Source organism: Amycolatopsis sp. NPDC024027 (assembly GCF_040638975.1).
In the GTDB taxonomy this organism is placed as follows: domain Bacteria; phylum Actinomycetota; class Actinomycetes; order Mycobacteriales; family Pseudonocardiaceae; genus Amycolatopsis.
This window is the reverse complement of the sequence record NZ_JBEZYY010000018.1, coordinates 1-55,440: the sequence shown is the minus strand read 5'-3', so window position 1 is coordinate 55,440 and position 55,440 is coordinate 1. Positions and strand designations below refer to the sequence as shown.

Sequence of the window (55,440 nt, the reverse complement as noted above, 5' to 3'; positions counted from 1 at the left end):
CCGCGCAGGCCGATCGTGTCCCAGACGTCCACAATGGAGTAGTCGGCGATCGGCAGCAGGTAGGTGCAGAAGTCGACCGGCTTGCCGTCCTTGAAAGCCGGCCCCCCGAGCAGCACCCACGTGCAGTGGTCACAGCCGGAGGAGAAGCTCCACCGGCCGGAGAGCCGGTAGCCGCCTTCGACGACTTCGGCCTTGCCCATCGGCGCGTACGACGAGGAGATCCGCACGTCCTGGTCCTCGCCCCAGACCTCCTGCTGCGCCTGCGCGTCGAACAGGGCCACGTGCCACGGGTGGACGCCGAGGATGGAGGCGACCCAGCCGGTGGACCCGCACGCGCTCGCGATCAGCTTGACCGCGGTGTAGAAGCTCACCGGGTCGGCTTCGAAGCCCCCGTGGAGCTCCGGCTGCAGCAGCTTGAAGAACCCGGTCTCCTGCAGGGCCTTGACGGACTCCTCGGGGACGCGGCGCGCGTCCTCGGTGTCCTGGGCCCGTTCCCGCAGGACCGGCAGGAGGTCCCGGACCCCGGCGATCACCTGCTCGCTCATGCGCAAGTTCCTCTCTCTGGTTGCTCACTCCAGAGACTAGAACACGTTCTCGTTTTTGTCGAGAACGCCCTGCGCCAAGGCACTGTTGATCCCCGCTCTGCGGCCGGAAAACACGCAGTCCGCCAGCGACAGGCCGCTCACGTAGGACCTGGAACAGAGTCCCACGGCGGTGCGGCCGGCGGCGTACAGCCCCGGGATCGGCTGCCCGGTCGTGCTCCGCACCGCGCCGGTGTCCTCGTCGACGACCAGCCCGCCGAGGGTGAGCATCGGCGTGGGGTACCCGAGGTTCGGCCGCACCGAGATGTCGATGAGCGAGTACGGCGGGTTGTCCAGGCGCCGCACGAACTCGACGGGCTTGCCCATCGGATCCCGGTCGCCGTGGTAGGCCTCGAAGCTCGCGCGCAGCCCCTGCGGGTCGACGCCGGCCTTGCGCGCCACCTCTTCGACCGTCTCCCCCACGACCCGGCCGCGCCGCAGCAGGTACCGCAGCTGAAGCCATTGGAACCACTGGCTCTGCCGGCGGCCGTCCCGGCGCGCCTCGGCCACGATCGGCGCGTCGACGAGCAGCCAGCCCTTGCTCTCGTGGTCCTCGATGAGCTTTTCCCCGACCGCCGCGCCATAGCGGGACTCGTCGATGACCCGCCGGCCCCCGGCGTCGACGATGATCCCGCCGAGGAACGCGCTGGGCGGGGTGACGAACCGCCAGGCGGAGATCCGGCCCAGCTCCCCGGTCGCGCCGCCGGCCTCGACGCCCATCCGGATGCCCGAGCCGTCGTCGGCGGACGTGCCGAGCGCCAGCCCGCCGCGATACTTCGGCGCGTGCTCGCGCACCATCTCGCGGTCGGCGATGAAGCCACCGGCGGCGAGCACGACCCCGCGCCGGACGGAAATCCGCAGCTCACGGCCGTGGGCCCGCTCGAAGCGCTCAACCCGGCGGTGCAGCGACTTGCGCAGCGACGGCACGTAGATCCCGGGCTTCGCCGCGTACTGCGCCAAGCGCTGGTGCCGCGCCCGCACCGACGCGGGGGCGTCGCTCAGGGTGTCGGCGACGAGGCCGGTGACGCGGCCCGCGTCGTCGCGGATCAGGGTCCGGGCGGTCGTCTGCGTCAGCACCCGGATGCCGCGGGCGCGCACGGCCGCCTTGAGCCGCGCCATCAGCATCTTCCCCGAGGTCCCGGGCCCCTTGACGCGGTGCCCGCGCGGAGCCGGCTTCGCCGCGTCGCGGAACCCGCCGGCCGCCTCGCTGCCGGAGTAGTAGAGGTAGTGCGCATCGCTCGGGTACGACGTCTTGTGCGGGCACAGGCTGCCTTCGAACGGCACGCCGTTGCCCTCCAGCCAGGTGATCATCTCCCGGCTGCCCTCGCAGAACCGCCGCAGCGTCCGCTCGGAGACGACGTCCCCGGTTTCCAGCCGCAGGTAGGCGTACATCGCGTCGACGGAATCGTCGACGCCCGCGTCGAGCTGCTGACCGGTGCCGCCACCGGCGTAGACGACGCCACCGCTGACCGCGCTGGCCCCTCCGCCGGCGAAACGCTCGACGATGATGACGTCGGCGCCCGCGTCGGCCGCTTCGAGGGCGGCACAGGCTCCGGCCGCCCCGAACCCCACGATGACCACGTCCGCGACGAGTGCGTCCATGATGGCTACCCTAGAACTGAAACACGTTCTCGTCTATGGTGACCGAAAGCGGCTCTCAACTGGATACTCGTTACCTGGAACACGTTGCAGGAGAGGTGGCATGACGGAGCAGTTCGACGTCGTCGTGGTCGGCAGTGGTGCCGCCGGGATGACCGCCGCGCTGGCCGCGGCCCACAACGGCTTGAGCGTCGTCGTCCTGGAGAAGGCAGCCTGTTTCGGCGGCTCGACCGCGCGCTCCGGCGGCGGTGTCTGGATCCCCGGCAACCACGCCTTGCGCGCCGCCGGGATCGACGAACCGCCCGAGCGGGCGCGCGAATACCTGGCCTCGATCGTCGGTGACGTCGTCCCGGCCGTCCGGCGCGACACGTTCCTCGCGCACGGCCCCGAGGTGCTGCGGTTCGTCTGCGACCACACGCCGCTGAAGTTCCGCTGGGTCCGCGACTACAGCGACTACCACCCCGAAGCCCCCGGCGGCCGGCCCGGTGGCCGGTCGGTCGAACCGGTCGCCCTCGACGGCAAGCTCCTGGGCGAGGAGCTGGCCCACCTCGAACCGCCGTACAGCGCTCCCCCGCTCGGCGTCCCGATCACCCAGGCCGACTACCGCTGGCTGAGCCTCCTCGCCAGGCACCCGCGCGGGGCGCTCCGGCTGCTGTCCCTGGGCCGGCAGTGGCTCGCCGGAAAACTCCGCGGGCAGCAGCTGCTGAGCATGGGGCAAGCGCTTGCGGCCGGCCTCCGGGCAGGCCTGGCCGAGGCCGGCGTCGAGGTCCGGCTGACCACGCCCCTCACCGACCTGCAGGTCGACGGCGACCGCGTCACCGGCGTCGTCACCGCGCAAGGCGTCATCGAAGCCCGGCGCGGGGTGATCCTCGCCAGTGGCGGGTTCGAGCGGAACCTCGAGATGCGCGAGAAGTACCAGCGTGCGCCGATCGGCATCGACTGGACCGTCGGCGCGGAGGCCAACACCGGCGACGGCATCACCGCCGGCCTCAAGCTGGGCGCGGCCCTCGACCTGATGGACGACGCCTGGTGGGGACCGTCGCTGCCGCTCACCGGCGGGCCGTGGTTCGCGCTGGCCGAGCGGTCGCGGCCGCGCAGCATCATGGTCGACGCGCGCGGCGAGCGGTTCGTCAACGAGTCGGCGCCGTACGTCGAGGCCGTGCACGCGATGTACGGCGAAGGCGACGGGCCGGGCGAGCACATCCCGACCTGGCTGGTGTTCGACCAGCGCTACAAGGACCGGTACATGTTCACCGGCATCGGGCCGCGCCAGCCGCTGCCCGGCCGCTGGTTCAAGGCCGGCATCGCGGCGAAGTCGTCGTCGCTGGCCGGACTGGCGGCGAAGATCGACGTCCCGGCTCAGTCCTTGGAAGCGACGGTCGAGCGGTTCAACGGCTTCGCGCGCCAGGGCGTCGACGAGGACTTCCACCGCGGGGTCAGCAAGTACGACCACTACTACGGCGACCCGCGCAACAAACCCAACCCCAGCCTCGGCCCCCTGGACAAAGCGCCGTTCTACGCGGTGAAGATCGTCCCGGGCGACCTGGGCACCAAGGGCGGGCTGCGCACCGACGAACACGCGCAGGTGCTGCGCGAGGACGGCTCCGCCGTGCCGGGGCTGTTCGCCGCGGGCAACGCCAGCGCGGCCGTGATGGGCCGGACGTACGCCGGTCCGGGCGCGACCATCGGGCCCGCCATGGTGTTCGGCTACCTTGCGGCGATTCGGCTGGCGAACGAAGATCGAGGGACCACGGGAGGGCAGCGATGACGCAGGATTCGGTACGCACCATCTACGCCGGTGAGCCGCCGACCCGGTTCGCCCGCGGCTGGCACTGCCTCGGCCTGGCGGAGAACTTCCGCGACGGCAAGCCGCACGCGATCACGGCGTTCGGCACGAAGCTCGTGGTGTGGGCGGATTCGGCCGGCGAGCTGCACGTGCTCGACGGCTACTGCCGGCACATGGGCGGCGACCTCACCCAGGGCAGCGTCAAGGGCGACGAGGTGGCCTGCCCGTTCCACGACTGGCGCTGGAACGGCAAGGGCAAGTGCGTCTCGATCCCCTACGCCAAGCGGGTTCCGCTGCGCGCGCGGACGCGGTCGTGGACGTCGGAGGTGCGGAACGGGCAGCTGCTCGTGTGGCACGACCCGGAGGGCAACCCGCCGGCCGACGAGCTGGCGATCCCGCGGATCGAGGCCGCCGACAGCGCCGAGTGGAGCAACTGGACCTGGGACGAGATCTTCATCGAGGGCTCCAACTGCCGGGAGATCATCGACAACGTCGTGGACATGGCGCATTTCTTCTACATCCATTACGCCTACCCGACGTACTTCAAGAACGTGTTCGAAGGCCACATCGCCACGCAGTACCTCAACACCAAGGGCCGCCCCGACATGGGCATGGCCTCGAACTACGGCGGCGAGGAAAACCTGCTGCGGTCGGAGGCTTCGTACTTCGGGCCGTCGTACATGATCAACAAGCTGGTGAACTCGTTCCAGGGCTACGAGATCGAGAGCGTGCTCATCAACTGCCACTACCCCGTCACGCCGACGTCGTTCGTGCTGCAGTACGGGATGAAGGTGCGGAAGCCGCCGGGCATCTCGGACGAGCACGCGGACAAGATCGCGGCCAAGCTGGCCCGCGGGATCGGCGCCGGCTTCCTGCAGGACGTCGAGATCTGGAAGCACAAGACGCAGATCGACAACCCGCTGCTGTGCGAAGAGGACGGTCCGGTCTACCAGCTTCGCCGGTGGTACCAGCAGTTCTACGTCGACGCCGCCGACGTCACCGAAGACATGACGCAGCGGTTCGAGTTCGAAGTGGACACGACGAAGGCCAACGAGGCGTGGTCGGCGGAGGTCGCGGAGAACCTGGCGCGGCAGAAGACCGAGGCGGAAGTGTGACGACCGCCGAGCAATCTGCGATTTCGGATGCGGCGGAGTTCCTGTCGGGCGGGCTGCGGCCGCACGAGTGCCGCAGCTGCGGCACGTGCGTGCTGGTGAAGAAGAACAGCATCCAGCACACGAGCATCCAGTGGACGTCCCGGCCGGCCGACACCTGCCCGGTGTTCGCGGACGCGGGAGGCCCGTCGGCGTTGCTCGACACGTGCCCGAAGCTGGCCGACAGCATCTCCGGTGCGGTGCGCGAAGGCACGCTGGCGGTGGCCGATGGCTGAGCGGGTCTACACGCTGACCGTCGCCGACGTCGTCGTCGAAACGCCGGACGCGCGGTCGGTGGTCTTCGAGATCCCACCCGAGCACGCGTCGGCGTTCGCGTACCGGGCCGGGCAGTTCCTGACGTTGAAGATCCCCAGCGACCGGACCGGTTCGGTGGCGCGGTGCTACTCGCTGTCGAGCGCGCCGCACGAAAACCGCGTGCAGGTGACGGTCAAGCGGACCGACGGCGGGTACGGCTCGAGCTGGGTCTGCTCGTCCTTGAAGCCGGGGATGCGGATCGACGTGCTGGCCCCGGCGGGCGTGTTCAGCCCGGCGTCGGTGGACGAAGACTTCCTGCTGTTCGCCGGCGGCAGCGGCATCACGCCGGTGATGGCGATCCTGAAGACGGCTTTGGAGACCGGGTCCGGCCGGGTGGTGCTGGTCTACGCGAACCGCGACGAGAATTCGGTGATCTTCGCGGGCGAGCTGGCGTCCCTGGCCAAGCGCTACGGCGACCGGCTGGTCGTCGTCCACTGGCTGGAGAGCGTGCAGGGACTGCCGGACGTCTCGCAGCTGCGCGGGCTGGCGTCGGCGTACACCTCACACGAGGCTTTTCTGTGCGGCCCGGCGCCGTTCATGGCGGCCGTGCGGGAGGCGCTCGGGCAGCTCGGGGTGCCGCGGGACCGGGTGCACGTCGAGAAGTTCACGTCGCTGACCGGGAACCCGTTCGAGGACGTCGCCGAGGAGCCCGAGCCGGAGCCGGAATCGGACGAAGCGCCCGCGTCGCTGACGGTCGAACTGGACGGCGAGACCCGGGCCATGGCGTGGCCGCGGCGGCGGAAGCTCCTGGACCACCTGTTGGGCGCGGGCCTCGACGCGCCCTACTCGTGCCGCGAGGGACAATGCAGTGCGTGCGCGTGCCGGGTCGTGTCGGGCGAGGTGAAGATGCTGCACAACGAGGTCCTCGACGCCGAGGACATGGCGGACGGCATCGTGCTGGCCTGCCAGTCCCTGCCGGTCACCGACGAGGTCTCGATCAGCTACGAATAGGAGCTCCCGCGTGCCCATCGATCCCGCGATCGCGATCGGCGCCGAGATCGGCGAGGTGAACTTCGCCTGGACGTCGTCGGACGTGCTGCTCTACCACCTGGCGCTGGGCGCGGGCCCGGACGAGCTGCGGTACACCTACGAGCAGGACCTGGTGGTGCTGCCGACGTTCGCGACGGTCGCGGCCAACCTGCGCGTGTTCGACCCGCCGGCGGTGTCGTTCCCCGGGGTGGAGATCGACCTGGCGAAGGTGCTGCACGGCAAGCAGGAGATCACCCTGCACCGGCCGATCCCGACGTCGGGAAAGGCGGTGGCCCGCTCGCGGATCGCGGACGTCTACGACAAGGGCAAGGCCGCGGTGGTGATCCAGGAGGTCGCGGTCACGTCGTCCTCGGGTGATCCACTGTGGACGGCCCGGTCGAGCATCTTCGCCCGCGGCGAGGGCGGGTTCGGCGGCTCGCGGGGGCCGTCGGATCGCCTCGAGTGGCCTACGCGTGCGCCGGATTTCGTGCTGGAGACGCCGACGTTGCCGCAGCAGGCGCTGCTGTACCGGCTGTGCGGTGACCGGAACCCCCTGCACGCGGACCCGGCGTTCGCCCGGGCGGCGGGGTTCGACCGGCCGATCCTGCACGGGCTGTGCACGTACGGGATCGTGGCGCGGGTCCTGGTGAACGAGTTCCTGGACGGCGACCCGGCGCGGGTGGCGTCGTTCGCGACGAAGTTCGCCGGGGTGGTGTTCCCGGGCGAGACGCTGCGGATCCGGGTGTGGCGCGCGGATGACGGACGGCTGCTGGTGACGACGTCAGCTCCTGCACGGGACGACGCGCCGGTGCTGGCGGACACGGTGCTGGTGTCCACTTCCTGAGCTGTTCGGCCGGGCCCGCTACCGTGGTGGGGTGACCTCGGGAGGACGAATGCCGGAATACTTCGTGGTGCGGGGAACGGTCGAATCGGGCGACAAGCGCGGCCGCGAGCTGGGCTTTCCCACGGCCAACATCGCCCTGCGCGACCAGGACGGCTCCCTGGGCGACGGCGTGTGGGCGGGCTGGATCGGCCGCGCGGACGGCACCCGCCTGCCGGCGGCGATCTCGGTCGGCCGCCGACCGACGTACTACGGCGCGGACGGGTACCGCCTGCTCGAGGCCCACGTCCTGGAGTTTTCGGGTGACCTGTACGGCGAGACGCTGGTGGTGTGGCTGGGGTCCCCCTTGCGGGAGCAGGAGAAGTACGCCTCGGCGGAGGACCTGATCACGGCGTTGAAGAACGACATCGCGGCGGCCACCCAGTGGACGGCGGCGAATCCGGCGGACCGGTTGCCGGAGCCGGGGGAAAGCGCGCTGGGCGAGGTCCGGCGGCTCGCGGGCTGACCCGCCACGCTGCCCGGAATTGTCGGTGCCCTCCGGTAACGTGAAATCCGGGGGGCCCGTTACCTTTTTCGTGGCTCCCGTCCAGGGAGTTGTGGTCACCAGGCCCGGCATGACTAGCGCCCCCAGTCGAGCCCATGATCCGGGGGGTGGTGTCACCGGGTCTGGGATGAGACCTACCGGTTGGTGGCCGTGTCCCTGTCAGCGGTCGGTCGATGCCACGCTGCCCAACAGCGAGCCGAAGCTGCGGGCCCTGTTCGACAAGCTCGCCGGGCACGGACCACTGCTGGTCGTGGTCGATCAACCGGCCACGATCGGGGCCATTGCCGGTCGCGGTCGCCCGCGCCGCCGGGCACCAGGTGGCCTACCTGCCCGGACTGGCGATGCGCCGCATCGCCGACCTCAACCGCGGCCGCACGAAACCGACGCCCGGGATGCGTTCGTCATCGCCGACACCGCCCGCTCCCTTCCCCACACCCTCCGCCCAGTCGACGTCGGCCCAGGCACCGCCGCCGCCGACACGGTCTTGCCCCGACTGGCCGACAGCCTCAAAACGATTCTCCTGCAACGCAAACAGGTTGCCGAGCCGGTCGAGGGGATACCCGATGCGCACCCTCTTGCCGGGATCCTGACCTCGATGCCCGGCATCGGCGTCAGGACCGCAGCCCGCATCCTCCTCGAAGTCGGCGGTCACCCGAAGCTCCGGCACCAGCATCAAAGGCGAGCACCCGGCCCGCACCGGCAACCGCCAGCTCAAACGCGCGTTCTTCCTCGCCGCGTTCGCAGCGCTGTCCGACCCGACCAGCGGCTTGACAACCACTGTGAGACTGCGTGGGCAGCCTGGTGGTCGCTGTCAGGATGGTCCGGCGGTGCGGGATGACTCGTTGACAAACTGGCCGTCCCAGAACGTGCCTTGCCTATGACACGTCTCCCAAGCCGTTCGGGCCGGCCTGGCCCACCCAGTGGCCTGATAAGCAGCCCGTCCGCCCACTCGGCGTGACTCGTCACAGTTTCGCCTGGGTGCCCACCACGGCCGACGCCCACGACAACGTCGCCTGCTGGAAGGGACCGCGTGACCATGCTGTTCGAGTCAATCGAAGGCGTCATCGGCGTCGACACCCACCGCGACACCCTCGCCGCGGCCGCGGTCACCGCGGTCGGCGCAACGCTCGGACACGCCGAAGCCCCGGCCAGCGCCGAGGGCTACCAGCAACTGCTGGACTTCGCCCGAACACAGGTGCCTGACCGGCGGTGCTGGGCCGTCGAAGGAACCAGCAGCTACGGCGCCGGACTCACCGCATTCCTCACCGAACAAGGCGAAAGGGTCGTCGAAGTCTGCCGACCCAAGCGCCCACCACGGCGCGGCGCCCGTAAAAGCGACGCCCTCGATGCCGTCCGAGCCGCCCGGGAAATCCTCAGCAGCGACCGCCTGATCGAACCGCGCAGCCGCGGGCAGCGCGAAGCCCTGCGCGTCCTGCTCAGCACACGGGCCGGCGCGGTCTCCGCCCGCACCGCTGCGATCAACCACCTCAAGGCGCTGATCGTCTCCGCACCCGAGAACCTCCGCGCGGAACTGCGAGGCCAGACCAGCGACGCTCAGATCAGCTACTGAGCGAAACTGCGCGACCGGCCCGCCCAGGACCTCGAGCACCGCACGACCGTCCGGGCGATGCGCTCCACCGCCCACCGCATCCAAACACTCAAGACCGAAGCAAACGAGCTCGAACGCGACATCACACGCCTGGTCAACGACGTCCACCCCGAGCTGGCACAGCTGCCCGGCGTCGGCGCCCTCAGCGCCGCACAAATCTTGATCAGCTGGTCCCACTACGGCCGGCTTCGCTCCGAAGCCGCCTTCGCCAGCCTCGCCGGCGCCGCACCGATCCCTGCTTCCTCAGGCCTGACCAACCGCCACCGCCTCAACCGAGGTGGCGATCGCCAACTGAACCGGGCGCTGCGCACCGTCGTGCTGACCCGCAGCCGGATCGACCCCGCGACGCGCGCCTACATCACCCGCCGACTGGCCGAGGGCAAGACCCTCCGAGAGATCAAACGCTGTCTCAAACGGATCATCGCCCGCCAGCTCTTCCGCACCCTCCAGCAACACCACTCGTCAACCCTTGACGCCACATAGCAGCGTCATAGGGACACCCCCAGGCCGGGGACCTCTCGTGCCGCACCACAAAGCAGCGGCACAAAGCTGTGCTCACAAGGCCGAGGCCAGCAGCATGTAGCCCATCCCGGCGCCCATCACCGTCCGGCACACCGCCCGCGACGCCTGGCCCGGATCCGCCAGCGCCGATCCGCGGACCACCAGCACCCCGGACCACGCCGCGTCGGCCACGAAATATCCCGCCGCCACCACCGCTATCAGCGGCAACGCCAGCCGGGCGTCCATGGCGGACATCGTCAGCCACGGGCCGTGGTCCATCCCGCCGTGCGGCATCGCCGTCACCGTGTAGAGCATCGCCGCCGCCGACAACGCGTGGTGGGCGCAGGTGCGGGTGCGCCACCAGGCCACCGCGAACCAGCCCGTCGTCAGCGCCAGGACAGCCTGCCAGCCCGCCGCCGGGATCGGGCCGCCGACCGGGGAGAACATCGCGACCATCGCCACCACCAGCAGCAGTTCCGCCAGGTCGCCGTGGCGGACGCGGTGGCCCAGGCGCGCGTAGTCGAGGCGGACCAGCCGCAGCACGCAGGGCAGCGCCAGCGCCGCGAACACCGCCGTGAGCGCCCAGTCGACGACCATCGCCAGTTCGGCCTCACTCTCCGTCGCAGGTGGTGTCTCCACCGTGACACCCACGCCGGTCGGGCACCAGCCGTCATTGAGGTGACACTCAGTCACCCGTCAGGATGAGTCCGCTCGTCGGCACGCCCGTCCCCGCCGTGACCAGCACCCGGGCCGCGCCCTCGACCTGGTTGGCCGCCGTGCCGCGCACCTGGCGGACGCCCTCCGCGATGCCGTTCATGCCGTGGATGTACGCCTCGCCGAGCTGGCCGCCGTGCGGGTTGAGCGGCAGCGCGCCGTCGAGCTCCAGCGCGCCGTCGGCGATGAAGTCCTTCGCCTCGCCCCGGCCGCAGAACCCCAGTTCTTCCAGCTGCATCAGCACATACGGGGTGAAGTGGTCGTACAGCACCGCGACGTCCACATCGGACGGTGCCAGCCCCGACTGGCCCCACAGCTGCCGGCCCACGACGCCCATTTCCGGCAGCGCGGCCAGGTCGTCGCGGTAGTAGCTGGTCATCACGTACTGGTCGGGCCCGCTCCCCTGCGCCGCCGCCGCGATCACCGCGGGCGGCCGGGCGAGGTCCCGGGCCCGCTCCACGCTGGTGACGACCAGCGCGACGCCGCCGTCGCTCTCCTGGCAGCAGTCGAGCAGGTGCAGCGGCTCGGCCACCCAGCGTGACGCCTGGTGCTCCGCCAGGGTGATGGGCCGGCCGTGGAACCACGCGTTCGGGTTGGTCGCCGCGTGCTTGCGGTCGATGACCGCCACGCGCCCGAAGTCCTCGCTCGTCGCGCCGTAGTCGTGCAGATAACGCCGGGCCACCATGGCCACCGTCGCCGCCGGGGTCGCGATGCCCATCGGGTAGTGGAAGGCGTTGTCCACCCCCGAGGAGTTGACCTGGCCGGCCGCCGCGGACGACACCTGGCCGAAGCGGTGCCCGGACCGCTCGTTGAACGCCCGGTAGGCGACGACGACGTCCGCGACGCCGGTCGCCACCGCCATCGCGGCCTGCTGCACGGTCGCCGCCGCGGCACCGCCGCCGTAGTGGATGCGGCTGAAGAACTTCAGTTCGGGGATCCCCAGTTCGCGCGCGACGGCGATCTCCGCGTTGCCGTCCATGGTGAACGACACCAGACCGTCCACGTCGGACGACGACAGTCCCGCGTCGGCGAGGGCGTGGGAGATGCATTCGGCCGCCAGCCGCAGCTCGCTGCGCCCGGAGTCCTTGGAAAACTCCGTCGCGCCGATCCCGGCGATGGCCGCCTTCCCGGAGAGCGTCACGGCAACGTCACCTCCACGGTCCCGGCGACGTGCTCACCGAGACTGTCCACACCGGACACGGAGACGACGACGTCGTTGCCCGCACGGGAGACCACCCGGCCGGTGAACGTCAGCGTGTCGTAGGCGTAGCAGGGCACGCCGAGCCGGATCTTGATCGACCGGATCAGCGCCTCGGGCCCGGCCCACTCCGAGACGAACCGCTGGACCAGCCCGGTGTCGGTGAGGATGTTGAGGAAGATGTCCTTCGAGCCGCGGGCCACGGCCGAGTCGCGGTCGTGGTGGACGTCCTGGAAGTCACGGGTGGCCAGCGCCGTGCTGACGACGAACGTCGGCGTCGCCTCGATCGTCAGCGGCGGCAGCTCGGTCCCTTCGGCGACGGTCATCGGGCCACCTTCCACGCGGGCAGGGTCAGGTCGTCGTCGACCCGGACGAACGCCGCGACGACCGGGAGTCCGATGTGGACCTCCGACGGCGGCACGTCCAGGAGCTCGGCCATCACGCGGACCCCTTCTTCCAGTTCCACCAGGGCCACGACGAACGGGAGTTCCTTGCCCGGCACCGGCGGGTGGTGGTGCACGACGAAGGAGTACACGGTCCCCCGGCCACTGGCGACGACGTAGTCGGGCTTGGTGTCCAGCGAGCCGTCGGGCGGCATCGGCCCCGGCGGGTGCCGCAGCGTCTCGCCCCAGCGCTGGATCCGCAGCTCCCCCTCGCGAAGGCCGTCCCAGAAGAACTCCGTGTCCCGGCTGATCACCGGCCGCAGCACCGGCGCCGGCGGCGGCTTCGGGGCGGGCGGGCGGAACTTCAGGACCCGGAACACCATCTCGGCCACGGCTTCGGAGCCGACGGACCAGGTCGTCCGGGTGGTGACGAACCAGCCCTCCCCCAGCGCCGTCCGCTTCGGGCCGACGACCGTCTCCAGGCGGGTCGCCGCCGCGACGTGTTCACCCGGCCGCAGGTAGCGGTGGTAGGTCTGTTCGGAGTTCGTGGCCACCACGGAGGTGAACCCGGCCTCGTCGAGCACGGCCATCATCGCGCCGAGCGGGTCGTCGTCGGCCCGGCTGCCGTGCAGGCCGTTCATCGTCCACACCTGGGCCATCGCGGGCGGCGCAACCAGTCCCTTGTGGACGCTGGCGGCGGCGTACTCCGGGTCGGTGTAGACCGGGTTGCGGTCGCCGATCGCCTCGACCCAGTTGTTCACCATGGCCTGGTTGACGGGGTCCCGGGCGAGCCGCGGCGAGGACTCCCCCTGCGCGGCGATCGCGGCGGCGGCTTCTTCGATGGTCATCGCGGCACCCTCGGCAGGCCCAGGCCGATCGAGGCGATCAGCTCCCGTTGGATTTCGCTGACACCGCCGCCGAAGGTCAGCACGATGTTGCGCTTGGCGGTGAGGTCGAGCCAGTCCGCCAGCTCGGCGGTGTCCGGATCGGCCAGGTCGCCGTGGCGCGCGACGACTTCCTCGAGGTTCCGGCCGATCCGCTGGATGGCCTCCGAGCTGAACACCTTGGTCGCCGACGCGTCGGCCACGCCGACCGGCGCACTCGCTGCGGACACCGCGACCTGCCAGTTCAGCAGTTCGTTCACCCGGGTCACGGCCATCGCCTCGGCGAGCACGGCCCGCACGTCGGCGAGGTCCAGCAGGCCGTGCGCGCTCGCCCACGCGTGCACGCGGTCGTACAGGCCGCCGATCCGCCCGGCCGGCCCGAGCATGACGCGCTCGTGGTTGAGCTGCGTCGTGATCAGCCGCCAGCCCGCATTTTCCTGTCCCACCAGGCGGTTCGCCGGCACGCGGACGTCCGAATAGTACGTCGCGTTGACGTGGTGGGCGCCGTCGCAGGTGATGATCGGCGTCCACGAGTAGCCGGGATCGCTCGTGTCGACGATGAGGATCGAGATGCCCTTGTGCTTCGGCGCGTCCGGCGCGGTCCGCACGGCGAGCCAGACGTAGTCGGCGTCGTGCCCGCCGGTGGTGAAGATCTTCTGGCCGTTGACGACGTATTCGTCGCCGTCGCGCACCGCGGTCGTCCGCAGCGACGCGAGGTCCGTGCCCGCTTCCGGTTCGCTGTAGCCGATCGCGAAGTGGATCTCCCCGGCCAGGATCTTCGGCAGGAAGAAGGACTTCTGCTCGTCCGTGCCGAACTCCTGCAGCGTCGGCCCGACCGTCTGGAGCGTGACCGAGGGCAGCTGGACGTCGGCGCGCGCGGCCTCGTCGACGAAGAGGTGCTGTTCGATCCCGCCGAAGCCCTGGCCGCCGTACTCGACCGGCCAGCCGACGCCGAGCCGGCCGTCGCGGCCCATCCGGCGGACGATCTCGCGGAACACCGGCCCGTGCCGCTCGCGCCGCATCGCCTGGCGTTCCTCGGGGCTGATCAACCCGGCGAAGTATTCGCGCAGCTCGGCACGTAGCTGCTTTTGCGCGCTGGTCAGTTCGACGTGCATCCGCTCACCCCGCCACTCGTTCGCCGAGCCGGCCGAGCCGGTGCGCGGCCCCGCCCAGCGTCCGGCCGAGATCCTTGACCGCCGACGAATACCGGTGCAGTGGGTAGGTTTCGTCGACGCCGACCCCGCCGTGCAGGTGGTGGCAGGTCGCCAGCGCTTCCGGGGCCCGCGAGGCGAACCAGTAGGCGGCGACGTCCAGGTCGGCGTCGGCGTCGAGTCCCGAAGCCAGCCGCCACACCGCGGACGTCACGGCGAGGTGCACGGTCCGTGCGGCCACGTAGACGTCGGCGATCTGGCCCGCCACGGCCTGGAAGGCGGAGAGGGGCCGGCCGAACTGGGTCCGCTCGCCGACGTGCTTGACGGTCAGCGCCAACGCGCCGGCCAGGAGGCCGTCGCCGAGGGCCAGCGCGCCGGCCAGCGCGAACCGGTGCAGTGCCGCCACGGCACCGCGGTCGAACAGGAGGTCCGTTTCCTCGACGGCGACGTCGTCGAGCCGGACGGTGTACTCCGGTGTCCCGGACGAGGTGGGCGTCGGGACGAGCGTGACGCCGTCGGCGTGCGGGTCGACGAGGTAGACGGCGCTGCCGTGCGCGGTGGTCACCGGGGTGAGGATCCGGGTGGCTTCGGCGGCGTACGGTACCGCGGTCTTCACGCCGCTGAGCAGCCACTTCCCGTCTCCGGCCCGCGCGGTCGCGGCGGGCTCGGCGACCAGGGGCGCGGAGGGCTCGTTCAGGGCGGCGGTGAGCAGTGCCTCCCCGGCCGCGACCGGCGGCAGCAACTCCGCGCGCTGGGCCGGGGTCCCGAGCGACTCGATCGGCAGGATCCCCAGGGCGAGCGCGGCGTACGCGGGCACCGGCGCGGCGGCCCGGCCGACCTCGGTCAGGACCTGGGCGACCTCGGCAACGCCCAGACCGTCGCCTTCCAGCTCCGGGGGCAGCGCCAAGGCGAGCAAGCCCGCCGAAGCGAGGGCGCGCCAGGGGCCGCCCTCCACCGCCCGCTGCGGGGGATCGCCTCCCGGGCTCCGGAAGTCACCGAGCACTTTCGCGGCGAGGGCGGCGATCTCGGTCTGCGTATCGTCAAGGGCGAAGTCCACGCCTGTCCTCCGGATCGGGCGCAATATTGAAACCTGTTCTAGTCTTAACCGGAAAGGGCGGCCACGGCAACCCCCGGGGGTGGGCGGAATGGCGGGGAGACGGCGGCGGATCACCGTGCCGCCGACCGCGGGCGTGCCCGAGCCGGCCACCCTGGACCTGCCCGGCCGCGGCCGCACCGTGGTCACCGACGTCGGGCCGCGGGACGCGCCCCCGCTCTTCCTGCTGCATTCGGTGGCCTGCACGGGCCTGCTGACCTGGTATCCGGCGCTCACACGGCTGGCGCGGCGGCACCGCGTCGTCGTGTTCGACCAGCGGTGGCACGGCCGGGGCATCCGCTCGCGGGAGTTCCGGCTCGCCGACTGCGCGGACGACGTCACCGCCGTCGCGGACGCGCTCGGGGTCGGCCGGTTCGCCCTCGCGGGGTACTCGATGGGCGGACTGGTGGCGCAGCTCGTGGCCCGCGCCGAACCAGAACGTGTTACCGGGCTGGTGCTGTGCTCGACCGCGGGCCACTTCGGCCGCGGGCTGCGGCAGCGCGTCGCCCTCGAGGTCTTCGGCCGGACGCTACGGCGGCTGCGCGAGCACGTGCCGCCGCCGGCCGTGCCCGCCGCGCTCCCCCGCGAACGCCTCGCCGACCACCGGTGGGGGCTGCGGGAGTTCCGGTCGACGACGCCGTGGGCGATCGCGGTCGCGGTCGACGAGATCGGCCGGTTCGACTCGACGCCGTGGCTGCACACGCTGCGGCTGCCGGCCGCGGTCGTCGTGACCGCCCGCGACCGGTTCATCGCCCCCGCCCACCAGCGCTCCCTGGCCCGCCGGATCCCCGGCGCGGCCACCTACGAGGTCGCGGCCGGGCACGCGGCCTGCGTGCTGGCGGCCGACCGCTGGGTGCCCGCCCTGCTCGCCGCGGTCCACTCCCTCCGAGGAAGGAACTCCTGATGGGACGCTTCAGCCTGCCCGACCAGAAGCCCGGCGGCCTCGACTCGCCGGTGACGGCGAAGGTGATGAAGTACGCGGCGAAGGCGCAGGTGGCCGTCTTCCGGCTGACCGGCGGCCGGGTCGGCAGCACGTGGCGGATCGGGGCGGGGTTCCGCAAGCCCGTGCCGACGCTGCTGCTGGAACACCGCGGCCGCAAGTCCGGGCGCCGGTTCACCACCCCGCTGCTCTACCTGCGAGCCGGCGACGACGTCGTCGTCGTCGGCTCGCAGGGCGGGCTGCCGCGGCACCCGCAGTGGTACCGCAACCTGCTGGCGCACCCCGAAACCCGCATCGACCTCAAGGGCCGTCGCGGCGTCCCGGTCACGGCCCGGGTCGCCGGGCCTCCGGAACGCGCCGAGCTCTGGCCGCGGCTGGTCGAGCTGTACGCGGATTTCGCCAAGTACCAGGCCTGGACCGAGCGGGAGATCCCGGTCGTGGTGCTCAGCCCGCGGCTTTGAGCAGTTCGGCGAGCGCGTCCGGGAGCGCGTCGGCGAGCGGCCACAGGTCCTTGACCAGCTCCCGCGCGCCGAGCAGGCCGACGTGCAGCTTCCCCGCGTTGGACAGCACCGTGACGTTCAGCCCGGCGCCGTGGAAGACCGGGCCGAGCGGGTAGAAGCCGGTGATCCGCGCGCCCAGGAAGTACAGCGGCATCGGCGGGCCGGGCACGTTGGAGACGACCAGGTTGTGCACCACCGGGTGCTTTTCGGCCAGGCGCAGCGCCGAATAGGCGCGCACGGCGAGCCCGAACGCCGTCGCGGCGGAGAACTGCGCCCAATCCTGCAGCATGTCGGCGTCGATGTCGTGGTGGTGGTCCTTCGAGCGCCGGTTGGCCTCGGCGAGGAAGAACACCCGGGCGGCCGGGTCGGGCAGGTGCGTCGGCAGGGAGGCGAAGAACGCCGAGACCTTGTTGCTGCCGTGCTCGCGTTCGGTCCGGTCGTGCACCGAGACCGGGACGGTCGCCACCAGCGGATCCTCCGGCAGTTCCCCGCGCGCGACGAGGAACTCCCGCAGCGCCCCGGCGACGAGCGCGAGCACGACGTCGTTCACCGTCACCCCGAAGGCGTTCTTGACGTCCTTGACGTCGGCGAGGTCGAGCTGGGCGAAGGCGACGCTGCGGTGCCCGGTGATCGTGCCGTTCAGCGACGTCCTCGGCGCGGTGAACGGAACCGGCATTCCCTTGCCGCGCAACGCCCGGCCGACCCACCGCGGCACCAGCCCGAGGAGGTCGGGCAGCAGCCGCGCGACCTCGGCGGGGCGCTTCACGACGCTCTCGACCCCGGAGCGGAGCAGGTCCAGCGGCGAGGGCAGCGCGGCGTTCCGGTGCTCCTCGATCTCCGGCATCGGCCCGTCCGGTTCGAGCCCGGCGAGGTAGGTGATCAGGCTGGCGCCGCTGACGCCGTCGACGCTCGCGTGGTGCATCTTGAGCAGCACGGCGAGCCGGCCGTCGGCCAGGCCTTCGATGACGTACAGCTGCCACAGCGGGTGCGCGCGGTCGAGCTGCTGCCCGGCGATGTGGGCGCAGAGCGCGGCCAGCTCGGCGCGGTCGCCGGGGGCGGGCACGCCGATGCGGTGCACGTGGTGGTCGAGGTCGAAGTCTTCGTCTTCGACCCAGACGGGGTGACTGAGGTTCCAGAGTGGATTGTGCAGTTTGCGGCGGAACGCCGGGATCATCCGGACGCGCTCGTCGAGGCTTTCCTGGAGCTTCGCGAAGCTGTAGCCGCCGGGAACGGTCGAGCCGTCGAGGATGAGCAGCCCGCAGACGTGCAGGACCTGCGACGACGTCTCGAGGTAGAGGAAACTCGCGTCGAGGCCGCTCAGTCTCTGCATGGCGCCAGGGTAGGCCACTTCCCGTGAGCGGCCCGTCACCAATCCGGCCAAAAGCAGGCCGGCCCCCGAGCGACAAGCAACCGTTGCCACGAAGCCATCCGGCCGTGACTGTGGTCGGGTCGGTGACCGACGACACAGCACCCTACTCGCCGGTACCATCGCGGTGGTGCAGCCGAATTTCCTGATCCGTCGCGCGGTCCAGCTCGGTCTCACCGCCAACGCCCTCCGCCCGCTGCGGGCCCGGTCCACCACGATCCCGGTGTTCTTCGCCGGGTGGCTGACCGGCGAGCTGGCGCCCCAGTTCCTGGCTTTGACGGCGGCGGATTCCCTGCTCCACGTGGCACGCCACGGCACCGGCGACCGCTCGACGAAGGCGGGCCTGGCGATGGCCGCCGCGTCCGCCGCCGGGCTGGCCGCGCTGATCCGCACCGGGCACGGCGCCCGCGAGGAGATCGAGAACGCGCTGACGTCGGCGCTGGGCGACGACTACGCCTCGGAGCTGGGCCGCTCGGACCTGGGCCTGCCGTGGGGTGAGCTGGCGCTGCCGTTCCGGATGGGCGCGCCCGACGTCCGCATCGACCGCAACATCGCGTACGCCCCGGGCGGCAAGCGGTTCCTGCTGGACGTCTACCGCCCTGCCGAGCCGGTTTCGGGCGCGCCGGTGCTGCTGCAGGTCCACGGCGGCGCGTGGGTGATCGGCAACAAAGAGGAGCAGGGCCGGCCGCTGATGCGCTACCTGGCCCGCCGAGGCTGGGTGTGCGTCGCGATCAACTACCCGCTGTCACCGGCACACCGCTGGCCGGCGCACATCGTCGCGGCGAAGCAGGCGCTGGCGTGGATCCGCTCATCGATCACTTCGTACGGCGGCGACCCCCGGTTCGTGGCGGTGACGGGCGGCTCGGCGGGCGGCCACCTGTCGGCGCTGCTGGCGTTGTCGCAGAACGACCCGGCGTTGCAGCCGGGTTTCGAGGACACGGACACGAGCATCCAGGCATGCGTCCCCCACTACGGGGTGTACGACTTCGCGGCGACGTCCGGCGCACCGGCGAGCAAGTACCGGCTGGAGAGCCTGATCGCCCGCCGCGTGTTCGCGCCGGACCGCGACCCGGTGGCGCACTTGGACGACTACATCGCGGCGTCCCCGCTGGATCGGATCACCTCGGACGCACCGCCGTTCTTCGTGATCCACGGCCGGGACGATTCGCTGGTCCCGGTACGGGAGGCGCGCGAGTTCGTCTCGCGGCTGCGCGAGAAGTCGAGGCAGCCGGTGGCGTATGCGGAGCTGGCGGGGGCACAGCACGCGTTCGACGTGTTCACGTCGGTGCGTTCGGCGCACGTGGTCCGCGGGGTCGCGCGGTTCCTGGACCACACGTACAACGCCTGGAAGGCCGAGCACCGGTAAGCGCCTGCGCGTCCAGGCCACCTTGGGTGCGTTGGGGCGCTTGGGGGGCCTGGTCCGGCGGGCAGGTCAGTAGGCGAGGTCCACCGGGCTTGCCGAAGGTGGGCCGTCGAGGCGCCACTCCGGTCCTTCGCGGACGAAGCGGTACCAGCGTGCGTCGCGGCCGTAGCGCAGTTGCAGCTCTCCGTGGGTCACTCGGTTGCGCCAGATCTTCGGCTTGCCCGGGAGGCCCGCGTCGGCCAGGAGCGACTCGGCTTCCGTGAGGGGTCCCGGGCCGGGCTGCCAGGTCTCTCGCAGGGCCGCCAAGCCGCCGCGGCCCGCTTCGCGCCAGGCCTCCGCCCAGCGGACCAGGTCTCGGGGAGACACCCCCGCCGTCGTGGCCAGGGCGGTGATCTCCGCGCCGGACCGGCCGGCCGCTCGGCGGGCGAGGTCTTCGTCGAACGTCAGCTCCGCCGCCGTCGGTCCGCCGGTCAGGAGGTCGCGGGCGAGGGAGGCCGCGTCCGCTGCTAGGGCGGACAGCGCCGCCGCCGTCCAGCCCGTGCCCGGGGGCGGGTCGAGGTCCAGGACCGCCGGTGGCCCGGGTACCCGCGGTGGCGGCGGCAGCGCGGGGATCGCGCCCGGCCGTCGCGCGTAGGCGGCGCGGGGGGTCAGTCCTTCATCGACGCGCTTCGGGAGCTTCGGTTTCTCGCCGCGCGCCGGCGACCGGCGGGCTCGGAGCTCGGCCAGCACGTCGGCCCGCGGGCGCCCGCGCAGCAGGAAGAGCGTGAACGGGTCGCGGTCCACCTCGTCGGCGACCAGGTAGTACACCGCGGCGACGTGCTTGCACGGGTTCGCCGAGTCCGGGCACGAACACCGCGGCCGCAGGTCGCCCGGGCCCGGCAGCAGGTCGACACCCGCTTCGCGCGCCTGCTCGGTGAGCGCGCCCGGCAGCTCGCCGTCGAGCAGCGCCGCCGCGTGACCGAGCTGGGTGCCGACCACGCCGAGCAGCTTGTCCCACTCGCCGTCGGTGAAGGTGCGCATCGTGATCGTCACTTTGTACGGCTCCGGCCGGCTGCCCCGCACCCGGGCGCTGACCGCGCCGGCCCCGGCGTGCAGCTCGCTGACCGTGCCCTTCCGCGCGTACGTCCGCCCTCGGGGCAGCCGGTTCGGGTCGAGCTTCGCGCGCTGCTCCAGCGCCTCGACCCAGGCCCGGCCCCACCACGTCGTGCCGAAGTTCCGCCTCGGTGGCATCACCCGCTCCCGAGCCGGACCAGATCGGCGAGCTCGTCGTCGGACAGTTCGGTGATCCAGTCCTCCCCCGCTCCGACGATCGATTCGGCGAGGCCCCGTTTCTTTTCGAGGACCTGCGCGATCCGCTCCTCGAGGGTGCCTTCGGCGATCAGCCGGTGCACCTGGACCGGCCTGTCCTGCCCGATCCGGTACGCGCGGTCGGTGGCCTGGTCCTCCACCGCCGGGTTCCACCAGCGGTCGTAGTGGATCACGTGGGTGGCCCGGGTCAGGTTGAGCCCGACGCCGCCCGCCTTGAGCGAGAGCAGGAAAACCGGGATCTCGCCGGCCTGGAACCGGTCGACCATGTCCTGCCGCTTCGCCGGCGAACTGGCTCCGGAGAGCAGTTCGGTGGGCAGCCCACGGTCCTTGAGCCGCCGCTCGAGCAGGCGGCACAGCTGGACGTACTGGCTGAACACCAGGACGCTTTCGCCCTCGTCGAGGATCACGTCCAGCAGTTCTTCGAACGCCGCGAGCTTGCCGGAGCGGCCGGTGAGCGCGCCGTGCGGTTCCTTGAGGAACTGCGCCGGGTGGTTGCAGATCTGCTTGAGCTCGGTGAGCAGCTGCAGCACCTGCCCGCGCCGCTTGATGCCCTGCGTTTCCCGGATTTCGGCGAGGTTTTCGCGCACGACGGCCTCGTAGAGCGTGGTCTGCTCGGCGGTCAGCGGGACGAACCGGTCGGTCTCGGTCTTGCGCGGCAGTTCCGGGGCGATGTCCGGGTCGGACTTGCGCCGCCGCAGCAGGAACGGCCGGACGGTGGTGGCCAGCCGCTCGGTGACCGCCTTGTCGCGGTCGCGTTCGATCGGCCGCGCGACGGTGCGGCGGAAGCGATCGAGCGGGCCGAGCAGGCCGGGCGTCGTCCAGTCCACAATGGACCACAGTTCGGTGAGCCGGTTTTCGACCGGGGTGCCGGTGAGGGCGACCTTGGCTTGCGCGGGCACCTTGCGCAGTTCCTTGGCCGTGGCGGAGAGCGGGTTCTTGACGTGCTGGGCCTCGTCGGCCGCGATCAGCCCCCAGACCACTTCGGACAGCGTTTCGCGATCGCGGCGGAGGACGCCGTACGTGGCCAGGACGACCTCGTCGGGCGCGAGGTCGTCGAGGTGGCGGCCGCCGCCGTGGAACCGGCGGACGGGGATTTCCGGGGCGAAGCGGGCGAACTCGCGCTCCCAGTTGCCGAGGAGGGAGGTGGGACAGAGGACGAGGGTGGGGCCACCGCCTCGCCGGGGCGCGGGGTCGGCGAGCTCGGCACCGGCGGACGGCACCTCGCCACCGGCCGGCAGCGGCTCCCCGCCGTCGGCCGGCTGATGCCCGTCGCCGCCGGCCTCCACCGCACCGTCCGCCGACGAAGACTCCGCGCTCAACGACAGCGCACCGTCCATTGTCGGGAGCCCACCGCCGCCGAGCGCCACCCCACCAGCCACCGGCGCAAGCTCACCACCGCTAGGCGCCACCGCACCAGCCGCCGCAAGCCCACTGCCGCCAAGCGCCACCGCGCCGTCCGCCGACAAAGACTTCGAGCCCGGCGGCAATGCACCGGACCTCGCCAGGTCCCGGCGGTGCAGGTGGAGGGCGATCAGCTGGATCGTCTTGCCCAGGCCCATGTCGTCGGCCAGGCAAGCACCCAGCCCCAGGCCCGTCATCGTCGCCAGCCAGGACAGCCCCGCCTGCTGGTACGGGCGCAGCGTCGCGTGCAACCCCGGCGGTGGCGCCACCAGGGCGTCCGCCCGGTCGCGGATGCGCGAAGCCAGCCCGCCCAGCGCCGGTGGTGCCGCGAACTCGACGCGTTCGCCGTCGAGCTCCAGCTCGCCCGTCAACGCCGCGGCCAGGGCCTCGCCCGCGTCCAGCTTGCGGGTCCGGCCCCGCACCCGGGCCAGGAGCTGCGGATCGACCCGGACCCACTGGCCGCGCAGGCGGACCAACGGCCGCTTGGCTTCCGCGAGCGCCGCGACCTCGGCCTCGGTCAGCTGCTCGCCGCCCAGGCTCAGCTGCCAGCGGAACTCCAGCAGCGAACGCAGGGCGAACTCCGCGTCCGTGACGCTCGCCGGTGCCTGCGTCGCGCTCGCCTTCGCCTTCACCTCCGCCGCGAACAGCCCCTTCGACCAAAGCACCTCGATGCCGGCGCCGCCGAGGTCGCGGGCGCCGTCGGTGAGCAGGTCGACGACCTCTTCGTCGGACAGCTCCAGCGAAGCGGGCGTCGCCTGGCTCAGCACCCGGCCCAGCGGCGCCCAGGCCCGCGCGCCGCGGCGCAGGCCCAGCAGCAGCTGCGTCTCGACCTGGTCGCCGAGGCGGTTCAGGACCGCGTCCGGGGCGTCCCACAGCGTTGCCGCCTCCACCACCAGGCTCGGCTCGGCCATGCTGCGCACCGCCAGCACCCCGGCGAACGAGTCGTCGTCGAGGCCCTCGACCCGCAGGAGCACCTGGATCCCGCGGGGCTCGCGGGCCTCCAGCTCCGCCAGCCAGGCCGCACCGTCCGGGCCGAGCAGGGCCGGTTCACGGGCCGCGAACGCCGGATCGCCCGCGCCCACCGGGGCTGCCGGGCTGCGCACCAGCAGGTCGGCCGTCGCGTCCCAGAGCGCGCGGACCAGGGAATCCGGCGAGTGCAGGCGGATGCGTTTCAGCCCGGTCAAGGGCAGCGCATACGCCTCTGGTGGCAGCGCACCGGCCAGCCCTCGCAGCAGTTCTTCGTCGGCGGCGTCCAGCGGGCCGATCCGCCAGGCCGCCGCCCCGCCCGGCGAGGCGGCCGGGCGCAGCCGCCCCCGGGCGACGAGGTTCACCCCGGCGTTGACGGCCGCCGACCACGCCGCGACCGCCGGGCTGGCCTCCTCCCCCACCGACAGCAGCCGGGGCAGCGCCCGCTCCAGCGGGATCAGCTCGGCGTCGACCTTCGTCCGCGCGAACTTGGCTCCCCGGGGCAGCACGAGCTCGATCGTGGTCCCGCCGGCCACGTCGTCGCCCCACAGGGCCAGCACCCCGTCCCGCGGGGGATCCGCGGGGAGGTAGGTGGCCTGGGTGTCTGCGCTGAACTCCACGACCGCAACGCTAGAACACGACACCGACAGTTTTGCGCTCGGCGGCGCGAACGGGCCGTTCGCACCGTTGCACAACGCAACCCACCCGTGCGCCGAGGGGCATCACGCGTGCTTCAAGAGGCATCACGCGTGATTGGAGGGGCATCATGCGTGATTGGCGGGGCATCAGCCGCGGGGCAGGCCCAGCAGGCGTTCGGCGGTGAGGGAACGCAGGACCTGCGTCGTGCCGCCCGCGATCGAAAGGCAGCGGGTCAGCAGGAATTCGTGCTGCGGCGAGCCGTCGGCGAGCAGCGCGCCCGAGCCGGCCAGCTCCAGCGCGAACTCCGCCACCTCCTGCCGGTGCTGCACGCCGAGCAGCTTCCGGACGCTCGACTCCGCACCCGGGTCCTGGCCCTCCAGCCGGCGCAGGGCCGCCCGCAGGTCCAGCACCGACCCGGCGACCCCGTCGGCCACCAGGGAACCGAGCCGGTCCAGAGCGACGTCGTCCAGCACCGATGCGTCCACTGTGGACACCAGGGTCTGCACGCTCTCGCCGACCGCCGAACCGCTGCCGATGGCGACCCGCTCGTTGGCCAGCGTCGTGCGCGCCAGCCGCCAGCCGCCGCCCGGCGAGCCGACGACGTCGGCGTCCGGCACGAACACGTCGTCGAGGAACACCTCGTTGAACACGGCCTCGCCGGTGATCTCGCGCAGCGGCCGCGTCGTGATGCCGTCGGCGCGCATGTCGACCAGGAAGTACGTGATGCCCTTGTGCTTGGGCGCGTCCGGGTCGGTGCGGGCGAGGCAGATGCCCCAGTCGGCTTCGCGGGCCAGCGACGTCCACACCTTCTGCCCGGACAGCCGCCAGCCACCGTCGACGCGCCGGGCCGCCGTCCGCAGCGCCGCCAGGTCGGACCCGGCGCCGGGCTCGCTGAACAGCTGGCACCAGGTGAGCTCGCCGCGCAGGGTGGGCCGGGCGAACCGGGCGCGCTGCTCGTCGCTGCCGTGCTCGAGGATCGTCGGCACCGCCCACGCGCCGATCACCAGGTCCGGACGGCGGACACCGGCGGCCGCCAGCACGAAGTCGATCCGCAGCTGCTCCGCGGCATCGGCACCCCGGCCGTACGGCGCCGGCCAGTGCGGCGTCAGCAAGCCCGCGTCGGCCAGGGCGACGCGTTGCGACGCCGAGGGCAGCGCGGCGATCCGCGCGACCTCGTCCCGCAGCGCGGGATCGTCCCCGACGTCGACACCCAGCGTCCGCTCGGTCCCGGAAAGCGCCAGCGACGCCGCCCGCCGCCGCCACGATCCGCCGAGCCACTGCCGCAGGGCCACTGCCCGCCGCAGGTACAGGTGGGCGTCGTGCTCCCAGGTGAACCCGATCCCGCCGAGCACCTGGACGCAGTCCTTGGCGTTGGCGACGGCCGCGTCGAGGGCGACGACGGCCGCGCTCGCCACCGAAAGCGGGTGCTGACCGGAAGCCGCGTCCCAGGCCAGCGCTTCGGCGGCTTCGGCACGGCACAGCATCTCGGCGCACAGGTGCTTGATCGCCTGGAACGCCCCGATCGGCTTGCCGAACTGCTCGCGGACGCCCGCGTACTCGACGGCGATGGTCAGGCACCGTCGCGCCACGCCCGCCGCCTCGGCGGCCGCCAGGGTCGCCGCCAGTGGAACGACCGGCGGCAGGGTGAGGACATCGCCACGGACCCCCGAGAACCGGATCCGCGCCAGCGGCCGCGAGAAGTCGAACGCGGCCAGGGGCTCGACGCTCACCCCGGGCGTGCCGGGAGCGAGCAGGACGTGCCCACCGCCGGCCGGCACGAGCAGCCAGGTCCCGGCGTCCGCGCCGGGCACCGGCCCGGTGACGCCGTCGTCGAGCGACGGCGCGTCCAGCAGGACCGCGACCGTGGCCTCCCCCTCGGCCAGCGCCGGGAGCAGTTCCTTCGCCTGGGGGACGTCGGCGAGCAGCAGCCCGGCGAGCGCGGTGCTCAGCACCGGTCCGGGAACGAGTTCTTCCGCCGCCGCGGCGAGCCCGGCGGCGAGGTCGGCGACGCTGCCGCCGGCCCCGCCGGCCGCCGCGGGCAGCGCGACACCGAACAGGCCGAGCGCGGCGAAACCGGCCGGGATTCCCGCGCCGGAACCGGCTTCCGCGGCGTGCACCGCCTCGCGGGGGTGGTGCGCCGCGGACCAGGCGTGGATCGCCTGGGCCAGCGCGGCCTGTTCCTCGGTGAGCGCGACCGGCATGGGGCCTCCTCGCGGTTTCAGCGACACTACTCGCGAGTGTAGAACGTGTTACAGTTTTTCGGCCAGTGGGTCAGCTGTCGCGAGGTTCGCCAGGACAGGTAATCTACGTCGTGAACTGGAACAAGTTCCGAAGGACGGGGGAATGCCGATGCCAGGCAAAACCAAGGCCCGCGGCAACGGCCTGAGCGCGATCGGCGCGGACGAGCTCGGCTCGGCCGCCCAGCGCGACCGCCGCCGCCGGATCATCGACGCCACCCTCGCCCTCGCGTCGAAGGGTGGCTACGACGCCGTCCAGATGCGCGCCGTCGCCGAGAAGGCCGACGTCGCCCTCGGCACGCTGTACCGGTACTTCCCCTCGAAGATCCACCTGCTCGTCTCCGGGCTGGCCCGCGAGTTCGAGCGCGCGCAGGAGAAGCTCGAGCGCCAGGCCATCCCGGGCGAAACGCCCGCCGAGCGGCTGATGTTCGTGCTCGGCCGCAACACGCGCCTGATGCAGCGCGACCCGCACCTGACCGAGGCCATGGTCCGCGCGTTCATGTTCGCCGACACCTCCGCCGCCGCCGAGGTCGAGCAGGTCGGGCGGCTGATGGAGAACATGTTCGCCAAGGCGATGGGCATCGCCGAGCCGACCGAGGCCGACCGGGACATCTTCCACGTGGTCGCCGACGTCTGGATGGCGAACCTGGTCGCGTGGGTGACCCGCCGCGCCTCGGCGGCCGACGTCGCCAACCGCCTCGAACTGTCGGTGCACCTGCTGCTCGACAAGTAACCGCGCCGCCTCAGCGGTGCGCGGCGGCCACCTCGGCCAGCTCGTCGAGGGCCTTGAGCGTCTCCGCTTCCGGCAGCGTGTCCAGCAGGAACGTGTACCGCTCGACGCCGGCCTCGCGGAAGCCGTCGATCACCTTCGGCGTCGTCGGGCCGCCGAACACCGCGAACTGCACGTCTTCGCGGCCCTGCTCCGCCAGCCATCGACGGACGCGCTGCGCCTCCTGGTACTTCGTGTAGCCCCGGAGCAGCCAGCCGTCACCGTACTTGGCCAGGCGGTTCAGGGCGGCTTCGCTCTCGCCGCCGATGTAGATCGGGACGTGCGGCTTCTGCACCGGCTTCGGCCAGCTGAAGATCGGGTCGAGGTCGATGTGCTCGCCGTGGAACTCGGCCTCGTCCTTGGTCCAGATCTCCTTGAGCGCGGACAGCTGCTCGTCGATCAGCGCGCCGCGCGTCTTCGGGTCGGTGCCGTGGTTGCGCATCTCTTCCCGGTTCCAGCCGACGCCGACGCCGAACAGCGCGCGGCCGTCCGAGATCACGTCCAGCGACGCGACCTCCTTGGCCGTGTGGATCAGGTCGCGCTGGATCAGCAGGGCGATCCCGGTGCCGAGCAGCAGCTCCGACGTCGCGGTGGCCGCGGCGGCGAGCGCCACGAACGGGTCGAGCGTGCGGTAGTAGACGCGGGGCAGGTCGCCGCCGCCCGGGTACGGGCTTTCGCGGCTCACCGGGATGTGCGAGTGCTCGGCGAGGAACAGCGAGTCGAAGCCGCGCTCTTCCAGCGCCGCACCCAGCACGTCCGGGCGGATGCCCTCGTCGGTCACGAACGTCGAAATTCCGAATTTCATGCTCAAGGACTACCACCGGGTTGACAAGGGGTGCACGATGGAGGCATCTCATCACACGTTGAATAAGGGGGCAGTCATGGACGTGCAGGACATCGACTTCGAAGAGCTGTACCAGGGCGCCACCCCGATCGGCCGCAAGATGCCGTGGGATCTCGGCGCGCCGCAGCCCGCGGTCATCGCGCTGGCCGACGCCGGCGAGTTCACCGGCGAGGTGCTCGACATCGGGTGCGGCCTCGGCGACAACTCGGCGTTCCTCGCCTCCCGTGGCGTGCACGTCACCGGCCTGGACGGGGCACCGTCGGCGGTCGAGCAGGCCCGCACGCGCGCCGCGGCGAAGGGCCTCGACATCGAGTTCGCCGTCGCCGACGCGACGAAGCTCGAAGGCTACGAAGGCCGCTTCGACACGGTCCTCGACAGCGCGCTCTACCACTGCCTGACCGAGGACGACCGCCGCGCGTACCTGGCGGCGCTGACCCGGGCGACCCGCCCGGGCGCGACGCTGCACCTGTTCTGCTTCTCGGAGGACGTTCCGGACGGCTTCCCGGCGCCCTACCTGATCAGTGAGGCGAACCTGCGCGAGACGGTCGGCAAGGACTGGACGATCGAGCGTCTCGAGCCGGCCGTCTACACGACGTCGATGACGGCGGAAGAGCTGCGGCAGAGCGTCCGGGTCGTGCTCGGCGCGGAGCCGGGCGGCCTGACCGGGATGGACACCGACGCGGACGGCCGGGTCCTGGTTCCGGTCTGGCGGCTGAAGGCGGTCCGGAGCTAGACGTTGCGGCGGTACTGCCCGCCGACCTCGAAGAACGCCTCGGTGATCTGACCGAGCGAGCACACCCGCGCGGCATCCATCAGCACGCCGAACAGGTTGCCGCCGCGGGTGGCCGCCTCGCGGAGGGCCTTCAACGCCTGCTGGGCCTCCTCGTGGTGGCGGTGCTGGAAGTCCGCGAGCCGGTCCAGCTGGGACTTCTTCTCGTCCTCCGTCGCGCGGGCCAGCTCGACCTCGACGTTGTCCTCACCGGAGTGCGGGTTGCGGAACGTGTTGACGCCGATGATCGGCAGCGAGCCGTCGTGCTTCTTGCGCTCGTAGAGGATCGACTCGTCCTGGATCTTGCCGCGCTGGTAGCCCGTCTCCATCGCGCCGAGGACGCCGCCGCGCTCGCTGATCCGGTCGAACTCGGCCAGCACCGCCTCCTCGACCAGGTCGGTCAGCTCGTCGATGACGAAGGAACCCTGCAGCGGGTTCTCGTTCTTCGACAGGCCCCACTCCTTGTTGATGATCATCTGGATGGCCATCGCGCGGCGCACCGACGACTCCGACGGCGTCGTGATCGCCTCGTCGAACGCGTTGGTGTGCAAGGAGTTCGCGTTGTCGTACAGCGCGCACAGCGCCTGCAGCGTGGTGCGGATGTCGTTGAAGCTCATCTCCTGCGCGTGCAGCGACCGGCCGGACGTCTGCACGTGGTACTTCAGCTTCTGCGACCGCTCGTTCGCGCCGTAGCGCTCGCGCATCGCCACCGCCCAGATCCGCCGGGCCACCCGGCCGAGCACCGAGTACTCCGCGTCCATGCCGTTGGAGAAGAAGAACGACAGGTTCGGCGCGAAGTCGTCGATGTCCATGCCGCGGGCCAGGTACGACTCGACGTAGGTGAAGCCGTTGGACAGCGTGAACGCCAGCTGCGAGATCGGGTTCGCCCCGGCCTCGGCGATGTGGTAGCCGGAGATCGACACCGAGTAGAAGTTCCGCACGCCGTGCTCGATGAACCACTCCTGGATGTCGGCCATCATCCGGAGGCTGAACTCGGTCGAGAAGATGCAGGTGTTCTGGCCCTGGTCCTCCTTGAGGATGTCGGCCTGCACCGTGCCCCGGACGGTGCGCAGCACCCACTCGCGCAGCTCGGCGGCTTCGGCCTCGGACGGCTCGCGGCCGTGCTCGTCGCGGAACTCCGTCAGCTTCTGGTCGATCGCCGTGTTGAGGAAGAAGGCCAGGATCGTCGGCGCCGGGCCGTTGATGGTCATCGACACCGACGTGTTCGGCGCGGTCAGGTCGAAGCCGTCGTAGAGGACCTTCATGTCCTCGAGCGTCGCGATGGACACCCCCGACGTGCCGACCTTGCCGTAGATGTCGGGGCGGGTGTCGGGGTCGTGGCCGTAGAGCGTCACCGAGTCGAAGGCCGTGGAGAGCCGCTTGGCCTCCGAGTCCGCCGAAAGCAGCTTGAACCGGCGGTTGGTGCGGAACGCGTCGCCTTCGCCGGCGAACATCCGCGCCGGGTCCTCGCCGTCGCGCTTGAACGGGAAGACACCCGCGGTGTACGGGAAGTAACCCGGCAGGTTCTCGCGGCGCAGGAACGACAGCAGCTCACCGGATTCGGCGTAGCGGGGCAGGGCGACGCGCGGGATCCGGTTGCCCGACAGCGTGTCGCGCCACAGCTGCGTGCGCAGCTCCTTGTCGCGGATCTTCACGACGAGCTCGTCCTGGCGGTATTCCTCGGCGAGCGAGCGGAACCGTTCGAGGAGCTTTGTCGACTCCCCGTCCACTTCGGACTCGGCGGCGGCGAGCAGGCCGTCCAGCGCATCGGTCGAGGCGTCCACCTTGGCCAGTTCGGCGCGCGCCAGCGCCAGCGCCTCGCGCTTGCGGATCGCGGCGACCTGCGCTTGCGTCTTCGCGTGGTAACCGCGGAGGGTCTCGGAAATCTCGGCCAGGTACCGGGACCGGTTGCCCGGGATGATCGTCGAGGCGTCCGTCGAGACCTTGCCCTCGACCCGCGGCAGCGTCCCCGCGGACACGCCGAGGCCCCGCTCGGCGAGCATCCCCCGCAGGTGCTGGTACAGCGCGGTGACGCCGTCGTCGTTGAACTTCGCCGCGCTCGTGCCGTACACCGGCATGTCGTCCGGCCCCGACGAGAAGGCCTCGCGGTTGCGCACCAGCTGGCGCGCGACGTCGCGGCGGGCGTCCTCGGCGCCGCGGCGCTCGAACTTGTTGATCGCGACGACGTCGGCGAAGTCGAGCATGTCGATCTTCTCCAGCTGCGACGCGGCGCCGAACTCCGGCGTCATCACGTACAGCGACTCGTCCACGAAGTCGACGATCCCGGCGTCACCCTGGCCGATGCCCGGCGTCTCGACGATCACCAGGTCGAAGCCGGCGGCCTTGCAGGCCAGGATCGACTCGCTCAGCCCGGCCGGGATCTCCCCGGACGTCGTGCGCGTGGCCAGCGAACGGAAGTACACCGGCGAGCCGTCCAGGCAGTTCATCCGGATGCGGTCGCCGAGCAGCGCGCCGCCGCCCTTGCGCCGTGACGGGTCGACGGCGAGCACCGCGATCCGCAGCTTGTCCTCCTGGTCCAGGCGGAACCGGCGGATCAGCTCGTCGGTGAGCGACGACTTGCCCGAGCCGCCGGTGCCGGTGATGCCGAGCACCGGTACCTCGCGCTTGCCCGCGGCCTCGGTGATGCCGCCCAGCAGGTCGTCGGGCAGCTGCCCGGCCTGCAGCTGGGTGATGACGCGCGAGAGCGCGGCGACGTCGCCGGAGAGCACTTTGTCCAGCGAAGGGGCTTCGGCCGCGAGGTCGACGTCGCAGGCCTTGATCATCAAGTTGATCATGCCCGGCAGGCCCATCTCGTAGCCGTCTTCGGGCGAGAAGATGCGGGCGACGCCGCGCGAGTGCAGCAGCTCGATCTCCTCGCGCACGATCACCCCGCCCCCGCCGCCGAAGACCTTGATGTGGCCGGCGCCGCGCTCGCGCAGCAGCTCGACGAGGTAGGAGAAGTACTCGACGTGCCCGCCCTGGTACGCCGAGATGGCGACCCCCTGGACGTCCTCGGCGATGGCCGCGGTGGCGACCTCGTCGACCGACCGGTTGTGACCGAGGTGGACGACCTCCGCGCCCTGCGACTGCAGGATCCGCCGCATGATGTTGATCGACGCGTCGTGGCCGTCGAAGAGGCTCGACGCCGTGACGAACCGGACGGGGTGCGCGGGGCGGTACAGCTCGCTGGTCATCCCTCCAAAATACTTTGACTTCCTACTATTGGAAACCCGAGGTCCGGTGACGCGGCTCTCAGGGCACCGCGGAAGAACCTTGACACCGGCCTGCTCGGCGCTATATTTAACGAGTTCGTTAATTAACAGGATGGTGAAATGACCGATACGTTGAGCCGGACGTTCTCGGCCCTCGCCGACCCGACCCGGCGCGCCATCCTCGCGCGTCTGTCGGCCGGCGAAGCGACGGTGAACGAGCTCGCCGAACCACTCCCGATGACCCTGCCCGCGGTGTCCCGGCACCTGAAGGTGCTGGAGGAGGCCGGGCTGATCACCCGCGGCCGCACCCGCCAGTGGCGGCCCTGCCGGCTGGAGGCCAAGCCCCTGGAAGGCGTCGCCGACTGGGTCGCGACCTACCGCCGGTTCTGGGACGGCGGGTTCGACCGCCTCGAAGAGCACCTGCGGACCCTGACCGGCGGGCCCGGCGATGCCTGACCTGACCATCACGCGCGTGTTCGACGCGCCCCGCGAACTGGTCTTCACCGCGTGGACCGATCCGGACCGGCTGGCGAGCTGGCTGGGGCCGCACGGCTTCACCGGCTCCGCCGTCACCCTCGCCACCCGGCCCGGCGGGGCCTGGCGGGCGTGCATCCGCTCCCCCGAGGGCGACGAGCACTGGATGCACGGCGTCTACCGCGAGATCACCGCCCCCGAACGGCTCGTGTTCACCTTCGCCTGGGACACCGAAGGCGACCTGCGCACCGAGACCCTCGTGACGATCGGCTTCGCCGACCTCGGCGGCAAGACCGAGATGACCTTCGTCCAGACCGGTTTCCCGACCGCCGCCGACCGCGACGGCCACGACGAGGGCTGGACGTCGGCCTTCGAGGACCTGACCGGCTTCATCCAAGGAAAGGACGCCCGATGACCGCCACCTTGCCCCCGATCGTCTCGCCCGAAGAGTGGCAGGCCGCGCGAGACGCGCTGCTCGTCAAGGAGAAGGAGCTCATGAAGGCCGCCGACCACCTGGCCGCCGAACGCCGCCGGCTGCCGATGGTGCCCTTCCCGAAGGCCTACGAGTTCGACTCGGCCGGCGGCAAGAAGAGCCTGCTCGACCTGTTCGACGGCCGCCGCCAGCTGATCGTCTACCACTTCATGCTGCACCCGGGCGACGAGGCGGGCTGCCCCGGCTGTTCCCTGGTCGTCGACAACCTGCCGCACCTGGCGCACCTGCACGCCCGGGACGTCACGCTCACCGTCGTCGCGCCCGCCACCCTCGCCGAGATCGACCGGTACCGGACGCGCATGGGCTGGGACGTGCCGTGGGTGTCCGCGCACGGCAGCCGCTTCACCGAGGACTGCGGCGTCGGGGCGGGCTTCGGCGTCAGCGTCTTCCTCCGCGACGGCGACGACGTGTACCGGACCTACTTCACCTCCGGCCGGGGCGGCGAGACGTTCATGGCGTCGCACCGCTACCTCGACATCACGCCGCTGGGGCGCCAGGAGGCGTGGGAGGAGGAGAGCCGCGGCGACGACGCTCCCAGCTCGTGGTGGCGCCGGCACGACGAGTACTGAACTTTATTTCGCCCGCCGTGTCCGGTCCGCGTCCGCGGCTCCGACCTCCTGGTGTCAGACCCCGACAGTGTCTGACACCGACAGAGGAGACGGAAATGCGCGAGATCGGCTACCTGGTCCACACTTCGCTCGACGGCTGCGTCGAGGGCCCGGACGGCGAATTCGACTGGCCGGCCATGGGCCCGGAGCTCTCGGCCTACGCGGAGGCGCTGAGCGCGCGCTGCGGCGAGTTCGCCTACGGGCGGAAGGTCTGGGACATGATGTCGGCGTACTGGCCGGACGCCGAATCGATCTCGGACCACCCGCACGACATCGCGTTCGCGCCCGTCTGGCGGGAGACGCCGAAGGTCGTCTTCTCGCGGACGCTGGAGAAGGCGGACTGGAACACCCGCGTCTTCGGCGGTGACCTGGGCGCGGCGGTGGCGTCCCTGAAGGACGAACCGGGCGAGGACCTGCTGCTCATGGGCGGCGCGGAGCTGGCCGCCGAGCTCACCGCCCGGGGCCTGATCGACGAGTACCACGTGTTCGTGCACCCGGTCGTCCTCGGCGGCGGCAAGCGCCCGTTCGCCGAGGGCACCGCGCGGCTCGGCCTGGAGCTGGTGGAGTCGCGCACCTTCGACGGCCAGGTCGTGCTGCTGCGCTTCCGCCGCGCGTGACCGGTGCCGGGCCCGGGCGCGGCCCGGGCCCCGACGGCGTCAGCGGGCGTTGGCCGCCCGCAGCGCGATCCACTGCCGCATGGCGTACTCGACCAGTGTGATCAGCGTCTGCTTGGTCGACTCGCGATCCCGCGCGTCACAGCGGACGATCGGGATGTTCGGGTCGATCGACAGCGCCTCGCGGACGTCGTTGATGTCGTGCTCCAGCACGCCGTCGAACGTGTTGACGCCGACGATGTACGGCAGGCCCCGGTCTTCGAAGAAGTCGATCGGGGCGAACGAGTCGGCCAGCCGCCGCGTGTCGGCCAGCACCACCGCGCCGATGGCGCCGCGGACGAGGTCGTCCCACATGAACCAGAACCGCTGCTGCCCGGGCGTGCCGAACAGGTAGAGGATCAGGTCCGCGTCCAGCGACACCCGGCCGAAGTCCATCGCCACCGTGGTCGTCGACTTGTTCGGGGTGTGGTCGAGGTTGTCGACGCCGACGCTGGCGTCGGTCATCATCGCCTCGGTGGTCAGCGGCACGATCTCCGAGACCGACCCGACGAAGGTCGTCTTCCCCGCACCGAAGCCGCCAGCCACCACGATCTTGGCGGATGTCATGGTCGGGGGCGCGGTGTCCCGCGGTGCCTTAAAGCCGACGGAGTCCACTCAAAACCCTTTCCATCAACACCAGATGTGCCTCGGCGCCGTCATTGCCCGTAATCGTCTTGTGCACCGTGACCAGCCCCGCGTCGGCCGCGTCGCTGATCAGCACCCGGGCCACCCCCAGAGGAACCCGCAGCGCCGAAACGATCTCGGCGACCGAACGGGGGGTCCGGCACTCTTCCATGATCGAGATGCACTCGATCTGCTCCGCGGCCACTTCGGGGAAGCCACCGGTGGCAGCGTAGTCCTTCGCGGAGATCAGTGTCTCCAGCTCCAGGGCGTAGTTCGCCCGGGTGCGGCCTCCGGTCAGCGCGTAGGGCCGGACGATCGCCGTCAGCTCCTCGGGCGCGGGCGGCTGCTCGAACACCGCGGGCATCACGAATTCGCCGCTGGGCGGGCCCGGGTCGAACAAACCGCCTGGCCTGGGGCTGTCCCCGTCGGTACTGCCGGGTGGAGAGACTAAAGAGGTCACACGATCTCCTTGGTCGGCCGACGGCGCGGGCGCCGGCGGATCCGCGGCCGCGTGCGCACCGGCGGCCGGGGGTTGCGGGGACTCCTTGCTCTTCTTGCGCTTCCGGCGGGCACGGCCGGAATCCAGCGTGAACCCGTTGAGGACGTCGGCGAACGTGCCGTCGTCCCCACGCCCGGCGGGGCTGCGCCCCGCGGGTGGTTCGCCGTCGAATCCGGACCCCGTGCTCATCGCGCCATCATCCCACCGGTTCGCCGATCAGCGACCCCCCGGAGCCCTGAAGCTGAGCGCGCAGCTCCGGGGTGAGGATCTGACCGACCCGGTCGACGAGCATCGTCATCTCGTAGGCGACCTGCCCGATGTCGCAGTTGGGGGCGGCGAGCACGGCCAGGCAGGAGCCGTCGCTGATCGACATCAGCACCATGATTCCCAGCTCCATCTCGACGACGGTCTCGTTGACCGCGCCGGCTTCGAAGCAGCGGGCCGCGCCCTGGGTGAGGCTGACCAGCCCGGAAGCGACCGCGGCGAGCTGGTCGGCCCGGTCGAGCGGAAGCCGGTTCGACGCGGTCAGCAGCAAGCCGTCCGCCGAGACGACCACGGCGTGGGCCACCCCGGGCACCCGCTCCGCGAAGTCGTTCACCAGCCAGCCGAACTGGTTCTGCGTCGGCTGAGCGCTACTCGGCGAGGTCATTCACCCTCCAAGGTCTCGTGGTTGGTCTCGGCCGCCTGTGCGGTGCGGTGGCGTCCGCGCTCGATGCCCTGCTGGAAACTCCGCAGGCGGCCGCGCACGTCGTGTGCGTCCCGTTGTGGTCGGGGGGCCGAGGCCCCGGTGGACGGTCCGGCGCTGCCCGGAAGCAACTGCTCCCCGCGACGGCGCCGGGGCAATCCTGCCGAAGTGAATGTGGGGGGTGTCGACTGGGACACCGCTTGCACCGCCCGCCAGCCGTCGTCCGTGCCGAAATTCCACTCGGCGGTGGCTTCGACGGCGGTCTCTTCGCGACGCGGAGCAGGCGTCTCCGGGGCTTTCCGGCTGGGCAGCGAGGACGGCGGCACGGCGGGCCGGCCGTTGGCGACGGGCAGCTGCCCGGAGTCCCGGAAGACGGCCGGGTCAGGCCCCGGACGAGGCCGGCTCGGCTGCGGCAGGGGCACGGACCGCTGCGGGAGCTTGACGGCGGCCCGGCTGGGCTGCGGGAGCTGGGGACGGGCGCTTTGGTCCGGAGCGGGGGCGGCCGGTCGCGAGTCCTCGGCGGGCGGCTGGTGGGGCGGTTGGTGGGTCGGCTGCGTCCCGTCCGCGAAGATGTCGCCTTGCAGCTTCGGCTGAGATGGGGTGTCGGACTGCTCAGGTTGCTCGGGTGCCTCGGGCTGCGAACCCGCCGGGGCTTGCTGGGCCGCCGCGGCCGGAGCGTCGCCCGGCTGCCGCGCTGCTCCGGGCTGCCCGAACATCTCCGGCGCGGCCTCTGGGGAATCCGCACCCGGCCCGGCACCCGGCGAACCGGCCCGCCGAGCCGCGCCCGGCTGCGCGAACATCTCCGGCGCGGCCTGCGCCGAACCCGCTTCCGGCCCGGCAGCACCCTGCTGAACCACGCCCGGCTGCCGGAACATCTCCGGCGCGGCCTCTGCGGCATCCGCACCCGGCCCGGCACCCGGCGAACCAGCCCGCCGAGCCGCGCCCGGCTGCGCGAACATCTCCGGCGCGGCCTGCGCCGAACCCGCCTCCGGCCCGGCAGCACCCGGCGAACCAGCCCGCTGAGCCGCGTTCCCCTGCCCGGCCTCGTCCGGCGTGCCTTGCACCGGGCCGGAACTCTGCTGGGCCGCGGCCTGCTGAGCCGCGGCCTGCTGGGCCGCCGCTGCGTGCGCCGCGTCCTGAGCCGTCCCCAATCCCTGCACCGCCGGTGAAGCCGGGGCCGGCTGGGTCGCGCGCTGCTGGCCCCCTCGCGGCCGCTGGGCGGCGGCCTGGCGGCGGCCACGGGTCACGCCCTGCTGGAAGCTGCTCAGCCGCCCCCGCACGTCGGCCGGGTCGCGGACCGGGAGGTCCGGGCCCGCCGGGGCCGGCTTGGGGGTCGCCGCCGGGCCTGAGGGAGTTGCGCTGCCCGGCAGCAACTGCTCGCCGCGGCGGCGGCGCGGGAGGCCCGCCTCGGTGAACGCCGTCGGCTCGGCCTTCGTCCGCTCCTGGACCGTGCGGAAGTTCTCGTCGCTCGCGAAGTCCCAGCTCCGGCGCTCCTCCGGCGGCGCCTCCGCCGAAGCGGCCGGTTCGTCCTCGGGCGCCGGCTTGTCCTCGCGGAACCACGCCGACAGCATCTCGTCGAAGATCGGCGTCGTCTCCGAGCGGTCCGGCGCCGGGGCCGGCGGGGGCGGCTCGGAGCCCGCCGTCGCCTCCTGCCACCAGTCGCTGAGTGTCGTTTCGTTGGCCGTGAACAGGTCCTTGCCCGCCGGGAGGTCGTCGCCGCGCGGCGGCTGTCCCTGCGGCAGCGGCAGCACCGCGGGCACCTGCGGCAGGGCCGGGCGCTGCGGCGGGACGTCGTCGTCCTTCTCGATGGGCGCGAACAGCGCCGTGCCGGAGATCTCCAGGTCCGACGGCGGGCGCACGCCGGACAGCCCGGCGAGATCGCTCGCCGACGGCCACCGCTCCTCGCCCATCGCCGGCTGCTGCGGCACCACCGGCCGCGGGCGGGCCGCGCCGTTGACCGGCCGGCGCGGCAGCTGGTTGCCCGCCGCCGGGCTCGCCGGGTGCTGCTGCAGGGCGCCGATCGGGCCGGTCGCCGGGCCGTCGGTCACCGGCATCACCAGCTCCGCCGGGACCACGACCGTGGCGCGGACGCCGACGATGTCCTTGCCGCCGTGCAGCGACACCCCGATCCGGTGCCGGCTGGCCAGCCGGCCGACGACGAACAGGCCCATCCGGCGCGACGTCACCAGGTCGACCGACCCGGCCTCGGTCAGCCGGGTGTTCGCCTCGATGACCTCGCACTCGGTCATCCCGATGCCCTTGTCCAGGATGTCGATGTGGAGCGAGCCGTCCTCGCCCAGCCGCGAGGCCACGGTCACCGTGGTCTCCGGCGCGGAGAACGCCGTGGCGTTGTCCAGCAGCTCGGCGACCAGGCGCATCAGATCGCTCGCCGCGTAGCCGACGATCCGGGCCGGGGGCGGCGGCTGCACCTGGACCCGCTGGTACTGCTCGATCTCCGACACCGCGGCGCGGAGCATGTCGGTGGTGCCGACCGGCTTCCCGGACCGGCGGCCCGGCTCGGCGCCGGAGAGCACCATCAGGTTCTCGTTGTTGCGCCGCATCCGGGTGGCGAGGTGGTCGAGCTGGAACAGCGTCGCCAGCTGGTCGGCGTCCTCTTCGTCCCGCTCGAGCTGCTCGATCAGCTGCAGCTGCCGCTGCACCAGGCTCTGGCTGCGCCGCGAAAGGTTGACGAAGACACTGCCGTAGCCGGTCCGCATCGCGGCCTGCTCGGTGGCCAGCCGCAGCGCCTGGTGGTGCACCTTGTCGAAGGCGCGCGCCACCTCGCCGACCTCGTCGTCGGTGTGCACCGGGACCGGCCGGACGTCGGTGCCCTGCGCGCGGCCCTCCTGGATGTTGCGGACCGCCTCCGGCAGCGCGGTCTCGGCGACGTCGAGGGCGCTGCGGCGCAGCACCTTCAGCGAGCGCAGCAGCTGGCGGGTGATGAGGAAGACGACCGCGACGGCCAGCACCATCGCGGCGAACAGCAGCACCGCGAGCAGGCCGGCACCGCTGCTGGACTCGTCGACCAGGTCCGCCGCCGTCCGCGCCGCCGACGCGCCGAGCCGGTCGGCGACCGAGCCGATCTGCGTGCGCATCGCCGCGGAGGCGGCGGTCCAGTCCGCGGCCGGCAGCGCGCGGAACGCGTCGTCCACCGCGCCGCTCTGCGCGTTCAGCACCGTCTCGACCATCCGGGCCCGGCTCTGCGCCTGCGTGCCTTCGGCGATCGCCGCGAAGTCGCGCTGCAGCGTGTCGCCCGCGGCGGAGCGGAAGTCGACGAGCCGGTCGGCGAGCCGCAGCTCGGCGGCGCGCAGGGTGGCCAGCTCGCTCGGCGTCAGGCCCGCGCGGCCGATGCCGTAGGAGACGAGGGCCTGGCTGAGCGACACCTGCTCGCCGGCGACCAGCAGTTCGTGCAGCCCGGCGGGCAGGCCGCCGAGGGTGCCGTCACCGGCGCCCGCGGTGGCCGCGGTGTCGAGGCTGATGAGCGACCCGGTGAGGGCGGAGTACGCCGTGATGGCCTGGCCGGGGTCGAGCTGACCGCCGTCGACCTGACGGCGCAGGAAAGCGAGGTTGCCGACCTGCGCGGAGGCCGTGCCGGCGGCGCCGGACACGCCGGGTTCGGCTTGGGCGGCGCGAGCCTGCTCCGCGGCGAAGGGGCCGGTGGCGGCGTCGGTGGCCTTGCGCGCCGCGGCCAGCTCGGGGGTGCCGCCGACGGTGCCCGCGGTCAGCATCGCCGAGGTGACCGTGCGTTCCTGCTGGAGGGCGGTGGTGAGCGAGCGCACGCCGCCGCCGAGCGCGACGAGCCGGTCGAGCCGCTGGTACTCGTCCGAGCGGCCGACCTGCGCGGCGATCGTCGCGATGCCCAGCACGAGCGCGAGGACGATGGGCACGACCGTGACGGCCGAAAGCTTGACGGGCAGGCTCCAGTCGCGCCACTGCACGAGCGCGCGCCACACGGCCTTTCCCTTGGACCGCCGGGGCGCTCGGCCGAGCAACTCCCCGACGGGCACCTGACCTTCTCCTGCAACGGTCACGTGAGTGACTCCCTGTCCGGCGTCATGGATCCGCGTCGGCGGCGCGGCGTCCCGGCTCGCGACGGGCCGCCGGACGGCCGTGCCGCCCCCGCCCTGCCGCTTCCCCGGCGCCCTCGCTCGTCCCCGGCCGCCCCGCCGTCCGCGCGCCCGTCGCCGGGCAGGCGCCGCCTCGTCGCCTCGCGCCCGGGACCCTGCTGCCCGGGACTATGCACGTGCACGTCGCAACTTGCGTTGTGCACGGTGATCGAGATCAACTTTATCGGTGCCAATCGATCGCTGCGGTCAGCTGGGCCAAAGAATCGTACCCCCGATGCCGTGCCGGTCAATTGTGTTCCCCACTCGGGCGCTGACCTGCGAAAAGCGCTTTCGCGACCGGACACCGGCCAGGACATTTCGCCTCACCGCCCCCGAAGAGGGAATTCCGGTTACCGGACGCGGGGCCCCGCCACATCCGGCCATCACCCGATTAGCCCAGGCAGGGTAGCAGTATCCCTCGGTCGATCTACACTGCGTACCACCAACGGGTGGGTCAAGTCTCAAGATGTGCCCAATGTTGTGGCGTTCCGCGTTCCCCGGCCCCGACCCGGTGATTTCTTTCGAAACCCGCCGCTGACCAGTGGCTCTTCGCCACACTCCGGGCAGCCGGGCCACCCGCGCGCCGGATCAAGCCCGGGAAACGGCTACGTTCCGTGACCGGGTTGGCGAGCCGACCGACCCCGTTAGCCCGTTCGTCGCAGCGCCCTCCCCTCAACGCAACGTCCCGTCACAATTGTTTTCGGCATTGCGGACGTTCTCCGCAGCGCGTTGTCACCGCGTTGTCGCCGGTCACCCATTCGACACCGGGGACGGGAATACGAATACCGTCTCACGGACCGACCGGACGGTCCGGCCGCCTTCGGCAGCCGCCGGATGGCGTAGTTACGATGTGCCCTCGCAGTCCGCAAGGGCGGCCCGGCGCCCTGTCCGCAGGCGCCCGGGCCCGCCGCCACGGAGGCACTCTGCCGGAGGCACCATGTACGACGTAGCGCGGCCCACGCCGGCCAACGCCCTCGAGGAGACGAGCCGGATCCCGGTCCTGCCCGCCGGGCCCGGCCCGGCCGGGGTCCCGCCCCACCGGTCCGCCGCCCCCTCGGGCCCCGACTACACCGCGATCCAGGCCAGCCCCGAGTTCGTCGCGCTGCGCCGCCGGTTCCGCGGCTTCGTCTTCCCGCTGAGCTTCGCCTTCTTCGCCTGGTACATGACGTACGTGCTGCTCGCCGCGTACGCGCACGACTTCATGAGCCGCAAGGTGTTCGGCCAGGTCAACGTCGCCATCCTGCTCGGGCTGGGCCAGTTCGTCAGCACCGCGCTGATCACCTGGCTCTACCTGCGGTACGCGCGCCGCCGGCTCGATCCGCGCGTCGCCGCCCTGCGGGCGCGGGCGGGCCTGGCGGAAGACCAGCGCCGATGACCGCGCTCGCCGCGGCCGGGCAGCCCGCCAGCGACCCGATCGTCAACACCGTCGTGTTCGCCCTGTTCGTGGCGATCACGCTGTACGTCGTCTACCGGGCCGGCAGCCGGACCTCCTCGACGTCGGACTACTACGCCGCGGGCAGCGCCTTCACCGGTCGTCAGAACGGCATCGCCCTCTCCGGGGACTTCCTCTCGGCGGCGTCGTTCCTCGGCATCGCGGGCGCGATCGCCGTCCACGGTTACGACGGCTTCCTCTACTCGATCGGCTTCCTGGTCGCCTGGCTGGTGGACCTGCTGCTGATCGCCGAGCTGCTGCGCAACACCGGCCGGTTCACGATGGGCGACGTCGTCAGCTTCCGGATGAACCAGCGCCCGGTCCGGGCGGCGGCGGCGACGTCGACCCTGGTGATCTCGCTGTTCTACATGCTGGCGCAGATGGCGGGGGCGGGCGGCCTGGTCGCCCTGCTGCTCAACATCCACACCCGGCTCGGGCAGGCGCTGGTGATCGGTGTGGTCGGGCTGGTCATGGTGCTGTACGTGCTGGTCGGCGGGATGAAGGGCACCACGTGGGTGCAGATCATCAAGGCCGCCGTGCTGATGCTCGCCGTGGTGCTGATCGCGGTGTTCCTGATCGGCAAGTACGGCTTCAGCTTCTCGAACCTGCTCTCGGCCGCGACCGAGAAGAGCCCGCTGGGCGAGCACCTCCTGGAACCCGGCGGCTCCTACGGCAAGGACAACACCACCAAGCTCGACTTCGTGTCGCTCGCGCTGGCCCTGGTGCTCGGGCTGTCGTCGCTGCCGCACCTGCTGATGCGCTTCTACACGGTGCCGAACTCCTTCGAGGCGCGCCGCTCGGTCGTCTGGGCCACCGTGTGCATGCTGATCTTCTACGTGTGCACGCTGGTGATCGGCTTCGGCGCGGCCGCGCTGGTCGGCGCGGACGAGATCAAGAGCGCGCCGGGCGGGGAGAACTCGGCGGCGCCGCTGCTGGCGCTGCACATCGGCGGGACGCTGCTGCTGGGCGTGATCGCCGCGGTGGCGTTCGCGACGATCCTCGCGGTGGTGGCCGGGCTGACGATCACCGCGTCGGCCTCGTTCGCCCACGACGTCTACGCGAACATCTTCAAGCGCGGCAAGGCCGAGCCGGCGGACGAGGTCCGGGTGGCGCGGATGACCGCGATCGTGGTGGGCGCGCTGGCGATCGTCGGCGGCGTGCTGGCGAACGGGCAGAACGTCGCGTTCCTGGTGGCGCTGGCGTTCGCGGTGGCGGCGTCGGCGAACCTGTCGACGCTGCTGTATTCGTTGTTCTGGAAGCGGTTCAACACCACCGGCACACTGTGGGGCATGTACGGCGGCTTGATCGCGTGCCTGCTGCTGGTGCTGTTCTCGCCGGTGGTCTCGGGCGCTCCGGACTCGATCTTCCGGAGCATCGACTTCGCCTGGTTCCCGCTGAAGAACCCGGGCCTGGTGTCGATCCCGTTCTCGTTCCTGTGCGGGTTCGTCGGAACGCTGGTGGGCCGGCCGAAGGCGGACGCGGAGAAGCAGGCGGAGATGGAGGTCCGCTCGATGACCGGCATCGGGAGCTGATCCCCCGGCCGGCCCGCGTCACGCGCGCAGGCCGTCCAGGATCACGTTCAGCACGCGCCGGCCGTCGTCCGGGCTGCAGTTGCGCACGGCCATCCCGGCGCCGTGGCCCAGCCGGAGGACGTCCGCCCCGACGACGTCCGGGCGGACCAAGCCGGCCTCCTGCGCCGCTTCGACGAGCACTCCGGTCGCTTCGCGAAGCCGCTTCTGGCAGTACTGGAAGGTCTCCGAGCCGGAATCGATGGACTCCTTGAGGATCGTCGCCAGCTTGTGCCGCTCGACGACCCAGGTGACCTGGGCGAGCAGCCACGCTTCCAGGGCCTCCCACGGCGGCAGCTCGTCGTGCAGCACGAACGCGCGGTCGGCGAGCACCGTGATCTCGTCGCGGTAGACCGCTTCGAACAGCTTTTCCCGGGTCGGGAAGTGCCGGTAGAGGGTGCCCGCGCCGACGCCGGCCTTCTTGGCGACGTCGTCCAGCGGCACGTCGGCGCCGTGGGCGGTGAAGAGGTCGTTCGCCGTCGCGACGATGCGCTCGTAGTTGCGCCGCGCGTCCGCGCGCATCGGACGCTCACCCGTCTCGGGCATCCCGGCCTCCTCGCCACTTAACCGGAGAGATTCTCCGAATTCACTTGCGCATCCGGAGACACTCTCCATATTATCGGATCACAGCCAAGCGGAGAACATCTCCGCTTCATCTCTTACTCCTTGGGGGAGTATCCCTTGTCGCACCAGACACTCGACCGTGCGCCCGCACCGGTCCGGGGCCGGCGCAGCGGGCTGGTTCTCGCGATCATCCTGACCTGCCAGCTCATGCTCGTCCTCGACGCGACGGTGATGAACGTCGCGCTCCCGCGCATCCAGTCCGACCTGGGGTTTTCCGCCACCGGCCTGTCCTGGGTGATGACGGCCTACAGCCTGGTCTTCGGCGGCCTGCTGCTGCTCGGCGGCCGGGCGGGCGACCTGTTCGGGCGGCGGCGCATGTTCGTCGCCGGCACCGCGCTGTTCACCCTCGCCTCGCTGGCCGGCGGTCTCGCCGACTCGGCCGCGCTCCTCATCACCGCCCGCGTCCTGCAGGGGGTCGGCGCCGCGATGGCGGGTCCGAGCACCCTGGCGCTGGTCACGACGACGTTCACCGAGCCCAAGGCCCGGGTCCGGGCGCTGGCGCTGTTCTCCGCGATGTCCAGCGGCGGCTTCGCGATCGGCCTGATCGTCGGCGGCCTGCTCACCGAGTGGATCTCGTGGCGCGCCGCGCTGTTCATCAACGTCCCGTTCGGCGTGGCGATCGCCCTGCTCGCCCCGCGGTTCGTGGCCGAGCCCGAACGCCGCCGCGCGCACCTGGACCTGCCCGGGGCGATCACCGGCACCCTCGGCGTCGGCGCGCTCGTGTTCGCCTTCACCCACGCCGCGTCCGACGGCTGGGGCAACCCGGTGACGCTCGGCTCGCTCGTCGGCGGCCTGGCGCTGCTCGCCGGCTTCGTCGCCATCGAGGCCCGCACCGCGACACCGCTGGTCCCGCTGCGGCTGTTCGCCGACCGCAACCGCAGCGCGGCCTACGTCAACTTCTTCCTCGGGCCGATGGCGATGATGTCGATGTTCTTCTTCCTGACCCAGTTCATGCAGGACATCCGGCACTTCGCGGCGCTGGCGACCGGGTTCGCGTTCCTCCCGATGGCGGTGCTGATCTTCACGATGAGCCGGCTCGTGCCGCGGCTGCTCCCCCGCTACGGCCCGAAGCCCCTGGCCGTCACCGGCTCGATCCTGATGGTCACCGGCGTCGGCTGGCTCACGCTGCTCACCACCGAAAGCACGTACTTCCCGGCACTGCTCGGGCCGCTGCTGCTGATGGGCCTCGGCGGCGGGCTGTCGTTCGCGCCGCTGAACGTGATCGTGATGGCCACCGTGCCGAACGAAGACGCGGGCGCCGCGGGTGGCGTGCTGCAGACGATGCAGCAGGTCGGCAGCACGCTCGGGCTGGCCGTCCTGGTCACGGTGTTCGGCTCGGTCACCCGCTCGGCGGGCACGACGGGCGCGCAGCTGACGGTCGACGGCATGACGGCGGCGTTCTCGACCGCCGCGGTGTTCGCCGCCTGCACGGTGCTGGTGGCGCTGACCTTCCGCCGCCAGCTCCCCGCTACAGCTTCTGCCCGGCCTTGACCTTGTGCGTCACCCGGCGCTCGACGAGGAACGAGACGAACGGGACGCAGCCGGCCAGCAGCACCAGCACGGTGCCCTTGATCGACCAGCGGGCCTTGATCGCCAGGTCGATGGTGAGCACCAGGTAGATCATGTAGAGGACGCCGTGGATGGGCGAGTAGATCGCCGACGGCGTCGGGTTGCCGAAGGCGTACCGCAGCACCATCACGAAGCACAGGCCCAGCAGGCCGACACCGGTGACGTAGGCGGCGGTGCGGAACCGCACCAGGGGGCCGGCGAGCGGCACGGCGGTCCGGGCGCCTTCGGTGCTGGTGGTCATCGGGTCGTCCTCACTCTGCGGCCTGCTGGTCGCGGGCGTTCAGCTCGCGCAGGTAACGGTTGTAGGCGGCCAGCTCCTCGTCCTCGTCGGTGGTCGCCTCGGCGACGTCCGGACGGGGGCGGGGAGCGGGCACCGCGGGCTTGCCTTCCGGCTCCGCGGGCTGTCCGGTCGCTTCGGTTCCGGCTTCGGCTTCGGCCTTCTGCCGGAGCTTGCCGATCCGCCAGAACATGAAGGCCGGGAAGAGCCCGAACAGCGGCCACTGCAGGACGTAGCCGAGGTTCTGGAAGGTGCCGTTCGCGGAGGTGAAGCGGTCCCACTGCCACCAGGCGAGCCCGCAGCAGACGAGCAGGCTCACCAGGCAGGTCGCGACGATCGCGATCCGCCGTCCCCACGGGGAGGCCGCCGGTGGCGGGGAAGCTGGCACGCTCCGACGCTAGCACTGGCCTGCTGAGGGACGACGCGCGGTCGCGGGCGAGGTGGCCGGGCTCTCAGCGGTGATCGCCGGTGCCGCGAATGACTCATTCGGGACGTCGGAGGTCCCGAATGAGTCATTCGCGACGTTCGAACCCGCGCTGTCAGCCCTGCTTGCGCACCGACTGGGCGGCCTTCGCGTACCCGTCCGCCAGCCCGAACACCTTCTGCGCGTACTCCGTCGAGTTGTTGTACGACAGGATCCCCGCCCACCACCCGCTCGGACTGGCCATGTCCCGGCCGCCCGCGCACAGGTACCGCGCCGCCGCCAAGGCCGCGTCGTCGATCTGCTGGGGGTCGCCGAGGCCGTCGCCGTTGCCGTCGGAGGCCCACTTGCGCCAGGTGCCCGGGATGAACTGCATCGGGCCGACCGCCCGGTCCACCCCCGCGTCGCCGTCGTAGCGGCCGCCGTCCGTGTCGCCGATCGCCTGGACGCCGGCCGATCCGTCGAGCGGGACGCCGGTGATCGGCTTGGACGGGCGGCCGTCGGCGCCGAGGACCGCGCCCGCGTACTGGCCGTGGTTGGACTCGATGCGGCCGATGCCCGCGAGCGTGGCCCACGAGATCTTGCAGCCAGGCTGGTCCGCGCGCAGCGCCAGTTCCGCGTTGCCGTAGGCCTGCAGGGCCCGCGCCGGAACCCCGGTGGCCGCCGCGACCTGGGCCGCCCACTGGGACAGCGTCGCCGGACCCGTGCTGTGGGCCTGCTGGGGAGACGTCTGCTGCTCCGCCCCGCCCGCCACCGCGCCGCCGGCCGGGGCGACCGAACCCGGGCGGACGTCGGCCGCCTTGACCTGCAAGGCGGGGATTTCGGTGGTGGTCGGGCTCGCCTCCGGCGTCGCGGCGCGGGTGACGAGCCAGATCCCGCCGCCGGCCACCGCCAGCACGGCGAGGACCACGAGCAGCCGGGTGAGCACGGCGACGCCCGGAGAGCGCGGTGCCGGTGCGGCGGGGGCGGCTTCCTCGGCACTCGGGCCGACGGGGTCGTCCTCGGTCTTTCCGGTCCTGGTGCGCACGAAACTCCGGTCCTCCAGCGTGATGTCGACGAACTGTCAACGAGCCCGCGCAGGTTGGCGTTACGCGGGTCGTCCCGATCGTCTCATCACACCGGGTCACCCGGCCGAGTGGAAAACGTCTCGTCAGGCGGATTTCTGCTGCCGCGCGAGCCGCGCCACGCACCAGGCCGGGGCGCTGCCGCGGCGCAGGTGCTGCAGGACGGTCATCGGCCCGAGCCGGCGGCTCAGGTCGGACGGCGCGAGCCCGGCCGCCCGGTAGTCGAGGGCCCGCTGGTCGAGCGGGCTGATGCCGGCGTCCCACCACTCCTCGGCTTCGGCGACGCCGCCGACCATCTGCCACCAGCCCGCGGCGGCGGTGAGGAGCTCTTCGGGCACCTCCGGCAGCCGGCTGCGCATCGCGGCGAGGTAGCCGGGATCGGCCGACTCGACGGGGACGAACCGCGACTGTCCGGTCCGGGCTCGCTGGCCGGGAATGCCCGGGGCTTGCGCGGGAGCGTCGGCCAGCCACGCGGAAGCGATGCGGTCGACCTCCTGCTCCTCGGGAGTCCTCTCGCGCTCGGCGGCCCACTGCCGGATCAACGCGTCCACTCCGGGATCTCCGGTCATCCCTGCCTCCTATGTAGGTCCCCGACGGACAGGCCCTGACGCCTGTCCCACGCGGTGGTGCCGCACGCACCAACCTGCACCTTGCTGAGTGGAAATTGCCTGCGTATCGGGGTTCTCCGGGGGGATGGCGAACCACCCGATCACGCAATGTGAGCACCGTAGGGCCGGGGTGGTCGTCTTCGCCAGACCCCGGGTGCCACGAATTCGACGACCTGCGCGTTTTCGGCCGCAATCCACCCGGATGGTCGAGTGTCGGAGTCCGAAATCCGAGATCGGTGACGCAGGGTGATTTACCGTCCGTTAACACGCACGGTAGCCACCGGCACCGCCCGTGGCGGCGCCGGTACTCAGAAGCACCAGGTCAGGAGAAGAGGGCGCGGAAGAACGTGACGATCGCTTCGGCGCCGTCCTTGAGCCAGCCGAGCACGCGGTGCACGAAGTCGGCGGACTGGGTGGGCTGGGTGATCAGGAGGAAGAGCACGAGCGCGACCACGCCCACGATGAGAATCTTCTTGACGCCGCCCGACATGCGTTTCCTCCCCGGCTCGCCGTCCCCGTCCTGGGAGTGGCCACCCCAATACTGTAGGGAAGGCGTGCGTGGAAGACACCTCGATCAACCCAGGAGCGGCCATGTCCCGGAACGTGCTGGTGCAGCGGGACGGCGCGGTGACGACGATCACCATCGACCGCCCGGCCGCGCGCAACGCCGTCGACGGGCCCACGGCGGCGGAGCTGGCCGACGCCTTCCGCGCGTTCGACGCCGACCCGGACGCGGCCGCCGCGGTGCTGACCGGAGCCGGCGGCGCGTTCTGCGCGGGGGCCGATCTCAAGGCGATCGGCACCGGCCGGATGAACCGCACTCACCCGGACGGGGACGGCCCGATGGGCCCTACCCGGCTGGCCCTCGGCAAGCCGGTGATCGCGGCGGTCCACGGGCCGGCCGTCGCGGGCGGGCTCGAGCTGGCGCTGTGGTGCGACCTGCGCGTCGCGGACGCGACGGCGGTGTTCGGCGTGTTCTGCCGCCGCTGGGGCGTCCCGCTGATCGACGGCGGAACGGTCCGGCTGCCGCGCCTGATCGGCCAGTCGCGCGCGATGGACCTGATCCTCACCGGCCGTCCGGTCGACGCCGCCGAAGCCGTCGAGATCGGCTTGGCCAACCGGCTGGTGCCGGCCGGCGAGGCGGTGACGGCGGCGCAGGAGCTGGCCCGGCAGCTGGCGGCGTTCCCCCAGGCCTGCCTGCGCGGCGACCGCCGCTCCGCACTGGCCCAGTGGGGCGAGTCCGAAGAGGACGCCCTGACGGCGGAGTTCACCGCGGCGATGGGCCAAGGCATCCTGGCGGCGGAGGCCGTCGATGGCGCGGCCCGCTTCGCCGGCGGCGAAGGCCGCCACGGCACCTTCACGTGAGGCACCACCCGTGCTCAGCGGGGCATCCCACGTGATTGGAGGGGCATCACCCGTGATCAGGGAGGCATCTCGCGTGATTGAGGAGGCATCACGCCGATGCCCGCTCAATCACGAGTGATGCCCCTCCAGACACACGTGATGCCCGCTCAGACACGCGAGATGCCTCTTGAGACACGAGTGATGTCCGCTCAGTCACGGGGCTTGCCTCGACCGGGCGATCCGGGCGCGCGGGCGTGCCGGTTCCGGTCAAGCGGCCGATAAGGTCGCCGGATGGACGACGACGGTGTCAGAGTCGAGCTCCGGCCGGTGGCCGAAAGCGATCTCGGCCTCCTCGAACGGCTGACCAACGATCCCGTCGCCGCCGGCGAGCACCAGTGGTTCGGCTGGCACGATCCCGGCTACCTGCGCCGCCGGTGGCTGGAAACCGGGATGCTCACCGCCGAGACCGGGATGCTCGTGCCGACGCTCGGCGGCCGCGTCCTCGGGGTCGTCTCCTGGCACCGCACCCGGACCGGGCCGACGTCCTACTGCTGGAACATGGGCCTCGTGCTCGTCCCGGAAGCGCGCGGCCACGGCTACGGCACCGAAGCCCAGCGCCTGCTCGTCGATTACCTCTTCGCCCACACCCAGCTCAACCGGGTCGAAGCGACGACCGAAGCCGGCAACCGCGCCGAACAACGCTCGCTCGAGAAGGCCGGCTTCACCCGCGAAGGCGTGCTTCGCGGCTACGGCTTCCGGGACGGCGAGTGGCGCGACCACGTCGTCTACTCGGTCGTGCGCTCCGACCTGACGAAGAACTAGGCGATCACACCCGCCGATCGCAGGGCGCCGAGGTCCGTGACGCCCAGTTCGGCGAGCACCGCTTCGGTGTCGGATCCCTTGACGTGCGGTGCTTCCGGCGTCGAGGGCGGCGTCCGGTCGAACCGCGGTGCCGGTGCCGGCTGGACCAGGCCGCCGATCTCGACGAACGTGCCGCGCGCCGCGTTGTGCGGGTGCGACGCGGCTTCGCCCGGCGCGAGGACCGGCGTCAGGCACGCGTCGGTGCCTTCGGCGCGCGCGACGAGGTCATCACGCGTGAACTTGCCGATCGCCGCCGCGAGGATCTCCCGGAGGCGTGGCCACTGCGTCTTGTCCACGTGCAGGGGCAGCGAATCCGGGTCCAGTTCGAGGACCTTCACCAGGTCGCCCCAGAACCGCATCTCGATCGCGCCGACGGCGACGTACTTGCCGTCCGCGGTTTCGTAGGTGTCGTAGAACGGGGCTCCGCCGTCGAGCATGTTGTCGCCGCGGTCGCCGCCCCAGAGCCCGGCGGCGGCCATGCCGTGCAGGCTCGTGGTGAGCAGCGCGGCCCCGTCGACCATCGAGGCGTCGACGACCTGGCCACGACCCGACGTGTTCCGCTCGTACAGCGCGGCCAGGACGCCCATGGCCAGCAGCAGCCCGCCACCGCCGAAGTCGCCGACGAGGTTCAGCGGCGGCACCGGCCGCTCCCCCGCGCGCCCGATCGGTTCGAGCGCGCCGGCGATGCCGATGTAGTTGATGTCGTGCCCGGCCGCCTTGGCCAGCGGCCCGTCCTGGCCCCAGCCGGTCATCCGGCCGTAGACCAGCCGCGGGTTGCGGGCGTGCACGACGTCCGGGCCGAGCCCGATCCGCTCGGCGACCCCGGGCCGGAATCCCTCGATGAGGACGTCGGCGGTGTCGCACAGCTTCAGCACCAGCTCGACGCCTTCGGGCGTCTTGGTGTTGATGCCGACGGACCGGCGGCCGCGGGCGAGCGGGTCGACCGGGATGCCGAGCACGTCCTCCCCCGGCTGCGCGCGGTCGACGCGGACGACGTCGGCACCGAGGTCGGCGAGGATCATCGTGGCGAACGGCCCGGGCGCGAGACCGGCGAGCTCCACCACCTTCAGGCCGCCGAGCGGACCTGCCTTCATAGTCGGTCCCTTCAGAGCGAGCGGGAGATGATTTCCTTCATGATTTCGCTGGTGCCGCCGAAGATCCGGGAAATCCGGACGTCGGCCCAGGCCCGGGCGATCGGGTACTCGGTCATGTAGCCGTAGCCGCCGAAGAGCTGCACGCAGTCGTCGATCACCTTGTTGACGCGCTCGGTGGTCCACAGCTTCGCCATCGCCGCGCCCTGGACGTCGAGCTCGCCCTTCAGGTGGCGTTCGATGCACTGGTCGAGGAACGCCCGCGCCACCGCGGCCTCGGTCGCCGCCTCCGCGAGCTTGAACTTGGTGTTCTGAAAGGAAAAGATCGGCCGGCCGAACGCCGTGCGCTCTTTGGTGTACGCCAGCGTGAGGTCGACCGCCGCCTCCAGCCCGGCCACCGCGGTGACGGCGATGATCAGCCGTTCCTGCGGCAGCTGCAGCATCAGCTGGATGAAGCCCTGGCCCTCGGCGTCGCCGAGGAGGTTGCCGACCGGCACGCGGACGTCGTCGAAGAACAGCTCGGCGGTGTCCTGGCCCTTCATCCCGACTTTGTCGAGGACGCGGCCGCGCCGGAAGCCCGGCGTGTCGGTCTCGACCACGATCAGTGAGACGCCCTGGGCGCCGGCGTCCGGGTCGGTCTTCACCGCGACGACCACGAGGTCGGCGTGCAGGCCGTTGGTGATGAAGGTCTTCGCGCCGTTGAGGACGTAGTGGTCGCCGTCGCGGACCGCGCGCGTCTTGATGGCCTGCAGGTCGGAGCCGGTGCCGGGCTCGGTCATCGCGATCGCGCCGATCATCTCGCCGCTGGCCAGCTTCGGCAGCCACTCGCGCTTCTTGTCTTCCGCGGCGTAGGCGAGCAGGTAGTGCGCGACGATTCCGTTGTGGACGGTGACGCCCCACGCGCTGTCGCCGGAGCGCGCCTGCTCTTCGTAGAGGACGGCTTCGTGGGCGAAGGTGCCGCCGCCCCCGCCGTACTCCTCGGGGATGGACAGGCACAGCAGGCCGACGTCGCCCGCCTTCGTCCACAGCTCGCGGTCGACCTTCTTCTCCGCCGCCCAGCGTTCCTGGTGCGGGACGGCTTCCTTCTGCAGGAACGACCGCGCGAGTTCGCGGAGGTCGTCGAGCTCGGTCGTGCTCCACGAGCTCTTCGGCAGTTGCAGTGGCACGGGGACCCTCCTGCTGGAAAACATGACGATCAGCATGTAAGTTCTGATCGGAATGTACATCCGTACCGGCCTGTAGGTAAAGCAGGGAGGCCGCGGTGACCGAGACGACGCACCGGACCCAGGCGCAGCGGCGCGAGCAGACCCGCACGGCGCTGCTCGACGCCACCATCGACTGCCTGGTCGAGGTCGGCTACGCGCGCACGTCGGTGCAGGAGATCTGCGCCCGCGCGGGCGTGTCGAAGGGTGCCGTGCAGCACCACTTCACGACGAAGGCCGAGCTGATGGCGGCCGCGGTCGAGCACCTGACGACGAAGCTGCGCCGCCGGCTCGCGGAGTCGCTGGATGAACTGCCCGGTGGCGGCAGCGGGGTCGCCGCGGCGATCGACCTGCTGTGGGCCGGGTATTCCGGCACGCTCTCGACGGCCGTCACCGAGCTCTGGGTCGCCGCCCGCACCGACCCCGAACTGCGCGCGGCGATCCGCCCGGTCGACCGCGCGCTCGGCCGCGCCACGCTCGAGCACGTCACGCAGGTCGCCGGCGAACTCCCGCCGGAGCGGGCGGAAATGCTGTTCTGGCTCACCGTGAACCTCACCCGGGGACTGGCACTGGACGCCGAACTCGGCGGCGACCCGAACCGGCGCCGGCAGCTGCTGGAGGAGTGGAAGCGCATCGCCGTCCTGCTCTACGAGGACGCCACCGCTGCGCCGAGCTGACCAGCGCGCCACCACCAGGGTGCTTTGCCCCTTATCCGCAGGCGGATTTCGTGGTCCAATCCCCTCCGAACGAGGGGAGTTCCCATGACCGCCGCCCCGTACCAGTACCCCTACGGCCCGCCACCCGCCCAGCCGCCGGCCGAGCCGGGTGCCGTTTTCCGGCTCCTCGCCGCGATCCTCGGCACCCTCGCCGCGGTGCTGGTGATCACCGGGTCCTTCCTGCCGCAGACGTCGTTCGAGCAGGTCGTGGCCGGCAAAACCGACAGCAGCCAGACGATCAGTGCCTGGTCGCGCTCGTTCACCGTCGAGCCGAGCGACGAGGCGAAGAAGTTCTACGACCAGACCCACGTCGCGCGGTACGGCATCCCGCTCACGACCGCCGCGGTCGTCCTGCTGGCCGGAGCCGGGCTGGCGTTCGCCGGCACGCGCCGCTCGGCGGGACCCGGCGTGCGCTCGAGCTCCAGGACAGCTCTGGTGGCCGGGGCCGCCGGGGTGATCGCGGCGGTGTGGATGCTCGGCATGGACATCTCGGCGACCTTGAGCTATGAGTCCGACGACGGGTCGGTCAAGGCGCACTACGCGACCGGGCTCGGGTTCTGGGTGCTGCTCGGCGGCGGGATCGTCGCCCTGATGGCGCTGGTGGCCGCGGCACTGGCCGGGCGACGCGCCCCCGCCGCGGCGCCGGCCGGCCCGCCACCCGGGCCGTACCAGCAGCAGTCCCGGCCGTACCCGGTGCCGCCCCAGCAGTACGGGCAGCCGCACCCGGGTTATCCGGCGTCGCAGCCGTTCCCCGCTCAGGCCCCGCCGCCGCAGACCGGCCCGCAGCCGCCTCCGTACGGCGGCCCGCCGTCGCAGCCGTTCCCGGCGCAGCAGGCCGACGACCCCTACGGCGGCACCACGCAGGCCCAGCAGCATCCGCCGCAGCAGGAGCCGACGGAACCGAACTACCAGCTCCCGCCGCTGCACCCGCCCAAGACGTGAATCTTATTCACATCACGCTGGACATCTGACGTACCGACGGTATGGTGTACTCGTCGGTAACCCCTGCGCGCCCGCGCGCGGACTCCGCCGGAACGGAGACGTCATGACCAGCACGACCCCCGCGAACGCGGTCGAAGACACCACGCTGCCGCCCACCGTCGGCGGCGTCGCCGGGGCGCCGGGCTCGACGCGGGCGGCCCAGCTCGTCGCCCGCGTGACGGGCGGCGCGGACTCCGCGCCGATCCGGATGCGGGCGCCCTTCACCGGGCTGCCGATCGCGACCCTGCCGCAGGCCACCGACGCCGACGTCCGGGCGGTGTTCGCGGACGCCCGCACGGCCCAGGCGGTGTGGGCGGACCGCTCCCCCGCCGAGCGCGCCCGCGTCCTCACCCGCCTGCACGACCTGGTGCTCGCCCGCCAGGACGAGGTGCTCGACCTGGTCCAGGTCGAGGCCGGCAAGGCGCGGCTCGACGCGTTCGACGAGGTCAGCGCGACCGCGCTGGTGGCGGCCTACTACGGCAAGCACGCGGCGAAGCTCCTCGCGCCCCGCCGGGTCGCCGGCGTCATCCCCGGCCTGACCCGCGCGGGCGTGATCCGGCACCCCAAGGGCGTCGTCGGGATCATCTCGCCGTGGAACTACCCGCTGGCCTTGACGGCGATGGACGTCCTGCCGGCGCTGGCCGCGGGGAACGCCGTCGTGCAGAAGCCGGACAACCAGACCGCGCTTTCGGCGCTGTGGCTGCACGAGCTCGCCGAGGAGGCCGGGCTGCCCGCCGGGACCTGGCAGATCGTGCTCGGCCGCGGCTCGAAGATCGGCACCGCGCTGGTCGAGGAGTCGGACTACCTGTGCTTCACCGGCTCCACGCCGACCGGCAAGGAGCTGGCCGGCCAGGTCGCGAAGCGGCTGACGTCGTACTCGCTGGAACTCGGCGGCAAGAACCCGATGGTGGTGCTGCCCGACGCCGACGTCGCGAAGGCCGCGACGGGCGCGGTGACGGCGTGCTTCTCCTCGGCCGGGCAGCTGTGCGTGTCGGTCGAGCGGATCTACGTCCACGAGGACATCCGCGAGGAGTTCACCCGCGCGTTCGTCGCCCGCACCGCCGCCCTGCGGCTCGGCGGCTCGCTGGACTACCACGCCCAGATGGGCTCGCTGACGTCGGAAGACCAGCTCGCGACGGTGTCGGCGCACGTCGAAGACGCCCGCGCGAAGGGCGCTTCGGTGCTCACCGGCGGGCGGGCGCGACCCGACCTCGGCCCGCTGTTCTACGAGCCGACGGTGCTGTCCGGCGTCACCCCGGACATGCTGCCGTTCGCGGAGGAGACGTTCGGGCCGGTCGTGTCGATCTACGGCTACACCGACGTCACCGACGCCATCGAGCGGGCCAACGACACGCCGTTCGGGCTCAACGCCAGCGTCTGGTCCCGCAACGGCCGCGCGGGCTGGGAGGTCGCGGCGCGGCTGAAGGCCGGGACGGTCAACGTGAACGAGGGCTACGCGGCGACGTTCGGCAGCGTCGGCGTCCCGATGGGCGGGATGAAGGACTCGGGTGTCGGCCGCCGCAACGGTGCCGAGGGCCTGCTGAAGTACACGGAGTCCCAGTCGATCGCGCTCCAGCGCGGCCTGGCCCTGCGCCCGCCGCGCGCGATCCCGGGTTCCCTGTGGTCCCGGGGCATGACATTCGGCCTCAAAGCCCTCCGCCGCCTCCCCCGCTGACGGGCATCACGCGTGTTTGAGCGGGCATCTCGCGTGATTGAGCGGGCATCTCGCGTGATTGGAGGGGCATCAGCCCGATGCCCCTCCCATCACGAATGATGCCTCTCTGATCACGCGTGATTCCCTCGCAGTCACGCGTGTGGAGTTGCCCCCTGGAGGCGGACACAGGGTTTCAGGCAGCTGAGGCCTGAACGTAGCCGGTCCTGGCTTCGACTGGGGTGTTCTGACCGAC

General features: G+C 71.7%; 52 protein-coding genes (1 of these 52 only partly in view). 26 read left to right on the top strand and 26 right to left on the bottom strand.

Annotated features, from left to right (window positions below; translation table 11 throughout):
* Positions 1 to 545: the start of a 3-hydroxy-9,10-secoandrosta-1,3,5(10)-triene-9,17-dione monooxygenase oxygenase subunit gene (gene hsaA / locus AB0F52_RS35310; RefSeq protein WP_360180413.1), read on the bottom strand. Its footprint begins 619 nt before the window's first position; 545 of the gene's 1,164 nt are visible here — the first part of the coding sequence; the start codon lies at positions 543 to 545; the stop codon falls past the left edge of the window.
* Between the two features lie 36 nt (positions 546 to 581).
* Positions 582 to 2,183: an FAD-binding protein gene (locus AB0F52_RS35305; protein ID WP_360180411.1), complete on the bottom strand. Its 1,602-nt coding sequence runs from the start codon at positions 2,181 to 2,183 to the stop codon at positions 582 to 584.
* 100 nt (positions 2,184 to 2,283) lie between these two features.
* Between AB0F52_RS35305 and kstD the strand changes: the two genes are divergently transcribed.
* The 9 genes from kstD (at position 2,284) to AB0F52_RS35260 (ending at position 9,878) form a co-directional block, all read left to right on the top strand.
* Complete coding sequence (gene kstD, locus AB0F52_RS35300) at positions 2,284 to 3,948, top strand: 3-oxosteroid 1-dehydrogenase (RefSeq protein WP_360180409.1); 1,665 nt, start codon at positions 2,284 to 2,286, stop codon at positions 3,946 to 3,948.
* Entirely contained in the window at positions 3,945 to 5,081 is a 1,137-nt protein-coding gene (locus AB0F52_RS35295) for a Rieske 2Fe-2S domain-containing protein (protein ID WP_360180407.1), read from the top strand. The genes kstD and AB0F52_RS35295 overlap by 4 nt, the downstream gene beginning before the upstream one ends.
* Positions 5,078 to 5,353 (top strand): hypothetical protein, encoded by a 276-nt coding sequence (locus AB0F52_RS35290; protein WP_360180405.1) that lies wholly within the window; start codon positions 5,078 to 5,080, stop codon positions 5,351 to 5,353. The genes AB0F52_RS35295 and AB0F52_RS35290 overlap by 4 nt, the downstream gene beginning before the upstream one ends.
* Positions 5,346 to 6,383: a ferredoxin--NADP reductase gene (locus AB0F52_RS35285; protein WP_360180403.1), complete on the top strand. Its 1,038-nt coding sequence runs from the start codon at positions 5,346 to 5,348 to the stop codon at positions 6,381 to 6,383. The genes AB0F52_RS35290 and AB0F52_RS35285 overlap by 8 nt, the downstream gene beginning before the upstream one ends.
* Positions 6,384 to 6,393: 10 nt before the next feature.
* Positions 6,394 to 7,245: a MaoC/PaaZ C-terminal domain-containing protein gene (locus tag AB0F52_RS35280; protein ID WP_360180401.1), complete on the top strand. Its 852-nt coding sequence runs from the start codon at positions 6,394 to 6,396 to the stop codon at positions 7,243 to 7,245.
* A 49-nt stretch (positions 7,246 to 7,294) separates the two neighbouring features.
* Positions 7,295 to 7,747, top strand: coding sequence for a riboflavin kinase (locus AB0F52_RS35275; RefSeq protein ID WP_360180399.1), 453 nt, complete (start codon positions 7,295 to 7,297; stop codon positions 7,745 to 7,747).
* 109 nt (positions 7,748 to 7,856) lie between these two features.
* Positions 7,857 to 8,624, top strand: a complete 768-nt coding sequence (locus tag AB0F52_RS35270) for a transposase (RefSeq protein ID WP_360180397.1) — start codon at positions 7,857 to 7,859, stop codon at positions 8,622 to 8,624.
* 198 nt (positions 8,625 to 8,822) lie between these two features.
* Entirely contained in the window at positions 8,823 to 9,356 is a 534-nt protein-coding gene (locus AB0F52_RS35265; RefSeq protein ID WP_360180702.1) for a transposase, read from the top strand.
* Positions 9,357 to 9,413: 57 nt separating this feature from the next.
* Positions 9,414 to 9,878 (top strand): transposase, encoded by a 465-nt coding sequence (locus AB0F52_RS35260; RefSeq protein WP_360180395.1) that lies wholly within the window; start codon positions 9,414 to 9,416, stop codon positions 9,876 to 9,878.
* A 72-nt stretch (positions 9,879 to 9,950) separates the two neighbouring features.
* On the opposite strand, the gene AB0F52_RS35255 is transcribed toward AB0F52_RS35260, so the two are convergent.
* The 6 genes from AB0F52_RS35255 to AB0F52_RS35230 form a co-directional block, all read right to left on the bottom strand.
* A complete protein-coding gene (locus AB0F52_RS35255; RefSeq protein WP_360180700.1) occupies positions 9,951 to 10,493 on the bottom strand; it encodes a DUF5134 domain-containing protein in 543 nt (180 codons plus the stop codon).
* Positions 10,494 to 10,581: 88 nt separating this feature from the next.
* Complete coding sequence (locus AB0F52_RS35250) at positions 10,582 to 11,751, bottom strand: lipid-transfer protein (protein ID WP_360180393.1); 1,170 nt, start codon at positions 11,749 to 11,751, stop codon at positions 10,582 to 10,584.
* Positions 11,748 to 12,134 carry a MaoC family dehydratase gene (locus AB0F52_RS35245; protein WP_360180391.1) on the bottom strand — a complete coding sequence of 129 codons (387 nt, stop codon included), beginning with the start codon at positions 12,132 to 12,134 and terminating at the stop codon, positions 11,748 to 11,750. The genes AB0F52_RS35250 and AB0F52_RS35245 overlap by 4 nt, the downstream gene beginning before the upstream one ends.
* Positions 12,131 to 13,039 (bottom strand): OB-fold domain-containing protein, encoded by a 909-nt coding sequence (locus AB0F52_RS35240; RefSeq protein ID WP_360180389.1) that lies wholly within the window; start codon positions 13,037 to 13,039, stop codon positions 12,131 to 12,133. The genes AB0F52_RS35245 and AB0F52_RS35240 overlap by 4 nt, the downstream gene beginning before the upstream one ends.
* Positions 13,036 to 14,190 (bottom strand): acyl-CoA dehydrogenase family protein, encoded by a 1,155-nt coding sequence (locus AB0F52_RS35235; protein ID WP_360180387.1) that lies wholly within the window; start codon positions 14,188 to 14,190, stop codon positions 13,036 to 13,038. Before AB0F52_RS35235 ends, AB0F52_RS35240 begins: the two co-directional genes overlap by 4 nt.
* A 4-nt stretch (positions 14,191 to 14,194) precedes the next feature.
* Complete coding sequence (locus AB0F52_RS35230; protein ID WP_360180385.1) at positions 14,195 to 15,283, bottom strand: acyl-CoA dehydrogenase family protein; 1,089 nt, start codon at positions 15,281 to 15,283, stop codon at positions 14,195 to 14,197.
* A gap of 88 nt (positions 15,284 to 15,371) precedes the next feature.
* Between AB0F52_RS35230 and AB0F52_RS35225 the strand changes: the two genes are divergently transcribed.
* Both AB0F52_RS35225 and AB0F52_RS35220 read left to right on the top strand, forming a co-directional pair.
* On the top strand, positions 15,372 to 16,223 hold the full coding sequence (locus AB0F52_RS35225) for an alpha/beta hydrolase (RefSeq protein WP_360180383.1): 852 nt from the start codon (positions 15,372 to 15,374) through the stop codon (positions 16,221 to 16,223).
* Positions 16,223 to 16,720, top strand: a complete 498-nt coding sequence (locus AB0F52_RS35220; protein WP_360180381.1) for a nitroreductase family deazaflavin-dependent oxidoreductase — start codon at positions 16,223 to 16,225, stop codon at positions 16,718 to 16,720. Before AB0F52_RS35225 ends, AB0F52_RS35220 begins: the two co-directional genes overlap by 1 nt.
* Here the strand turns inward: AB0F52_RS35220 and AB0F52_RS35215 are convergent.
* The gene (locus AB0F52_RS35215; protein ID WP_360180379.1) at positions 16,704 to 18,089 is read right to left on the bottom strand and encodes a wax ester/triacylglycerol synthase family O-acyltransferase; all 1,386 of its coding nucleotides are present in this window, start codon (positions 18,087 to 18,089) and stop codon (positions 16,704 to 16,706) included. The genes AB0F52_RS35220 and AB0F52_RS35215 overlap by 17 nt on opposite strands.
* 166 nt (positions 18,090 to 18,255) lie before the next feature.
* On the opposite strand from AB0F52_RS35215, the gene AB0F52_RS35210 reads away from it, so the two are divergent.
* Positions 18,256 to 19,491, top strand: coding sequence for an alpha/beta hydrolase (locus AB0F52_RS35210; RefSeq protein ID WP_360180377.1), 1,236 nt, complete (start codon positions 18,256 to 18,258; stop codon positions 19,489 to 19,491).
* A gap of 66 nt (positions 19,492 to 19,557) precedes the next feature.
* On the opposite strand, the gene AB0F52_RS35205 is transcribed toward AB0F52_RS35210, so the two are convergent.
* The 3 genes from AB0F52_RS35205 to AB0F52_RS35195 form a co-directional block, all read right to left on the bottom strand.
* Positions 19,558 to 20,718 (bottom strand): SWIM zinc finger family protein, encoded by a 1,161-nt coding sequence (locus AB0F52_RS35205; RefSeq protein WP_360180375.1) that lies wholly within the window; start codon positions 20,716 to 20,718, stop codon positions 19,558 to 19,560.
* Complete coding sequence (locus tag AB0F52_RS35200; protein WP_360180373.1) at positions 20,718 to 23,783, bottom strand: DEAD/DEAH box helicase; 3,066 nt, start codon at positions 23,781 to 23,783, stop codon at positions 20,718 to 20,720. Before AB0F52_RS35200 ends, AB0F52_RS35205 begins: the two co-directional genes overlap by 1 nt.
* Before the next feature lie 165 nt (positions 23,784 to 23,948).
* Positions 23,949 to 26,003 carry an acyl-CoA dehydrogenase family protein gene (locus tag AB0F52_RS35195; RefSeq protein WP_360180371.1) on the bottom strand — a complete coding sequence of 685 codons (2,055 nt, stop codon included), beginning with the start codon at positions 26,001 to 26,003 and terminating at the stop codon, positions 23,949 to 23,951.
* A 142-nt stretch (positions 26,004 to 26,145) separates the two neighbouring features.
* On the opposite strand from AB0F52_RS35195, the gene kstR reads away from it, so the two are divergent.
* A complete protein-coding gene (gene kstR / locus AB0F52_RS35190) occupies positions 26,146 to 26,772 on the top strand; it encodes a cholesterol catabolism transcriptional regulator KstR (RefSeq protein ID WP_360180369.1) in 627 nt (208 codons plus the stop codon).
* A 10-nt stretch (positions 26,773 to 26,782) separates the two neighbouring features.
* Here the strand turns inward: kstR and AB0F52_RS35185 are convergent, their stop codons facing one another.
* On the bottom strand, positions 26,783 to 27,613 hold the full coding sequence (locus tag AB0F52_RS35185) for an LLM class F420-dependent oxidoreductase (RefSeq protein WP_360180367.1): 831 nt from the start codon (positions 27,611 to 27,613) through the stop codon (positions 26,783 to 26,785).
* A gap of 76 nt (positions 27,614 to 27,689) precedes the next feature.
* Between AB0F52_RS35185 and AB0F52_RS35180 the strand changes: the two genes are divergently transcribed.
* Complete coding sequence (locus tag AB0F52_RS35180) at positions 27,690 to 28,385, top strand: class I SAM-dependent methyltransferase (protein ID WP_360180365.1); 696 nt, start codon at positions 27,690 to 27,692, stop codon at positions 28,383 to 28,385.
* On the opposite strand, the gene icmF is transcribed toward AB0F52_RS35180, so the two are convergent.
* Entirely contained in the window at positions 28,382 to 31,615 is a 3,234-nt protein-coding gene (gene icmF, locus AB0F52_RS35175; RefSeq protein WP_360180363.1) for a fused isobutyryl-CoA mutase/GTPase IcmF, read from the bottom strand. The genes AB0F52_RS35180 and icmF overlap by 4 nt on opposite strands.
* A gap of 138 nt (positions 31,616 to 31,753) precedes the next feature.
* On the opposite strand from icmF, the gene AB0F52_RS35170 reads away from it, so the two are divergent.
* From AB0F52_RS35170 to AB0F52_RS35155, 4 genes are all read left to right on the top strand, one after another.
* Positions 31,754 to 32,089 (top strand): metalloregulator ArsR/SmtB family transcription factor, encoded by a 336-nt coding sequence (locus tag AB0F52_RS35170; protein WP_103342913.1) that lies wholly within the window; start codon positions 31,754 to 31,756, stop codon positions 32,087 to 32,089.
* Entirely contained in the window at positions 32,082 to 32,522 is a 441-nt protein-coding gene (locus AB0F52_RS35165; RefSeq protein WP_360180361.1) for an SRPBCC domain-containing protein, read from the top strand. Before AB0F52_RS35170 ends, AB0F52_RS35165 begins: the two co-directional genes overlap by 8 nt.
* On the top strand, positions 32,519 to 33,169 hold the full coding sequence (locus AB0F52_RS35160) for a DUF899 domain-containing protein (protein WP_360180359.1): 651 nt from the start codon (positions 32,519 to 32,521) through the stop codon (positions 33,167 to 33,169). Before AB0F52_RS35165 ends, AB0F52_RS35160 begins: the two co-directional genes overlap by 4 nt.
* A gap of 95 nt (positions 33,170 to 33,264) precedes the next feature.
* Positions 33,265 to 33,825, top strand: coding sequence for a dihydrofolate reductase family protein (locus AB0F52_RS35155; RefSeq protein WP_360180357.1), 561 nt, complete (start codon positions 33,265 to 33,267; stop codon positions 33,823 to 33,825).
* A gap of 39 nt (positions 33,826 to 33,864) precedes the next feature.
* Here the strand turns inward: AB0F52_RS35155 and AB0F52_RS35150 are convergent, their stop codons facing one another.
* From AB0F52_RS35150 to AB0F52_RS35135, 4 genes are read right to left on the bottom strand one after another with little or no spacing between them, the layout of a single operon-like run.
* The gene (locus AB0F52_RS35150) at positions 33,865 to 34,428 is read right to left on the bottom strand and encodes an ATP/GTP-binding protein (protein ID WP_013224365.1); all 564 of its coding nucleotides are present in this window, start codon (positions 34,426 to 34,428) and stop codon (positions 33,865 to 33,867) included.
* Between the two features lie 28 nt (positions 34,429 to 34,456).
* Entirely contained in the window at positions 34,457 to 35,173 is a 717-nt protein-coding gene (locus AB0F52_RS35145) for a DUF742 domain-containing protein (protein ID WP_233226201.1), read from the bottom strand.
* Between the two features lie 7 nt (positions 35,174 to 35,180).
* Positions 35,181 to 35,633: a roadblock/LC7 domain-containing protein gene (locus AB0F52_RS35140; RefSeq protein ID WP_004561253.1), complete on the bottom strand. Its 453-nt coding sequence runs from the start codon at positions 35,631 to 35,633 to the stop codon at positions 35,181 to 35,183.
* Positions 35,630 to 39,676, bottom strand: a complete 4,047-nt coding sequence (locus tag AB0F52_RS35135) for a nitrate- and nitrite sensing domain-containing protein (RefSeq protein WP_360180698.1) — start codon at positions 39,674 to 39,676, stop codon at positions 35,630 to 35,632. The genes AB0F52_RS35140 and AB0F52_RS35135 overlap by 4 nt, the downstream gene beginning before the upstream one ends.
* 1,036 nt (positions 39,677 to 40,712) lie before the next feature.
* Between AB0F52_RS35135 and AB0F52_RS35130 the strand changes: the two genes are divergently transcribed.
* Positions 40,713 to 41,150 (top strand): DUF485 domain-containing protein, encoded by a 438-nt coding sequence (locus AB0F52_RS35130; RefSeq protein ID WP_360180354.1) that lies wholly within the window; start codon positions 40,713 to 40,715, stop codon positions 41,148 to 41,150.
* Positions 41,147 to 42,739 carry a cation acetate symporter gene (locus AB0F52_RS35125; RefSeq protein ID WP_360180352.1) on the top strand — a complete coding sequence of 531 codons (1,593 nt, stop codon included), beginning with the start codon at positions 41,147 to 41,149 and terminating at the stop codon, positions 42,737 to 42,739. Before AB0F52_RS35130 ends, AB0F52_RS35125 begins: the two co-directional genes overlap by 4 nt.
* A gap of 18 nt (positions 42,740 to 42,757) precedes the next feature.
* Here AB0F52_RS35125 and AB0F52_RS35120 read toward each other — a convergent pair whose 3' ends face one another.
* Positions 42,758 to 43,321 (bottom strand): TetR/AcrR family transcriptional regulator, encoded by a 564-nt coding sequence (locus tag AB0F52_RS35120; protein ID WP_360180350.1) that lies wholly within the window; start codon positions 43,319 to 43,321, stop codon positions 42,758 to 42,760.
* A 135-nt stretch (positions 43,322 to 43,456) separates the two neighbouring features.
* On the opposite strand from AB0F52_RS35120, the gene AB0F52_RS35115 reads away from it, so the two are divergent.
* Positions 43,457 to 44,890, top strand: coding sequence for an MFS transporter (locus AB0F52_RS35115; RefSeq protein ID WP_360180348.1), 1,434 nt, complete (start codon positions 43,457 to 43,459; stop codon positions 44,888 to 44,890).
* Here AB0F52_RS35115 and AB0F52_RS35110 read toward each other — a convergent pair.
* From AB0F52_RS35110 to AB0F52_RS35090, 5 genes are all read right to left on the bottom strand, one after another.
* Positions 44,868 to 45,209 (bottom strand): DUF3817 domain-containing protein, encoded by a 342-nt coding sequence (locus AB0F52_RS35110; protein ID WP_013224358.1) that lies wholly within the window; start codon positions 45,207 to 45,209, stop codon positions 44,868 to 44,870. The genes AB0F52_RS35115 and AB0F52_RS35110 overlap by 23 nt on opposite strands.
* Positions 45,210 to 45,219: 10 nt before the next feature.
* Positions 45,220 to 45,588, bottom strand: coding sequence for a hypothetical protein (locus AB0F52_RS35105; protein WP_360180696.1), 369 nt, complete (start codon positions 45,586 to 45,588; stop codon positions 45,220 to 45,222).
* 196 nt (positions 45,589 to 45,784) lie between these two features.
* Positions 45,785 to 46,693 (bottom strand): lytic murein transglycosylase, encoded by a 909-nt coding sequence (locus AB0F52_RS35100; RefSeq protein ID WP_360180346.1) that lies wholly within the window; start codon positions 46,691 to 46,693, stop codon positions 45,785 to 45,787.
* Positions 46,694 to 46,816: 123 nt separating this feature from the next.
* Positions 46,817 to 47,299 carry a hypothetical protein gene (locus AB0F52_RS35095; protein ID WP_013224355.1) on the bottom strand — a complete coding sequence of 161 codons (483 nt, stop codon included), beginning with the start codon at positions 47,297 to 47,299 and terminating at the stop codon, positions 46,817 to 46,819.
* A gap of 361 nt (positions 47,300 to 47,660) precedes the next feature.
* Complete coding sequence (locus AB0F52_RS35090; protein ID WP_014466828.1) at positions 47,661 to 47,828, bottom strand: hypothetical protein; 168 nt, start codon at positions 47,826 to 47,828, stop codon at positions 47,661 to 47,663.
* Positions 47,829 to 47,929: 101 nt separating this feature from the next.
* Here AB0F52_RS35090 and AB0F52_RS35085 point away from each other — a divergent pair, with 101 nt between their 5' ends.
* Together AB0F52_RS35085 and AB0F52_RS35080 are read left to right on the top strand one after the other, a co-directional pair.
* Positions 47,930 to 48,703, top strand: a complete 774-nt coding sequence (locus AB0F52_RS35085) for a crotonase/enoyl-CoA hydratase family protein (RefSeq protein WP_360180344.1) — start codon at positions 47,930 to 47,932, stop codon at positions 48,701 to 48,703.
* 270 nt (positions 48,704 to 48,973) lie between these two features.
* The gene (locus tag AB0F52_RS35080) at positions 48,974 to 49,504 is read left to right on the top strand and encodes a GNAT family protein (protein WP_360180342.1); all 531 of its coding nucleotides are present in this window, start codon (positions 48,974 to 48,976) and stop codon (positions 49,502 to 49,504) included.
* On the opposite strand, the gene AB0F52_RS35075 is transcribed toward AB0F52_RS35080, so the two are convergent.
* Positions 49,501 to 50,637, bottom strand: coding sequence for a CaiB/BaiF CoA-transferase family protein (locus AB0F52_RS35075; protein ID WP_360180340.1), 1,137 nt, complete (start codon positions 50,635 to 50,637; stop codon positions 49,501 to 49,503). The two genes, AB0F52_RS35080 and AB0F52_RS35075, sit on opposite strands and share 4 nt — an antisense overlap.
* Before the next feature lie 11 nt (positions 50,638 to 50,648).
* Positions 50,649 to 51,800 (bottom strand): acyl-CoA dehydrogenase family protein, encoded by a 1,152-nt coding sequence (locus AB0F52_RS35070; RefSeq protein ID WP_360180338.1) that lies wholly within the window; start codon positions 51,798 to 51,800, stop codon positions 50,649 to 50,651.
* A 95-nt stretch (positions 51,801 to 51,895) separates the two neighbouring features.
* On the opposite strand from AB0F52_RS35070, the gene AB0F52_RS35065 reads away from it, so the two are divergent.
* The 3 genes from AB0F52_RS35065 to AB0F52_RS35055 all read left to right on the top strand — a co-directional run bounded on the left by AB0F52_RS35065 (position 51,896) and on the right by AB0F52_RS35055 (position 55,208).
* Entirely contained in the window at positions 51,896 to 52,513 is a 618-nt protein-coding gene (locus tag AB0F52_RS35065) for a TetR/AcrR family transcriptional regulator (protein ID WP_360180336.1), read from the top strand.
* Positions 52,514 to 52,597: 84 nt separating this feature from the next.
* On the top strand, positions 52,598 to 53,494 hold the full coding sequence (locus AB0F52_RS35060; RefSeq protein WP_360180334.1) for a hypothetical protein: 897 nt from the start codon (positions 52,598 to 52,600) through the stop codon (positions 53,492 to 53,494).
* A 103-nt stretch (positions 53,495 to 53,597) separates the two neighbouring features.
* On the top strand, positions 53,598 to 55,208 hold the full coding sequence (locus AB0F52_RS35055; RefSeq protein WP_360180332.1) for a succinic semialdehyde dehydrogenase: 1,611 nt from the start codon (positions 53,598 to 53,600) through the stop codon (positions 55,206 to 55,208).
* Positions 55,209 to 55,440 lie beyond the last annotated feature (232 nt).

What these genes read in the sequence shown, in the direction of transcription:
- AB0F52_RS35285 (WP_360180403.1), top strand. Translation starts at nt 5,346, where the DNA reads ATGGCTGAGCGGGTCTACACGCTGACCGTCGCCGACGTCGTCGTCGAA.
- AB0F52_RS35170 (WP_103342913.1), top strand. Translation starts at nt 31,754, where the DNA reads ATGACCGATACGTTGAGCCGGACGTTCTCGGCCCTCGCCGACCCGACC.
- kstR (WP_360180369.1), top strand. Translation starts at nt 26,146, where the DNA reads ATGCCGATGCCAGGCAAAACCAAGGCCCGCGGCAACGGCCTGAGCGCG.
- AB0F52_RS35095 (WP_013224355.1), bottom strand. Translation starts at nt 47,299, where the DNA reads ATGACCGGAGATCCCGGAGTGGACGCGTTGATCCGGCAGTGGGCCGCC.
- AB0F52_RS35090 (WP_014466828.1), bottom strand. Translation starts at nt 47,828, where the DNA reads ATGTCGGGCGGCGTCAAGAAGATTCTCATCGTGGGCGTGGTCGCGCTC.
- AB0F52_RS35225 (WP_360180383.1), top strand. Translation starts at nt 15,372, where the DNA reads ATGGCGGGGAGACGGCGGCGGATCACCGTGCCGCCGACCGCGGGCGTG.
- AB0F52_RS35220 (WP_360180381.1), top strand. Translation starts at nt 16,223, where the DNA reads ATGGGACGCTTCAGCCTGCCCGACCAGAAGCCCGGCGGCCTCGACTCG.
- AB0F52_RS35255 (WP_360180700.1), bottom strand. Translation starts at nt 10,493, where the DNA reads ATGGTCGTCGACTGGGCGCTCACGGCGGTGTTCGCGGCGCTGGCGCTG.
- AB0F52_RS35295 (WP_360180407.1), top strand. Translation starts at nt 3,945, where the DNA reads ATGACGCAGGATTCGGTACGCACCATCTACGCCGGTGAGCCGCCGACC.
- AB0F52_RS35260 (WP_360180395.1), top strand. Translation starts at nt 9,414, where the DNA reads ATGCGCTCCACCGCCCACCGCATCCAAACACTCAAGACCGAAGCAAAC.
- AB0F52_RS35245 (WP_360180391.1), bottom strand. Translation starts at nt 12,134, where the DNA reads ATGACCGTCGCCGAAGGGACCGAGCTGCCGCCGCTGACGATCGAGGCG.
- AB0F52_RS35140 (WP_004561253.1), bottom strand. Translation starts at nt 35,633, where the DNA reads ATGACCTCGCCGAGTAGCGCTCAGCCGACGCAGAACCAGTTCGGCTGG.
- AB0F52_RS35110 (WP_013224358.1), bottom strand. Translation starts at nt 45,209, where the DNA reads ATGACCACCAGCACCGAAGGCGCCCGGACCGCCGTGCCGCTCGCCGGC.
- AB0F52_RS35185 (WP_360180367.1), bottom strand. Translation starts at nt 27,613, where the DNA reads ATGAAATTCGGAATTTCGACGTTCGTGACCGACGAGGGCATCCGCCCG.
- AB0F52_RS35240 (WP_360180389.1), bottom strand. Translation starts at nt 13,039, where the DNA reads ATGACCATCGAAGAAGCCGCCGCCGCGATCGCCGCGCAGGGGGAGTCC.
- AB0F52_RS35270 (WP_360180397.1), top strand. Translation starts at nt 7,857, where the DNA reads ATGACTAGCGCCCCCAGTCGAGCCCATGATCCGGGGGGTGGTGTCACC.
- AB0F52_RS35080 (WP_360180342.1), top strand. Translation starts at nt 48,974, where the DNA reads ATGGACGACGACGGTGTCAGAGTCGAGCTCCGGCCGGTGGCCGAAAGC.
- AB0F52_RS35265 (WP_360180702.1), top strand. Translation starts at nt 8,823, where the DNA reads ATGCTGTTCGAGTCAATCGAAGGCGTCATCGGCGTCGACACCCACCGC.
- AB0F52_RS35275 (WP_360180399.1), top strand. Translation starts at nt 7,295, where the DNA reads ATGCCGGAATACTTCGTGGTGCGGGGAACGGTCGAATCGGGCGACAAG.
- AB0F52_RS35145 (WP_233226201.1), bottom strand. Translation starts at nt 35,173, where the DNA reads ATGAGCACGGGGTCCGGATTCGACGGCGAACCACCCGCGGGGCGCAGC.
- AB0F52_RS35215 (WP_360180379.1), bottom strand. Translation starts at nt 18,089, where the DNA reads ATGCAGAGACTGAGCGGCCTCGACGCGAGTTTCCTCTACCTCGAGACG.
- AB0F52_RS35205 (WP_360180375.1), bottom strand. Translation starts at nt 20,718, where the DNA reads ATGCCACCGAGGCGGAACTTCGGCACGACGTGGTGGGGCCGGGCCTGG.
- AB0F52_RS35160 (WP_360180359.1), top strand. Translation starts at nt 32,519, where the DNA reads ATGACCGCCACCTTGCCCCCGATCGTCTCGCCCGAAGAGTGGCAGGCC.
- icmF (WP_360180363.1), bottom strand. Translation starts at nt 31,615, where the DNA reads ATGACCAGCGAGCTGTACCGCCCCGCGCACCCCGTCCGGTTCGTCACG.
- AB0F52_RS35055 (WP_360180332.1), top strand. Translation starts at nt 53,598, where the DNA reads ATGACCAGCACGACCCCCGCGAACGCGGTCGAAGACACCACGCTGCCG.
- AB0F52_RS35125 (WP_360180352.1), top strand. Translation starts at nt 41,147, where the DNA reads ATGACCGCGCTCGCCGCGGCCGGGCAGCCCGCCAGCGACCCGATCGTC.
- AB0F52_RS35130 (WP_360180354.1), top strand. Translation starts at nt 40,713, where the DNA reads ATGTACGACGTAGCGCGGCCCACGCCGGCCAACGCCCTCGAGGAGACG.
- AB0F52_RS35120 (WP_360180350.1), bottom strand. Translation starts at nt 43,321, where the DNA reads ATGCCCGAGACGGGTGAGCGTCCGATGCGCGCGGACGCGCGGCGCAAC.
- AB0F52_RS35305 (WP_360180411.1), bottom strand. Translation starts at nt 2,183, where the DNA reads ATGGACGCACTCGTCGCGGACGTGGTCATCGTGGGGTTCGGGGCGGCC.
- AB0F52_RS35085 (WP_360180344.1), top strand. Translation starts at nt 47,930, where the DNA reads ATGTCCCGGAACGTGCTGGTGCAGCGGGACGGCGCGGTGACGACGATC.
- AB0F52_RS35235 (WP_360180387.1), bottom strand. Translation starts at nt 14,190, where the DNA reads ATGCACGTCGAACTGACCAGCGCGCAAAAGCAGCTACGTGCCGAGCTG.
- AB0F52_RS35060 (WP_360180334.1), top strand. Translation starts at nt 52,598, where the DNA reads ATGACCGCCGCCCCGTACCAGTACCCCTACGGCCCGCCACCCGCCCAG.
- AB0F52_RS35180 (WP_360180365.1), top strand. Translation starts at nt 27,690, where the DNA reads ATGGACGTGCAGGACATCGACTTCGAAGAGCTGTACCAGGGCGCCACC.
- AB0F52_RS35150 (WP_013224365.1), bottom strand. Translation starts at nt 34,428, where the DNA reads ATGACATCCGCCAAGATCGTGGTGGCTGGCGGCTTCGGTGCGGGGAAG.
- kstD (WP_360180409.1), top strand. Translation starts at nt 2,284, where the DNA reads ATGACGGAGCAGTTCGACGTCGTCGTGGTCGGCAGTGGTGCCGCCGGG.
- AB0F52_RS35165 (WP_360180361.1), top strand. Translation starts at nt 32,082, where the DNA reads ATGCCTGACCTGACCATCACGCGCGTGTTCGACGCGCCCCGCGAACTG.
- AB0F52_RS35195 (WP_360180371.1), bottom strand. Translation starts at nt 26,003, where the DNA reads ATGCCGGTCGCGCTCACCGAGGAACAGGCCGCGCTGGCCCAGGCGATC.
- AB0F52_RS35075 (WP_360180340.1), bottom strand. Translation starts at nt 50,637, where the DNA reads ATGAAGGCAGGTCCGCTCGGCGGCCTGAAGGTGGTGGAGCTCGCCGGT.
- AB0F52_RS35155 (WP_360180357.1), top strand. Translation starts at nt 33,265, where the DNA reads ATGCGCGAGATCGGCTACCTGGTCCACACTTCGCTCGACGGCTGCGTC.